A 57671-nucleotide genomic window follows, 5' to 3' on the forward strand; every position below is an offset into this window, starting at 1 on the left:
GGCTTAAACGGCTGGCAAATCCCGGAGTTAAGCAAGCAAACTCTGGCCGCAGTTGCGGAGGCTGACCCGGCGAAGCGCCTGGATTTGTATAAGAAAATACAGGAAGAGATTCAGCACAATTCACCGTATGTATTTGTGGATCAGGGTAAAACCCAGATCGTGGTGCGTGAGAATGTGAAGGGCTATCAGCAAGGTTTAAATGCAGATATGGTGTATTACGACCGCGTGAGCAAATAGTTTATTCCCCTCACCCTAACCCTCTCCCCCAGGAGAGGGGATTGATCGCTTTTCTCCTTTCCACCGGGGGCCAGCTTTCTCCCTCTCCCTCAGGGAGAGGGTCGGGGTGAGGGTTGCTTTCTCCAACACCAGCATAAGAGTTACCCATGTCAGAAGTTTCATTCCGCCGCCCGTTGCTCACCCTGATTCAGGGATTGTTTACCCTGGCGCTAACGCTTATCGGCTTGCTGCTTATCACCTTTGCGCTTTCGGCACTGTCGCCTGTCGACCGCGTGCTGCAAATCGTGGGCGATCACGCAAGCCAGGCCACCTACGACCAGGTGCGCCACCAGTTGGGTTTAGATAATCCGCTTCCCGTTCAGTTCTGGCATTACCTGGTCAATCTCGCGCATGGCGATTTAGGCACCGCCAGCGCCACCGGCCAGCCGGTGCTAAAGGATTTGTTGGCCACGTTTCCGGCAACGCTGGAACTTGCCACCCTCGCGCTGATTATTGGTAGCGTTCTGGGCGTCATTTTTGGCGTGCTTTGCGCCCGCTTCGCAGGCTCACCCTGGGATCTGGCTGTCCGCACATTCACATTGCTCGGCAACTCTGTCCCTATTTTCTGGCTGGGTCTGTTGTTGCTGGCGCTCTTTTACGCGCGCCTGCAATGGAGCGCCGGGCCTGGGCGGCTGGATGATATTTACCAGTACACCGTCGAAGCCAAAACCGGTTTTGTGTTAATTGATACCTGGCTTTCTGGCGACCGCGACGCGTTTCTCAATGCCATTAACCATCTTGTTTTACCTGTGCTGCTGCTCGCCTATTACTCGCTGGCCAGCATTACCCGACTGACGCGCACCGCCTGTCTGAGCGAAATGAACAAAGAATACATTACGCTTGCCCGCGCCAAAGGCGCCGGGGAGATGACGATTCTGGTGCGCCACGTACTGCCCAATATTCGCGGCACGTTGTTTACGGTGATTGCGCTGGCCTACACCGGCATGCTCGAAGGTGCGGTATTGACTGAAACGGTCTTCTCCTGGCCGGGGATCGGGCGTTACCTGACGACCGCACTGTTTGCCGGGGACACCACCGCCATTATGGGTGGCACACTGCTGATTGGCGTGTCGTTTGTCATCATCAATAATCTGACTGACGTGCTGGTGCGTGTCACCGATCCGAGGGTGCACTGATGCCGTCTTATCTCTTTTTACGCCGCACTTTGCGTTCACCTGCCGCCCTCTGCGGCCTGGTGATTATTACGTTACTGCTGCTGGTTGCCGTTTTCGCCCCGCTCATCGCCCCGTTCGATCCGAACTGGCAGGATGCCGCCGCACGCCTGCAAGCCCCGAATGCGCAACACTGGTTGGGAACGGATAGCTACGGCCGTGATTTACTCTCACGCCTGATTTATGGCACGCGCCCGGCTCTTGGCCTGGTGTTGTTGGTCACAGTAATAACCCTGCCTGTTGGGCTATTGATTGGCATTCTTTCTGGCTATTACGGTGGCTGGATGGAGCGGGTGCTGATGCGTTTTACTGACGTTGTGATGTCGATGCCGCGCCTGATTCTGGCATTCGCATTTGTCGCCATGCTTGGCCCTGGGCTTGTGAATGGCGCACTGGCATTAGCACTGACGACATGGCCTGCCTATGCTCGCCAGGCGCGTAGCGAAATTCAGCGTCTGCGTCATAGCGACTATCTCGCTGCCGCCGAAATGATGGGCATCCGTGGCTTGCGCCTGTTGGCGGGGCATATTCTGCCACTGTGTTTACCTTCGGCTATCGTGCGCCTGGCACTCGATCTGGCCGGGATTATCCTCGCCGCAGCCGGACTTGGCTTCCTGGGCCTTGGCGCGAGGCCACCGATGGCGGAGTGGGGTTCGATGATCGCAGACGGTATGCAGGTGATTTTCGATCAATGGTGGATTGCGGCGATCCCTGGCACCGCCATTCTGATTAGCAGCCTGGCGTTTAACTTACTGGGCGATGGGTTACGCGACGTGCTGGAGCCGAGCCATGACTGAGAACAGAATTGAAGTTAGCGGGCTAAACATTGATTACCCCGGCGCGCGCGTGGTGGAAAATCTATCGTTTACGCTGGGTAACGAGCGCCTGGCACTGGTGGGCGAATCCGGATCCGGTAAATCCATGACGGCACGGGCGCTGATGGGGCTGGTACGCAAACCGGGTAAAGTCAGCGCCAGCCAGCTCAACGTGCTCGGTAACGACCTGCTAAGCCTGCACAACCGCGACTGGCAACGCCTGCGCGGTAATGACATCGCAATGGTATTGCAAGATCCACGTTACGCGCTCAACCCGGTCAAAAACGTCGCCCAACAGATTGACGAAGCATTGCGTCTCCATCAAAAACTCTCGGCAACACAGCGCCGTGAACGCATTCGCGAAGTGATGGACTCAGTTGGCTTGCCGGAAAATGTATTGCCGCGTTACCCGGGCGAACTTTCTGGTGGCATGGGACAACGCGTGATGATTGCCATCGCGCTGGTTAATAACCCAAAAGTGTTGATTGCCGACGAACCCACTTCCGCGCTGGATGCACGCCTGCGCAATCAGATTCTGGAACTGCTGGTGGAGCAATGCGAGCAACGCCAGATGGCGATGCTGCTTATCAGCCACGATCTTCCGCTTGTTGCCCAGCATTGCCAGCGCGTGCTGGTGATGTACCAGGGGCAAAAGGTTGATGAAATGGCCGCAAACCAACTTGCGACAGCAACCCATCCGTATACTCGTACGCTCTGGACCTGCCGCCCTAACGCCGCAACTTACGGCATGATGCTGCCAACATTAGACCGCAGTCAGAATCTGCATGGAGAAAACAATGGCGCTCGTTGAGGTCAATAATTTGTGTGTTCAGTTTGCCGCAAAGGGCCAGCTAAAAACGGCCGTTCGCGATGCCAGTTTCGCTATTCATTCTGGGGAAACATTCAGTTTAATTGGCGCGTCTGGCTGTGGGAAATCCACTATTTTGCGCGTACTGGCAGGGTTACAACGTGAATGGCAAGGTGGCGTAAAACTGCTGGATGGGGCAATCAAACCCGGTGTGCGTTTCCAGGGTGATTTGCGCCGTAACGTGCAAATGGTGTTTCAGGATCCTTACGCGTCGCTTCACCCCAACCATACGATTTACCGCACGCTTGCCGAACCGTTGACCCTTCGCGGTGAAGCGCAGATTGCCGCCCGGGTGGAAGAAGCATTGCTGCAAGTTGGGCTGCCAACCGATGCAATGAAGCGTTACCCACACCAGCTTTCCGGTGGCCAGCGCCAACGTGTCGCCATTGCGCGGGCACTGCTGCTGCGCCCGAAAATCCTGCTGCTTGATGAGCCGACTTCGGCGCTCGATATGTCTGTGCAGGCTGAAATTCTCAACTTACTAAACCGGCTTAAACAGCAGTTTGGGATGACTTACCTGCTCGTCAGCCATGACGCAGATGTGATTGCGCATATGTCAGACAGGGCGGCTTATATGGCGGGCGGCATCATTGAACATGAGTTTGACCGCGCCGCCCTGGTGCGGGGCGAACACCGGATGGATGCTGCGTAATGTTTACCCGAGCGCAACCATCTCTTGCGCCGCAGTTCCCATAATGCAGCGGTTGCGTCCGGTATTTTTGCCGTAATACATCGCTTTATCGGCACGGCCAATCGCTTCATGCAATGAGTCTGCGTCAGAGACTTGTGTCAGCCCACCGGTTGCGGTGACATTTATTTTTTCGTGGCCTACAGTGATACTTTGCTGCTGTAGATGCTGGCGTAAACGCTCTGCTGCTTTTTGCGCATCCTCATCATTCTTTGCATCCAACAAAATAATAAATTCTTCGCCACCAAAACGATAAATTCGTTCCGTTCTGCGCGTAGCATCTTTAAGCACCAGGGCAACTTTTCGTAATACCTCATCACCGGCATTATGGCCCCAGGTATCGTTTATCGACTTAAACCGGTCAATATCCATTATTAGCAAATAAAGATGGCGGCAGCTGCGCTGGCTCTTCTCGCGGACTAACGGAAACTCGCAATATAATAAATGACGCAGTGGCAACCCCGTTAATGCATCATGCATATTACGGTACGAGAAAAGATATTCTTTATAACGGTCGAGGCTTGCGGTGAAATTTTGCTGCGCTTTTTGATATGTTTCCAGCAAAGAATCCGTCACCGAGCGCTGAATAATCGACTGCATCATCTCGCGAGAGATATCATGCATATCTTTATGGTTTTTATCGATAATGATGACCATATCTTTATCTAAAGCATCGCCGTTGAGTCGTAGCGACAACCAACGGCTAAACCGGCAATGAAGATGCGATTGTGGATCAAGAATATCGGCATCGGCCTCTCCTCCCAATAAACTGAGGCGAAGGAATTTCCCGGCCCAGTCATAATGATCTTTAATCGCAATATTCAGTTCTGATAAGGAATAATCAAGGTCATTAATATTCATTTTTCAAACCACACATACGTTACATTGATTTAACAATCACCAGAAAATAATAACGTTCAATGGTGAAAAATTTCCCGCGAAAATTATAACGTGAATAATCATTAAACCGGCAAGCAATCATTCCGTAATTTACGCATACCGCATTAATTGACATAAAAATAAAGAAAACTGCCCGATACCATTCATTTTATGAATGAATTAAACCTAACTTTTCTTTTTCTGGTGATAATTTAAAAAGGTATCTATTTCAGCCAGACAGGTTATCCAATAGCTGAATGCACCATTTAACAGCACGTTGCATGGTTATGGTGCAGCAAAACCAAATATCTGACAGCAAAGCCGCTCTGACGCAGCAGAAAAAAACACAAAATGTCACCTTTGGTGATTAATTATTACGCGTTCTACGTTCCCTCAGATCGTTTATCCTGATTTTGCTTAGGGGAAGCGAAGTGGCGTATTCCCTGCAATACTTATTTTGTGTATCGCGTGATACGTCATCCCCAGGAGCACATTTTGAACAGGTTACCTACCAGCGCTTCGGCTCTTGCCTGCACAGCGCACGCTCTCAACATCATCGAAAAGAAGTCATTAACTCATGAGGAAATGAAGGCGTTAAATCGCGAGGTTATTGATAACTTCCAGCAGCATGTGAATCCAGGTTTTCTTGAGTATCGCAAATCAGTGACCGCCGGCGGGGATTACGGAGCCGTAGAGTGGCAAGCGAACAGTTTAAATACGCTTGTCGACACCCAGGGTAAGGAATATTTGGATTGTCTGGGTGGGTTCGGCATTTTTAACGTGGGGCACCGTAATCCAACAGTGGTATCCGCCGTACAGCATCAGCTCGAAAAACAACCCCTGCACAGTCAGGAGCTGCTCGACCCCCTACGGGCGATGCTAGCCAAAACGCTTGCGACACTCACTCCGGGTAAACTTAAATACAGCTTCTTTAGCAACAGCGGTACAGAATCAGTTGAAGCAGCGATTAAACTCGCTAAAGCGTATCAATCTCCACGTGGAAAATTTACCTTTATCGCAGCCTCAGGCGCGTTTCATGGCAAATCTCTCGGGGCATTGTCTGCAACGGCAAAAGCTGCTTTCCGAAAACCCTTTATGCCGCTTTTACCGGGCTTCAGGCATGTACCTTTCGGCAATATCGACGCGTTACGCACCATGTTCAGCGAATGCCGTAAAACCGGTGATGACGTTGCAGCCGTAATCCTTGAACCTATTCAGGGTGAGGGCGGCGTGATTATCCCACCAGCAGGGTATTTACCTGCGGTTCGCAAACTTTGTGACGAATTCAGCGTGCTACTGATTCTGGATGAAGTGCAAACAGGTATGGGTCGTACCGGCAAAATGTTCGCTTGTGAACATGAAAACGTACAGCCTGATATTTTATGCCTGGCTAAAGCACTCGGCGGCGGCGTAATGCCGATTGGCGCAACGGTTGCGACAGAAGAAGTATTCTCTGTGCTGTTTGATAACCCTTTCCTGCACACCACAACATTTGGCGGCAATCCGTTAGCCTGTGCGGCTGCACTTGCCACAATTCATGTCCTGCTTGAGCAAAATCTTCCCGCCCAGGCGCAACAGAAAGGACAGTTGTTGGTCGACGGTTTCCAGGCACTGAAACGCGAGTTCCCGGACCTGGTGGTTGACGCACGCGGGCAAGGTTTATTGATTGCTATCGAGTTCAGCGACAACGAAATTGGCTATAGCTTTGCAAGTGAAATGTTCCGCCAGCAGGTGCTGGTCGCCGGGACGCTCAATAATTCGAAAACGATTCGTATTGAGCCTCCACTGACCATCACCATAGAGCAGTGTGAACATGTGTTGGGCTGTGCGAGAAAAGCACTGAAATCGCTTTATGCCAACAGTAATAAAACCGAGTTAGTTCTGTGATCGAGTTATCCCCCGGAGAACTAATACCGGGGGATATAATAAGCAGGCTTATTTCATCCCCTCATTTAACGTTCTATACTTGCGACTCTTAATAATTATACTTTCGGTCGCCCCTCATGATTTACGACTGCTTCCTCTATTACGATGAAGATATGTTGCTTGATTTACGACTCAACGTACTCAATGACTCTGTTGATAAATTTGTCATTGTTGAATCGACACATTCTTTTACTGGCCAGCCGGTAGAATTGCATTTCGATATCAATAAATTCGCAAAATTTAAGGACAAAATCATCTACGTTGTCTTTGACGAAAAACCAGATGAAGACAGCTGGATCAATGAGTCGCGCACGCGTAATGCGATAATGAGAGGGCTTGAGAAAGCCAAAGATGATGATATTGTTATTGTTTCTGATGTTGATGAAATAATACATCCTGACGCCATTGCCCAACACAAACCTTATTACTTGTGTTCAGTTCTGTATCAAACGTTTTACAACTATCAATTTAATCTGCAAGTCTTTAATAAAGATGGTAAAGCCCGTATTTGTCCGGCGCCGCGTATAACAAGTTATAAAAATTTAAAAACCTTTTTTATGGGTGAGCCAGAAACGTTACGTAATTTAAAACGCTCTGTTTTACATAAGCAGTGGTTTAAATGGAACTACCTAAAATTCAGGACCAAAACCATTCAAAATGGTGGCTGGCACTTCTCCTGGATAATGACATCTGAACGCATTTCGGAAAAAATGTCTGCCATTTCGCATACGGAATACGACACACCAGAGCTTAATAATCAAGAGCATATCCAGAACGCGATTGAAAACGGCCTGGATATCTGGGCACGTGAAAGAAATCTGCAAGTTGTGGATTTACACCATGGAGATTTCCCGGAATACCTGAAAGCGAATGCTGAAAAATTTGCTGAGTTTATTCGGTAATTTTTGAATATTTATGGCCCTTCCTGTTCGGGACAAGGGCCATAAAGCAGCGATGCTAAGGCAGCAACCCGACAAAACTCCTTTTCTTACGCGGCTGCGACATCATTCCTTCCAGCTTCTCAACACACGCCAGGTAATGTGCAGTTTGCTTATGCGCCAGCACCGCTTCGTCGTTCTGATAGGCCTCGTAAATAAAGAATCGTGTCGCGACATCTGGATCCTGCAACACATCAAACCTCAGATTTCCCGGCTCTTTGATGGAACCTTCATGGTTGGCGCGGAATACGTCCATAAACTCATCGACTCGTTCCGGTTTGATATTAATTTCCACCAACGTTACGTTCATGCCTTGTCTCCCTGATGCTTTTCATCCAGCCAGAATTGATACGCCTCGCGGGCAGAAACGTTCTCATGCACCACCTTTTTCACCGCTTTTAACATGGCGAGCGGAGCCTCGGACTGGAAGATATTGCGCCCCATATCTACACCGCTTGCTCCCTGATCAATTGCCCTGAAACACATATCCAGCGCTTCGTGTTCCGGTAATTTTTTACCGCCAGCAATGACAATCGGCACCGGGCAACTGGCGGTGACTTTTTCGAACCCTTGTTCGACAAAATAGGTTTTCACAAACTGCACGCCAATTTCTGCCGCGATACGGCTGGCCAGTGAGAAATAGCGCGCATCACGTGCCATCTCCGTACCCACGCCCGTCACCGCAAGCGTTGGAATGCCATAGCGAGTGCCTTCGTCGACCAGCTTAATGATGTTGTTTATCGACTGATGCTCATATTCACTGCCAATATAAATCTGCGCGGCTACAGCGCAGGCGTTGAGGCGCAGCGCATCTTCCATAGTGACAGCGACACTTTCGCGCGACAGCTCGCTCAGAATTGAATTCCCACCTGATGCCCGCAGCACTACCGGTTTATTGGTGGCAGGCGGCACGACACTGCGCAAAATACCGCGCGTACACATCAGCACGTCGGCTTCACCAAACAGGGGCGCAATGGATAAATCAATGCGCTCGAGTCCCGTGGTCGGCCCCTGAAAATAGCCGTGGTCGAATGCCAGCATGACCGTGCGCCCGGTATCCGGGTTGAAAATCCGTGCCAGGCGCGACTGCATGCCCCAGTCCAACGCCCCGCTCCCCTTCAGGTAAAATGCTTTATTCTCCTGAGGGCGGCCAATACCGTAATCTTTACCGTCTCTGATATCGTCAAGATCTGCCATTTTTTCCTCCCGTCAACGTTCAAAAGTTTAGACATCCGTATCTGGCAGCCAGGCGGTAATTTATCTTTTTGTCTCACACCTCACATTTTCAGGCCCGGTATCTTCAGCCCGATGTTCTAAATTTGATTAAGGGTTCGACCGGCGAGCAATGAGATAATTAAGAACAGAGGTGACGATGAGTTATTTACTTGCTTTGGACGCCGGAACCGGCAGTATCCGCGCCGTCATCTTTGATACTTCAGGCCACCAGATTGCTGTCGGCCAGGCCGAATGGAAACACCTCAGCGTGGCCGATGTGCCCGGATCAATGGAGTTTGATCTTTCCACCAACTGGCAGCTCACCTGCCAGTGCATTCGTGAAGTACTGCAAAAATCACACTTACCGCCCGGCGCGATTGCTGCGATCTCCTGCTGCTCGATGCGAGAAGGGATCGTGCTTTATGACAGTAACGGCGATGCTATTTGGGCGTGTGCTAATGTCGATGCCCGCGCCAGCCGCGAAGTCGCCGAGCTCAAAGAGATCCACGATTATCAGTTTGAGTCCGAGGTTTACCAGGTTTCCGGGCAGACGCTGGCGTTAAGCGCCATGCCGCGCCTGCTGTGGCTGGCACATAACCGGCCTGATATTTACCGCAAGGCCGCGACCGTGACGATGATTAGCGACTGGCTGGCAGCCAAACTTAGCGGCGAGCTGGCGGTGGATCCTTCCAATGCGGGCACCACGGGAATGCTGGATCTTACTACCCGTGACTGGCAGCCCGCCCTGATGGATATGGCTGGACTGCGTGCCGATATCCTCTCGCCGGTAAAAGAGACAGGCACCGTGCTCGGCGGGGTGACTGCGGATGCGGCACAACAAAGCAGTTTGTTAGCCGGAACCCCCGTCGTGATGGGCGGTGGTGATGTTCAGTTGGGTTGCGTGGGGCTTGGCGTTGTGCGCGCCGGGCAAGCCGCAATATTGGGTGGCACATTCTGGCAGCAGGTAGTGAATTTACCTGCCATCAAAACCGATCCCGATATGAATATTCGCGTTAACCCGCATGTGATTGGCAACATGGTGCAGGCGGAATCCATTAGTTTCTTTACCGGCCTGACGATGCGCTGGTTCCGCGATGCTTTCTGCGCCGAAGAAAAACTGCTGGCTGAAAGGCTTGGTGTAGACACCTATTCCCTGCTCGAAGATATGGCGGCGCGCGTTCCGGCAGGTTCTCATGGAGTGATGCCGATTTTCTCTGACGCCATGCATTTCAAGCAGTGGTATCACGCAGCACCATCGTTTATTAACCTGTCTATTGATGCGGAAAAATGCAATAAAGCGACGCTATTCCGGGCACTGGAAGAAAATGCGGCGATTGTGTCGGCATGCAATCTTGCGCAGATTTCGGGTTTCTCTGGCATACAGTTTGCGTCGCTGGTTTTTGCCGGCGGAGGCTCAAAAGGTGCATTGTGGAGCCAGATTTTGAGCGACGTAACAGGTTTGCCAGTGCGTGTCCCCGTGGTGAAAGAAGCCACCGCACTTGGCTGTGCTATTGCTGCGGGTGTGGGCGCCGGGTTGTTTAACAGTCTTGCCGATACTGGTGAGCACCTGGTGCAATGGCAGCGCGAGTTTACGCCGAACCTGGCGCACCGTGAGTTATATGACGAGATGAAACGCAAATGGATGAAGGTGTATGCCGATCAGCTCACGCTGGTTGATAGCGGGTTAACGACGTCGATGTGGCAGGCGCCGGGTTTGGTCATGCCACCCTCACCCCGGCCCTCTCCCTGAGGGAGAGGGAGAAAACCGAGAAGTCAGCTCTCTTGAGGGAGACGGAGACACCGAGCAGTTCCCTCTCCTGGGGGAGAGGGTTAGGGTGAGGGCGTTTAAATCTCACATCAGAAGTAATATTTAAATCTTACGCGGCCACCGTAACGCGTGTCATCGCTGCCATTGCTGTCGCCTTTATCCGCGCTGACCCAGGACACATAGGTACCGAGATAAATATTAAAGTTCTTCATGCCCATCACGTTCGGGAATTGATATGAAGAGTGGATCGTGTGGATATCGTAAGTCCCCGCATTGGTTATCCAGCAATCATCATCACAATTATCCATTGCCGCGTTGACATCAAACTTATCAATGTCGTTATGGGCGTAGATATAACCGAGCTCAAGGCGCTTCCACAAGGCGTTCACCCCGGCAGTAAAGTCGGTTTCATCAGCTGCATCTAAATATGCGGTATTGAGGTTTGCGACAACCCCGTTATCCGGATCGTTTTTCTGCCCGTTCCACGTCATGGTCAGGCCGTAACCGGTACGATCGGATTGATCGACCATTTGGCCATTAGCATCGCGGTAGCCGTAAGCGTTGTTCACCACCTGGGCTTCCATCGCGGCCGCCACCGAGAAGCTATCCTGCGACCAGGAAATTACCGGGCGCAAATAGGCAACGTTTTTATCGTTAGTTAATTCGTTGCCATGATATGACTTGTCCTGGTAAAGCGAAGTGCCGTCTTCCAGCAATGTATTGAGCTCAAAATACCAGTTGTCGATAGTCTTGCTCAACAGGAAGTTGCCGCCGGAATCACTGCGCCCACGCCCTTCTTTCATCATGTAGATGTAACCGTAGCCATCACCGTAGAGATCGTTGGCGGTATTGCCGGAATACTCAACAAACGTGTCCTGGTTAAGCGGGAACATATCGTAGGCTTCGAAACGGCCCACCTTAATTTTCCAGTCATTCTCACGCCCGAAGAAGAACACGGCATCATCGAGATTCATATGCCCGGTTAAATCCGCTAAGGGTTGCGCTGAGAAGCCAGCGAAATTACCGTTATCCAGATGGCGATAACCATCAAAGCCCAGCAATAAGCGGCCGTTAATATCCCAGCGTTCGTTATTGCCATCAGCCCAATTTGTATTGGCACTACGGCGCATAGAAGTCAGGCCATTACTGCGACTGGCGGCATCCATATTAAATTCGACGTCACCATAGATTTTTAAATCGCCATATCCGGTGAGGGATAGCTTCGGCGATGGATTATCAGTTTTATCATTAGCGGATTGTTCGCTAACCACCGTAACAGGAGCGGTATGACTCATCTGCGGTGGAACAGGTTTAGCTTTAAGTTGCTGAATTTCTGCTTCTGCTGCGGCAGCCCGCTGTTCAGAGGCTTGTAGGCGTTGCTCTAACTGATTTAAGCGCTGCTCAAGCGAACTTTGCTGTGTTGAGGCCATTGCACTGGTAGATAATATTGCTCCGACAAACAACGCCAGTGCCTTTATTTTAACGCGCATCTTATATCCTTATAATATTCAGCATAATGAAATTTACCCGTCATGATTCAAGTCGCGAGTGCGTTGGCGGCGCTCGTTCACCCGAATTATTTAGGGTATAAGTCAGGTCAATGTATTATGTAAATACATAGCCAACGGATAATAAATTGGTGGCATTTCTAAAGTTCATCCTGAACAAACATAACAATTTTAAATCTTCGCAACAGAAACGAATGACTAATATATTGGTTGCATCACATTCAGATTTATAAAAAAAGAAAATTACATCAATTATATTTAGATAAATAATGTATGGGCGTCGATATATATAATCACTCCGTCTTTTTCACAATATATATGAATTAAAAAACGAAAATTCGTAACTCAGCACACACGCCACCTTTTTCGGCCAGTGAGCAAGAAAACGGAAGAACTTTGAATCTCGTCACAATCATTCGATCCCTTTTTTCCCATTAGCGCCGCAGACCGCTAAATTACTAACTCATCCGACCACATAATAATAATGACCCTGCAGGAAGAAAATATGAGCTATCCGTCGCTGTTTGCCCCGCTGGACCTGGGTTTTACCCAACTTAAAAATCGTGTGTTGATGGGTTCGATGCATACCGGGCTTGAAGAGCACCCCAAGGGTGCTGAGCGTTTAGCCGCATTTTATGCGGAGCGTGCACGCCATGGCGTGGCGTTAATTGTCACTGGCGGCGTTGCCCCTTCCCCTTCGGGTGTCGGTGTGGAAAGCGGCGCGGTACTCAATGATGAAAGCCAGCTTGCCCACCACCGCATCGTGACCGATGCCGTACACCGCGAAGGTGGGAAGATTGCCCTGCAAATTCTGCATACCGGACGTTACAGCTACCAGCCCAATCCGGTTGCCCCTTCCGCGATTCAGGCCCCGATTAACCGTTTTAAACCCCACGCGCTGAGCCATGACGAAATCCTCACGCTGATTGAAGAGTTCGCCCAGTGTGCACATCTCGCGCAACAGGCTGGTTACGACGGCGTGGAAATTATGGGGTCTGAAGGCTACCTAATTAACCAGTTTCTGGCGGCAAGGACCAACCAGCGCGATGATGTATGGGGTGGTGATTACTCCCGGCGCATGCGTTTTGCGGTAGAAGTGGTGCGTGCAGTACGTAAAAAATCAGGTACCGACTTTATTATTATTTATCGCCTTTCGATGCTCGATTTAGTGGAAGGCGGCGGGACTTTTGAAGAAGCCGTTCAACTTGCCAAAGCCATTGAGAATGCAGGGGCTACGCTGATTAATACCGGCATTGGCTGGCACGAAGCGCGTATCCCCACTATTGCGACGCCGGTTCCACGCGGTGCATTTAGTTGGGTAACGCGCAAATTAAAAGGACATGTTTCGATCCCTTTAGTCACCACCAACCGCATTAACGATCCGCAAACGGCTGAGAAGATCCTTGCCGATGGTGATGCTGATATGGTGTCTATGGCCCGTCCATTCCTTGCCGATGCTGAATTTGTTTCTAAAGCCGAGCAAGGGCGTGAGGATGAAATCAACACTTGTATCGGCTGCAATCAGGCGTGTCTGGACCAGATTTTCCTCGGTAAAGTCACTTCGTGTCTGGTGAACCCTCGTGCCTGTCATGAAACCAAAATGCCCGTCGTCCCGGCCACAGTGCATAAAAACCTGGCGGTAGTGGGGGCAGGTCCCGCAGGATTAGCTTTTGCGATCAACGCCGCAGCGCGTGGCCACAAAGTGACATTATTCGATGCCGCTTCGGAAATCGGTGGGCAGTTTAATATTGCTAAACAGATCCCAGGCAAAGAGGAGTTTTACGAAACGCTGCGTTACTACCGCCGCATGTTGGGGCTGACCGGCGTGGAAGTTCGCCTCAATCAGTACATCACCGCACCAATGCTCACGGAGTACGACGAGGTGATCCTCGCCTGTGGTATCGAACCGCGCTTGCCGCTTATCGACGGGATCATGCATCCGAAGGTGCTGAATTATATCGATGTACTGCGTGAGAAAGCGCCGGTTGGCGATCGCGTAGCCATTATTGGTGCGGGTGGAATTGGCTTTGATACCGCGATGTACTTAAGCCAGGAAGGTGAGTCCACCAGCCAGAATATCGCCGAGTTTTGTGTGGAATGGGGCATCGACACCAGCCTGCAACACGCAGGGGGTTTACGCCCGGAAGGAGCAAATCTGCATAAAAGCCCACGCCAGATTGTGATGCTACAGCGCAAAACCAGTAAGCCTGGCGAAGGGTTAGGGAAAACAACGGGCTGGATCCACCGCACAACGCTGCTGGCGCGTGGCGTGAAAATGGTGGCAGGTGTGACTTACGAACGAATTGACGATGAAGGTCTGCATATTACGGTCGGTGGAGAGCCACAGACGCTGGCGGTGGATAACGTGATTATCTGTGCCGGGCAAGATTCACGTCGTGAACTGGCCGAGCCGCTGCGCGAACTGGGGAAAACACTGCATTTGATTGGTGGTGCGGATGTGGCAATGGAACTGGATGCCCGGCGCGCAATCGCGCAGGGCACCCGTTTAGCGCTGGAAATTTAGCGAAGACGGCCTAGTTTCACGGCTTTTAATACGACGAATTTCTTGTTCGTAGCCACGGTGTCACAGTTACCGAAGATCTTCTTCAATTTGTGGTAGTAATCCAGATGGCGGTTAGCAACGATGTACAGCTCGCCGCCATTTTGCAAGCAACGACGGGCGTGGTGGAACATCTCCCACGCAACCTGATCGGTCAGGGCATGCTGCTGGTGGAACGGTGGGTTGCACAGAATAGTGTTAAAGCGGTATGGCTCAACACCGGACAATGCGTTGTTGATCATAAACTCACAACGATCCAGGTTTTCTGGCATGTTGGTTTCAACGTTCAGGCGGCTGGAAGCAACGGCCATCGGTGATTCATCAACAAATACCACGTTCGCTTCCGGGTTTTGCTCAAGCAAGTGCAAACCGACCACGCCGTTACCACAACCTAAATCGACAATTTCACCTTCAAGGCCTGTCGGCAGGTTTTCGATAAAGAAGCGCGCGCCAATATCCAGACCGGTACGGGAAAAGACGTTAGCGTGGTTATGAATCGTCCACGGCGTGCCTTCCAGTTTCCAGTTCAGCGTTTCGGGTACTTCTTTAATTGCCGGAGCATTGAACGTCGTGTTGATCAGACGCGCTTTTTTCCACGCAAGTGTTGTGGTGGTTGGCCCAAGGATCTTTTCAAACAACTCGATGGTTGAGTTGTGAATATCACGCGTTTTTGCACCCGCAATAATACGTGTTTCAGGGGTCACAACATGGCGCAAAGCACGAAGCTGTTGCTCAAGCAGTGCCAGCGTTTTAGGGATCTTAATCAGAACCACGGCTGGCGCTTCTGGGTATTTAACGGTGCTATCAAGGAACGTGACGTTGGATTCAACGATACCGTTCTCACGCAAGTTCTCACGGATAGCCAGTTCGCTAAGATACGAGTCACTGATGCTGTATGGCTTGTGTTCAGCCAGCACGCAAGACAGCGCCCCGAAAGTGTCGTTAAAAATCAGGACCGGGCCACTGATTTCGATTTCGTCCAGTTGCTGCAAAAGGTAGTCATCCGCAGCTTCCCACGCCTGTAGTGGGTTAACGTCATCCGTTTCTGGAAAACGTTTTAGTGTCAGTGAACGGAAACCGTCGTCTAATTGGCTCATCGGCCCTCCTGGATGGTAAAATTTCGGCATAATCCCCGAATGGGGGCGTGAGTATACCCTTTTTTTCCCTCAAACTGCGCAACTGCCTTTTGAAAGACGTCAAGTAAGCGAGAACTAATGAGCAATTTAACTTATCTGCAAGGTTATCCGGAGCATTTGCTCTCGCAAGTTCGCACCCTGATTGCGGAACAACGTCTGGGTGAAGTACTGCAAAAACGCTATCCGGATACGCATAACATCACGACTGATAAAGCCTTGTATGCCTGGACGCAAGACCTCAAAAACCAGTACCTGCGCAATGCGCCACCCGTGAATAAAGTGGCCTATGACAGTAAAATTCACGTGCTCAATAACGCACTGGGTCTGCACACAGCCGTGTCACGCGTTCAAGGAAACAAGCTGAAAGCCAAAGCGGAGATTCGTGTCGCAACAGTGTTTAAAAATGGGCCAGAAGCCTTTTTACGCATGATTGTGGTTCACGAACTGGCGCACCTGAAAGAGAAGGATCACAACAAGGCGTTTTACTCGCTGTGCTGCCATATGGAGCCGCAATATCACCAGCTGGAGTTTGATACTCGGCTTTGGTTAACACAGATGGCATTGAACGGGCAGGCTTAATCGGAACAAACGGTGGATATCGCTTACACGAATCCACCCGACGCCATTACTTCAACCCGGCAAAGACCGCAGCAATCGCCACAGCCCCCGGATCTTTCACCCCTTTCAGGTTGTCGCTATTCACGTAAGAAGAACGCCCGGCATTGGCTTTGTGCATTTGCGCCGTCGCCTCTGCACCTGCTTGTGCGGCCTTAATGGCAGCGTTCAGGTCACTCTCTTTCAAGGCTTCAAGTGCAGGCTGCAACGCGTCTATTAACGTGCGATCGCCGAGATTGGCACCGCCGTAGCGTTTCATCTGTTCAAGGCCAAACAACAGCGCATCGGCAATCGGCTGCTTTTTAGCCACCTTTTGCCCCGCTGCCGTGAAGAAAATGGACATCAACACACCGCTTGAGCCGCCCATCACCGTGGCAAGTCGTTCACCAATCAACTCCAGCAAAACGGCCGGATCATTGAGTGGCAGTTTCCCATCATCATTAAGCTGAGCGATATCCCGCGCACCCTGTGCAAATGTCGAGCCGGTATCGCCATCCCCGACTTTTGCATCCAGAGCATTCAACGCTTTTTCCTGCTCGATAAGCGTCTTTGTGATACTGGCGACCAGTGCTTTCACCGTGGCATTTTCCGATGATTTTACCTGCATCCCCTTACGGATAATGCTGTGTTTTTGCATCGGCATGGCGTGAAGCTTCACCATGGTTTGCCAGCCCGCCGTTTCTACATCTGCGTGTAACGCTTTAATAAATTCGTCATTAAGCACAATGGTTGAGAGCGAAAAACCTTTCATATCAAGCGCGGTAACCAACGGCGCCGGGCCAATCAAATAGTCGATTTGCTCTTTTAATTCTGAATGCGCAAGCTCTTTGGTCAGAATAGCCATCTCCAGCGATGACACTCCGCCCAGGTTGTTGACCAGCACCGCAAGCCTTGCGTCTGTACCGGTCTTTTTACGCAAATGTTTTACCAGCGTCGCCACCGTTTGCTGACTGTTCTGGCTGGCAACAGTGCTTGCACCAGGTTCACCGTGGATACCCAGCCCTAACTCAACATGGCCGCCTTTGATGCGCCCTTCTTCCTCGTTTTGATCGGGCAGATTGCAGGTTTGCATGGCGACACCGATGCTGGCAATGCTGTCGCAGGCACTTTGCGCGATCTCCCGAACATCGCTCAACGATTTACCCTGCTCTGCGGCAAAGCCCGCAATTTTGTGCACCAGCACAGTCCCGGCAATACCGCGTGGCTGTTTGTTATCGGGCAGCGAAATATCGTCGCCCACAATAACCATCTCCACTTTCAGGCCGTGTTTTTTGGCTTTCTCGGCCGCGAGTCCGAAATTCAGGCGGTCGCCGGTATAGTTTTTGACGATAAGCAAGCAACCACGGTCACCGGTAACGGCCACAATGGCGTTTAATACAGCTTCCACACTGGGTGAAGCAAACAGGTCGCCACACACGGCTGCGGTTAACATCCCTTTGCCGACAAAACCTGCATGCGCCGGTTCATGCCCCGAGCCACCGCCCGAAATCACCGCAACTTTGCTTTTATTCCAGTCCTTACGCACGACCACTCGAATAGAAGGATCGGTATCTAAACGCGCCAGGTTATGAAAACGAGAACTGATAATCACGCCTTCGATGGCGTCGTCGACCATTTGCTTACGGTCATTAAAGAAGAATCTGGACATAGTTTCCTACTAATAAGTCATGCATATGAAAAGCATAGTCGTTTGTTTCGAGGGAGACCGCAAACCTGGATTTTGTCAGGTGACGAACGCCTGCCGCTTGCTATGCTTATGGAAATGTCGTCACAGGGAAATCATTATGGCCTCACCACTCCTGATTGCCAGAACCACTGAACAAGAACTGCATTTGTTGCCCGGTATGGCGAACCGCCACGGACTGATAACCGGTGCAACGGGCACTGGCAAGACGGTCACGCTGCAAAAACTGGCCGAATCGTTTTCACAGATTGGTGTGCCGGTCTTTATGGCGGATGTGAAAGGTGATTTAACGGGCGTGGCGCAGGAAGGTGTGGAGTCTGAAAAACTGCTCGCAAGGCTTGCCAAAATTGGCGTGACAGACTGGTCACCCAAGGGCAACCCGGTTGTGTTGTGGGATATTTTTGGTGAGAAAGGCCACCCGGTGCGTGCGACGGTTTCGGACCTTGGCCCACTGCTATTTTCGCGGTTGCTCAACCTCAATGAAGTGCAGTCCGGCGTACTACAAATCATCTTCCGTATTGCCGATGACCAGGGTTTATTACTGCTCGATTTTAAGGACCTGCGGGCAGCAACACAGTACATCGGCGATAACGCAAAATCGTTCCAGAACCAATATGGCAATATCAGCAGTGCTTCCATCGGCGCCATTCAGCGCGGGCTGTTACAGCTTGAGCAACAAGGGGCCGAGTACTTCTTTGGCGAACCGATGCTGGATATCAAAGACTGGATGCGCACCGATGCTAACGGCAAAGGCATCATCAATATTTTATCTGCTGAAAAGCTCTATCAGATGCCGAAACTGTATGCCGCCAGTTTGCTGTGGATGCTTTCAGAAATCTATGAGCAGCTCCCTGAAGCGGGCGACCTGGAAAAGCCAAAACTGGTGTTCTTTTTTGATGAAGCACACCTGCTGTTTAACGATGCTCCACAAGTGCTGCTGGATAAAATCGAACAAGTTATCCGCCTGATTCGTTCCAAAGGTGTTGGGGTCTATTTCGTTTCTCAAAACCCATCAGATATCCCGGATACCGTACTCGGGCAGCTCGGTAACCGTATTCAACATGCGCTGCGTGCCTTTACGCCCAAAGACCAGAAAGCCGTGAAAACCGCCGCGCAAACCATGCGTGCCAACCCTAAATTTGATACCGAAAAAGCGATTCAGGAGTTAGGAACCGGCGAGGCACTTATCTCATTGCTGGATGAGAAAGGCAGCCCGACAGTGGTTGAGCGAGCCATGGTTATCGCCCCGTGTTCACGTATGGGACCGGTCACTGACGATGAGCGCAACGGGTTACTCAACCACTCACCGCTGTATGGCAAATACGATGAAACTGTCGATAGAGAATCGGCGTATGAACGTTTGCAAAAAGGCGTTCAGACCGCTGGTGAGCAACAAAATGCGCCACCTGCCAAAGGTGAATCAGTGGCGGTTGATAACGGTATTCTTGGTGGGCTGAAAGATATTCTGTTTGGCACCACAGGACCGCGTGGCGGCAAGAAAGATGGCGTCGTGCAAACCATGGCGAAGAGTGCCGCACGCCAGGTGACGAATCAAATTATTCGCGGAGTTTTAGGCAGTATTATGGGGGGGCGTAAACGGTGATTTCTACACGTTAACTATCTATACCCAAAATAATTCGAGTTGCAGCCAGGCGGCAAGAGAGCAAACTCCCAGGAGCTTACTAAAGTAAGTGACTGGGGTAAGTGAGTGCGGCCAACACCCCTGCAACTCGAAGTATGACGGGTATTATTAGCCGGAGCGCTTCATCATCATCCACAGACTGATAAGGAAGAACGTCCCGCTTGGCAACAACGCGCCTAAAATAGGTGGGATGTTATATACCAGGCTTAGCGGTCCAAAGATTTGGTCCAGCACATAGAACACGAAACCAAAGCTAATACCGGTGACCACTCGCACACCCATTGGCACGCTACGCAGCGGGCCGAAAATGAACGACAGCGCCATCAGCATCATCACAGCAACAGAAAGTGGTGCAAAAATTTTGCTCCACATGTTGAGCTGGTAACGCCCGGCATCCTGCCCACTGGACTTCAGGTATTTCACATAACTGTGCAGACCGCTGATAGACAGCGCATCCGGGTCCAGTGAAACCACCCCCAGTTTGTCTGGCGTCAGGTTGGTTTTCCATTCACCACTGACAGTCTGAGCACCGGTAATTTGCTTTTCATCAGTCAGGTTGGATTCATCAACCTGCGACAAACGCCACACCTTGTGTTCCGTATCATACTGCGCAGACGCGGCATAACGGACCGATTGCAGACGGCGCTCTTTGTTAAAGCTATAAATACTGACGCCCGCGAGGTCACTGGCACCTTTCACGCGTTCGATATAAACAAAGTTATGGCCATCTTTGGCCCATAAACCCTGCTGTGTCGTTAGCAAAGAACCACCGTACATCTGCTGCGCACGGTATTCACGCGCCATTTGCTCACCCTGCGGTGCGACCCACTCGCCAATTGCCATGGTCAGCAACACTAACGGAATCGCCGTTTTCATCACTGAGAGCGCAATTTGCAAGCGCGTAAAACCAGAGGCTTGCATCACCACCAGCTCACTACGCTGCGCCAGCATCCCAAGACCAAGCAGAGCACCAAGTAACGCGGCCATCGGGAAGAAAATCTGAATGTCTTTCGGGATGCTCAGGACGGTATATAAACCCGCGCCCATTGCAGAATAACTGCCCTGCCCAGCTTTTTTCAGCTGGTCGACAAACTTAATAATGCCCGACAGCGACACCAACATGAACAGGGTCATCATGATAGTGTTGAAGATAGTTTTGCCGATATAACGGTCGAGAACACCAAACATTTATGCTGCTCCTCGTGTTCTGCTAAAGCTTGCGCGTAGCTGGCGCATCGGCACCGTATCCCACACATTGAGCACAATCGCGATGGCAAAATAGACCAGGTTAACCAACCACATCCAGATCATCGGGTCGATTTTCCCCTTCGCCGCATTCGATTTCAGTGAGGTCTGAAGCAGGAAGAAGACCAGATACAACAGCATGGCTGGCAGCATTGAAAGCACGCGTCCCTGACGCGGGTTCACCACGCTTAATGGCACCACCATCAACGCCATAATGACAACGGCCATGATAAGAGTCAGGCGCCAGTGCAACTCGGCACGCGCATTTTCGGAATCGCTCGTCCACAGCGTTTTCATATACATCTGATCAGAGTCAGATGGGTCGAGCGCCACCGTCTGGTGCCCTACCACCGCCTGATAATCCTGGAAGTCAGTGATACGGAAATCCCGCAGCAATGCTGTCCCTTCAAAACGGGTGCCGGTATTGAGCGTCACAACTTGTGAGCCGTCAGGGCGCTGAGATAAATGACCAGAATCAGCGACAACCACGGATGGACGAGCGTTGCCTTTCGGGCGCAGCTGCGCAAGGAAAACATCTTTAAAGCTTGAGCCGTCGACACTTTCTATAAACAGCACTGAATTGCCATCGGTCGCTTGCTGGAACTGCCCCTGGGCAAGTGCTGCCATGCCGGGGTTAGCCTTGGCTTCAGCCAACACTTCGTCCTGATGACGAGCAGACCACGGGCCAAGCCACATCACGTTGACCGTGGCAACTGCACCAGTGAAGAGTGCGAGGATCATTGCAGCTTTGATCAGCACCGCTTTACTCAAACCGCAGGCATGCATTACCGTGATTTCACTTTCGGTATACAGTCGGCCAAGCGTCATGAGAAGCGCGAGGAAAAGGCTCAGTGGCAGGATAAGCTGCGCCATTTCAGGCACGCCAAGTCCTAACAAAGAAAGTACGAGGTTTGTCGGAATATCGCCGTCAACCGCCGCCCCGAGAATCCTAACCAGCTTCTGACAAAAAAAGATCAGCAGCAGGATGAAGAGGATCGCAAGTTGGCTTTTGAGCGTCTCCCGAACCAGATATCTTATGATAATCACATTAAATACGCCTGTGAAAACGAGTCTTTTTGCAGGAAAATCGCTTGTTTCATCGCTTATACGTCATTTATTCTCTTGAGTCGTCGAAAACATCGCTAATATTAAAAAGCCCGGCATAATTCTGGCGCAGGGTGATTTAAATGACGTTGCCGAAACCGTAAAAACATACTCGTAAGATTAACACGAAGTCATCGCAACCGCGGAGATGAGTTACGAAAGCTTGCAATTCTAGCTGTAGCCACCGCCGTTGTCTTTAAGATTCAGGAGCGTAGTGCATGGAGTTCAGTGTAAAAAGCGGTAGCCCAGAGAAACAGCGTAGTGCCTGCATCGTTGTGGGAGTCTTTGAACCGCGTCGCCTGTCCCCGGTCGCCGAACAACTCGATAAAATCAGCGATGGCTACATCAGCGCGTTATTGCGCCGTGGTGAGCTAGAGGGGAAACCCGGCCAAACTTTGTTGCTTCACCACGTTCCGAACGTGCTCTCTGAGCGCATTCTGTTGATTGGGTGTGGCAAAGAGCGTGAGCTGGATGAACGTCAGTATAAGCAAGTTATCCAGAAAACGATTAATACTCTGAATGATACTGGCTCAATGGAAGCTGTCTGTTTCCTGACCGAATTACATGTTAAAGGCCGCAACACTTACTGGAAAGTACGCCAGGCAGTGGAAACGGCAAAAGAGTCGTTGTATAGCTTCGACCAATTAAAGACCAACAAAAGCGAGCCACGCCGCCCGCTGCGTAAAATGGTGTTTAACGTGCCAACCCGTCGTGAGCTGACCAGCGGTGAGCGCGCGATTCAGCACGGTCTGGCTATTGCAGCCGGTATTAAAGCGGCAAAAGATCTCGGCAATATGCCACCAAACATCTGTAATCCTGCGTACCTGGCTTCTCAAGCGCGCCAGTTAGCGGATGCTTTCAGCAAGAACGTGGTGACCCGCGTGATTGGCGAACAGCAGATGAAAGAACTGGGCATGCACTCCTACCTCGCGGTGGGTGATGGTTCTCAGAACGAATCATTGATGTCGGTTATTGAATACAAAGGCAGCGCCGATCCTGATGTGCGCCCAATCGTGCTGGTCGGTAAAGGCCTGACGTTTGACTCCGGCGGTATTTCTATCAAACCTGCCGAAGGCATGGACGAGATGAAGTACGATATGTGCGGTGCTGCATCCGTATACGGCGTAATGCGTATGGTCGCAGAACTGAACCTGCCGATTAACGTGATTGGCGTGCTGGCGGGCTGTGAAAACATGCCTGGTGGACGTGCTTATCGCCCGGGCGATGTGCTGACCACCATGTCAGGCCAAACGGTTGAAGTGTTGAACACCGATGCCGAAGGCCGTCTGGTGCTGTGTGATGTGCTGACCTATGTTGAACGCTTCGAGCCCGATGTGGTTATCGACGTGGCGACGCTGACCGGCGCGTGTGTGATTGCCCTGGGCCATCACATCACCGGTTTGATGTCTAACCACAACCCACTGGCACACGAGCTTATCGGCGCATCTGAACAAGCGGGTGACCGCGCGTGGCGTCTGCCGATTGCTGATGAGTATCAGGATCAGCTGGACTCCAACTTTGCTGATATGGCAAACATTGGTGGCCGTCCGGGTGGTGCAATTACCGCAGCCTGCTTCCTGTCGCGCTTTACCCGTAAGTACAACTGGGCACACCTGGATATCGCGGGTACAGCCTGGCGTTCAGGTAAAGCCAAAGGTGCAACGGGTCGTCCGGTAGCATTGCTGTCGCAGTTCTTGTTGAACCGTTCAGGGTTTAACGGCGAAGAGTAATTTAGCGCCCTCACCCTAACCCTCTCCCACAGGAGAGGGAATTGCCCGGTGTTCTCCTTCTCCCAGGGAGAAAGCCGGGATGAGGGAGAAACACCATTCACAAGAAAAAGCTGGCTTAATGAAAAACGCGACGTTCTACCTGCTCGACAACGACACGCCTTCCGGTGAGTTGAGTGCCGTTGAAGCGTTGGTGTGTGAACTGGCGGCAGAAAGCTTTCGTGCAGGAAAACGCCTGCTGATTGCTTGTGTTGATGAACAACAAGCTATCCGTCTGGATGAAGCACTTTGGCAGCGCGACGCGCACGCATTTGTCCCGCATAATCTTGCCGGTGAAGGGCCGCGTTATGGTGCCCCGGTAGAATTGGCCTGGCCGCAACGACGCGGTAGTTCTCCGCGCGATGTGCTGATTAGCCTGTTGCCACAGTTCGCAGATTTTGCCACCGCTTTCCATGAAGTGATAGACTTCGTACCTTACGAAGACACTCAAAAACAACTGGCCCGTGATCGCTATAAGGCGTACCGCGTTGCTGGTTTCCACTTGACTACGGCGACTCATACCCCGCCGGGAACGACATAGCAGACAATGGAAAAGACATATAACCCGCAAGATATCGAACAGCCGCTTTACGAGCACTGGGAACAGCAGGGCTACTTTAAGCCAAATGGCGACACCAGCCAGGAAAGCTTCTGCATCATGATCCCGCCGCCGAACGTTACCGGCAGCTTGCATATGGGTCACGCCTTCCAGCAAACGATCATGGATACCATGATTCGTTACCAGCGCATGCAGGGTAAAAATACTCTGTGGCAGGCGGGGACTGACCACGCCGGTATCGCGACCCAGATGGTCGTTGAGCGCAAAATTGCCGCCGAAGAAGGGAAAACACGTCACGACTACGGCCGCGACGCCTTTATCGAGAAAATCTGGCAGTGGAAGGCAGAGTCTGGTGGCACCATCACCCGTCAGATGCGTCGTCTCGGCAACTCCGTAGACTGGGAGCGCGAGCGCTTCACCATGGATGAAGGCCTGTCCAACGCGGTGAAAGAAGTGTTCGTGCGCCTGTATAAAGAAGACCTGATTTATCGCGGTAAGCGCCTGGTAAACTGGGACCCGAAACTGCGCACCGCAATTTCCGATCTGGAAGTTGAAAACCGCGAATCTAAAGGTTCTATGTGGCACCTGCGTTATCCACTGGCTGACGGCGCCAAAACCGCTGACGGCAAAGATTACCTGGTTGTCGCCACTACTCGTCCAGAAACCGTGCTCGGTGATACCGGCGTGGCAGTGAACCCGGAAGATCCGCGTTATAAAGATTTGATTGGTAAATTTGTTGTGCTGCCGCTGGTTAACCGTCTGATTCCAATCGTGGGTGATGAACACGCCGACATGGAAAAAGGCACCGGCTGCGTGAAAATCACGCCTGCTCACGACTTCAATGACTACGAAGTTGGCCGCCGTCACGCCCTGCCAATGATCAACATTCTGACCTTTGACGGTGATATCCGTGAGAGCGCAGAAGTGTTTGATACCAACGGCGAAGAAGCCGATGTGTATAGCAACGAGATCCCAGCTCAGTTCCAGAAACTTGAGCGTTTCGCCGCGCGTAAAGCCGTTGTTGCTGCGTTTGACGAAATGGGCCTGCTTGAAGAGATCAAACCTCACGATCTGACCGTACCTTACGGCGACCGTGGCGGCGTGGTTATCGAGCCAATGCTGACCGACCAATGGTACGTGCGCACTGCACCGCTGGCGAAAGTCGCGGTTGAAGCGGTTGAGCAAGGCGACATTCAGTTCGTGCCGAAGCAGTACGAAAACATGTACTTCTCCTGGATGCGTGATATTCAGGACTGGTGTATTTCTCGTCAGCTGTGGTGGGGTCACCGTATCCCGGCCTGGTACGATGCCGAAGGCAATGTATATGTTGGCCGTGATGAAGCGGAAGTTCGCGCTGAAAACAACCTTGGCGACGACGTTGCACTGAATCAAGACGAAGACGTTCTCGACACCTGGTTCTCTTCTGGCCTGTGGACATTCTCCACCCTCGGCTGGCCTGAGAATACCGAAGCGCTGCGCACCTTCCACCCAACCAGCGTGATGGTTAGCGGCTTCGACATCATCTTCTTCTGGATTGCACGCATGATCATGCTGACCATGCACTTCATCAAAGATGAAGACGGTAAACCACAGGTTCCGTTTAAAACCGTCTATATGACCGGTCTTATCCGTGATGACGAAGGGCAGAAAATGTCCAAGTCCAAGGGTAACGTTATCGATCCACTGGATATGGTTGACGGTATTTCCCTGGAAGACCTGCTCGAGAAACGCACCGGTAACATGATGCAGCCACAACTGGCTGAGAAAATCCGTAAGCGCACCGAGAAGCAATTCCCGAACGGCATTGAACCACACGGCACCGATGCACTGCGCTTTACGCTGGCAGCACTGGCATCTACCGGTCGCGATATCAACTGGGACATGAAGCGCCTGGAAGGTTATCGTAACTTCTGTAACAAGCTGTGGAACGCCAGCCGTTTCGTGATGATGAACACCGAAGACCAGGATTGCGGCTTTAATGGCGGCGAAATGGTTCTGTCTCTGGCAGACCGCTGGATTCTGGCGGAATTCAACCGCACAGTGAAAGCATACCGTGAAGCGCTGGATAGCTACCGCTTTGATATCGCTGCCAACATTCTGTATGAATTCACCTGGAACCAGTTCTGTGACTGGTATCTGGAGCTGACCAAACCGGTGATGAACAGTGGCACTGAAGCGGAACTGCGCGGTACGCGTAATACGCTGATTAACGTGCTGGAAGGTTTGCTGCGTCTTGCGCATCCAATCATTCCATTCATCACTGAAACCATCTGGCAGCGCGTGAAGACCTTCAAAGGCATCACCGATGATACCATCATGCTGCAACCGTTCCCGGCGTATAACAGCGCACAGGACGATGAAGCTGCGTTTGCAGATACCGAGTGGCTGAAGCTGGCGATCACCGCAGTACGTAACGTTCGTGCTGAGATGAACATCTCTCCGGGCAAACCATTGCCAATCCTGCTGCGTAACGTGAGCGCGGAAGCGGAACGTCGTGTAAATGCGAACCGTACCTTCCTGCAAAACCTGGCGCGTCTGGAAAGCATCACCCTGCTGCCTGCTGATGATAAAGGCCCGGTTTCCGTGACCAAAATCATCGAAGGTGCAGAGCTGCTGATTCCAATGGCAGGCCTGGTCGACAAAGCAGCTGAGCTTGCACGTCTGGACAAAGAGATGGCGAAGCTGGATGTTGAAATTACATCCATCGAAAACAAGCTGTCTAACGAAGGTTTTGTGGCGCGCGCGCCTGAAGCCGTTGTCGCAAAAGAACGCGAACGTCTGGCTGCCTGTGGCGAAGCTAAAGTGAAACTGGCTGAGCAGAAAGAAACTATCGCCGCTCTGTAATTGAGAAAAGTGATGTGAAAAGGCCGGGGATTCCCCGGCCTTTTTTATTGCGTCAATTTATTGTGGCATTACGCGCCCATTATCATCTACCGCCCAGGTATGGTCACTATCGTAAAAAGTAAATTCTTCTTGTTTGCCCTCTGTAAAATCTACGGCCAGAAGGAGGTTTTTCTCCAGACAATTGGCAGACTCATCAACTTTTTTGAAACAGACCAAATCCCCATTGCCTGATTTATTAATGTCGATAAACCCGCTGCCGATATCCCAAAATACAATGCCATATGAGGCTGTTTCCGGAATGTGGTACCTGGACTTAAGTTCAGCCTTATGTTCAAGATACCAGTGGATCCTACCCCGTTCGGTTAGCGGCATATGATCAACGGCAATATCGTAATCTTCCCTATCGGTAAAACCTCGTTGACTCCCGGCAGTAATGCCAGATCCAAAGGCAGGATCGGAAGAATATCGCCCCCCTGCGCGAAGAATATTAACAGGACGCAATGTCCATAAAAAATAACAGCAAATAAGTAGAACCAGGCCGCCAAAGAATAATTTACGCTTAGCGTTATGTTTAGTCATATTCCACCACGAATATTGGTGTGAGTAGTGAAATTGGTGAAGAAAGGTTTATAAGCGTAATCCCTATGATGCTGTAAGAAAAACCAAATCCGGAAGAAACGGATACTTCTATAAATAGGATTAATAATATCTTCTTTACCTAGTCCAAAGTGATCCTGTGCTTTAAAACGAAGCAAAGCATTCCATGACATCGCATATCGACAAAAATTCACTAATTCTATTTCCTGTGCATGAACATCATGCACACTCACTCCCAAGCCATTGTACTTATCCTGGAACCGGTTAAATTTTGGCAATCGCGTTTGTTCAATTTGTCTTCTAAGATCGGCAATAAAATCGATACTAATACTCGCCTTTTGCTTCAGAAAGAAATGTTTATCCAAAGACTGAGTAATCTTTCGCAGGGTATCGTCGGTTCCCGTTCCTTCGACGATCTCTTGATAAGCGAGATCAAGTTTTATACTGTGCCAGGATGCACCCTTCCCATATTGAAAATTATCGATCAACTCGCTAATAATGTTTTTATATTTCCCCCAAGCAAATTTTGTTGATAACTCCTTCATTTCCATAAAAAGAATAGCTGCACATTGGGTACGACTAATTGGTCTTCCAGGCGGTATATTTACCCCAAAGCCAACGATTTTCCTGTTTAAATAGCTCGCTGTGTCAAACTGTAACAATCGGAAAGGGTCAACCTTTGCGGAGATATCATTCAGACCCAATATCTTAAAATCGTGATTGCTAAGCCCCCCGTACTGCATATCATCTGTATTATTATCATTGAAGTGGTGAAAGGTTGAAAAAATCTTGCACGGTAAATTCATTGATAAAACCATATCTAAATTCATTAATCATCATCCTGATAAATAAGTATCAACGATATTGTCATAATGAAATTATGAATAAATATAAAACTAAAAACATGACTCAGTTACCATTGTTATTATTTTATTCCTCCTGGCACAGTGGAAATGAACTGTTAAATCTGGAAACAGCAAAGTTTCTAACTGAAGCTGATGACAAACTTCCCTTGTAGGTCGGATTAGCGTAGTGACATCTGACAATCAAAGGGCACAGCGTGGATGCGCAGCCGCTTATCCACCCTACGAAATCCGCATAGTGATCTTTGTCAGCAATCTGCTGCCGGGGGATCCCCCGGCCTTTTTATGAGTGTAATGATTGGCTAAAAACTAATGTTGGGAGCCAAGCCTCGAGAAAGACGGCTCACAATATCGTTGGCGATTTTTTCGTTGTGGTCTTGTAAATCTAATTCATCCAGATCCCCATCGACCCAGGTATTTTGTGCCAAATATCGGCAATAGCGTACTCGTGCCCATGGGTAACCCAAACCTAAAGTGCAAGCTGTTATCAGTGTATTGATGATTAATTGACTGAAAAAACCTGTAATTGTCAGCGTTGAGCGGAAGGTAAATTTCTCGCTAAACGAGACGGTTTTATAATAATAATTACGCATTGTGACGTAGAGAAAACTTGCAACAAGTAATATGCCAAACATATAAATCAGATAACCAACAAGCATCGTTGTTCCTGATGACTCAAGTATCGTGGCAATAGCTTCAGGATCGCCCTCGTGGGAAAGTATTGCTATATAAGCGGGGACTTCTAACTTCAAGACTATCAAAAGAACAGGAATCAATATCAACGTACTAATAAGACTGATAGTGACGAATTTTTTGATACTTATGTTGGCACTGAAATTGTTCTTACCAAAACTTAAATGATTGAATAATAAATTCAACCAAAGTGCCGCCGAAACACCCTGCACAATGGCCATCCCCAGAACCCCTACAACGAAAGCGATAACACCGGTAATGATGAGCCGATCAAGTTCGAAAACCGAAACTGAGCGGCAAGTTGCCATGATAAGAGTACAAACCACAATAACACCCAGCATCATGATTAACGGACAACCCAACATCACCCACCATGCTTTAAAGCCTGAACACCGAAAATTAAAACGCACATTATTTAGGGTGGTAGACTGCAGCTGGTAACGTAAACTTTGAACAAGCAAATACGGCATAAACAGTATTAATACAGCACCCAAACACACGGCTACCAAAGTGTGCCTACCAATAACGCCCCCTTCTAACGCGATAATATAAATGAACATACACAGCCAACTGGCGAATAGAGATCGACCTGTTGCATGATAACCAAAGCGTGAGCCTGACAATTCTGTATGGCTATAGAGGTATCGCTTAGAGCGCACCAGCGCCCACGCACTAAATAAGCCGAATGTTATTATTATTAGTAACAAATTGACTATACACACCCTAAAATAACCACTACCCGTCCCGTTAAAAACCAGGTTTCTGGATTGTTTTTCTTTTATTTCGACTTGCTGATCTGACATATATCTCCCTCAGGATTGCATCCCTGTATCTTGGTAAATGATTTTTTTATACTGTTGCCGAGCGTTATCTAACCACACCTCTCTATGTTTAAATAATCCGAAACGGGAGTAACAAAAAAGCTTAGAAACTTGCTTGTTAAGTTTCACAGTGGTATTAAAATGAGCTGTCTTTACCCCACTATTAATGAGTCACGCTATGAATCTTGCTGCTCCGGTTGACATCGCTCTGCGCCGGATAACCCCCCATGACAATGCGGCTATCGCGCGTGTCATCCGCGAAGTCTCCGCTGAATATGGTTTAACTGCCGATAAAGGCTATACCGTTGCAGACCCTAATCTGGATGAACTGTTTCAGGTTTACAGCCAGGCAGGGCACGCGTTCTGGATTGTGGAGGTGGATGGCAAGGTGGTTGGTGGCGGAGGCGTCGCGCCGTTAACCTGTAGCGAGCCGGATATTTGTGAATTGCAGAAGATGTATTTCCTGCCGGTTGTGCGTGGCAAAGGGCTGGCAAAAAGATTGGCATTGCAGGCGATGGATTTCGCCCGCGAAGAAGGTTTCAAGCGCTGCTACCTCGAAACGACGGCATTCCTGACAGAAGCTATCGCGCTGTATGAACGCTTAGGGTTTGAACATATTACTGAGCCACTGGGCTGCACCGGCCATGTTGATTGCGAAGTGAGAATGCTCAGAACGCTTTAAATCTGCACGCCGCTATGAAAACGGAATTCGCTATCCAGGCTTCTGGCGTTGGACAATGCAGAAAATTCAGTACCGGGGAGAGGAGTTGCGGGTAGTTCATAATGAGTCGTTATCTTTCGTTGATGTGCAGCGGCTTACGCCGCTGCACGGAAGAGATTAGTGGCGGACGCCGTCGTCGTCTTCATCGACGTCGTCTTCGTCGTCACCTTCTTCTTCACCGTCTTCGCCGTTCGGGTCTTCGAAGTAAGTGCCCCAACCGTCATATTCCACACCGAATTTCTCAGCGAGGTTTAACAGTTGTTCTACTTGCTCGTCCAGTAGTTCAGCTTTAAGCGCTGACTCACTTAATACGTCGCAGCAGATAACGGTATCACCCTCTTCCACTTCCAGCTCTTCCGGGTCTGTCACTTCATAACCCATTTTGAACGCTTCAACAGCGGCTTTTTCAAGAGTTTCGAAATCGTCTGCGGAAAGGTGATGCTCGATTGTGTACAGCGCATCAGGATCGCTGCCGTCTTCCAGTAATTCTTCAATAATCAAACGCGTTTCTTCGCGTTGCTCTTCCAGCAGTTCTGGATTTGCCATGGCCCTTTCCTCAATTTGTAGGCAGATACTTCTATTTTCACACACGGCTGAGTTTGCCTCCACCTTTCCCGATAAAGATTTATCCGCCGGGGGTTGCAAATGCATAATCATACATATAAATTGAATTTTAATTCAATAAATGGCAAGTGCCATGCGAGGAAAATATGAGTCATTTCTATCAAAAGCATTTTCTTAAATTACTGGATTTCACCCCTGCACAGCTTCACGAGTTACTTGCTCTGTCTGCCAAACTAAAAAACGATAAGAAAAAAGGCACTGAAGTTCAGCATCTTACTGGAAAAAACATCGCGCTCATCTTCGAAAAAGACTCGACTCGCACGAGGTGCTCTTTCGAAGTTGCCGCATTTGACCAGGGCGCTCGCGTCACTTATCTCGGCCCAAGCGGCAGCCAGATTGGGCATAAAGAATCAATTAAAGATACGGCGCGTGTATTAGGCCGTATGTATGACGGTATTCAGTATCGCGGGTTTGGTCAGGAAATCGTTGAAACACTGGCGCAGCATGCTGGCGTGCCGGTGTGGAACGGGCTGACCAATGAGTACCATCCCACGCAATTACTGGCCGACCTGCTGACAATGCAGGAACACATGCCAGGCAAAACTTTCAAGGAAATGACGCTGGTCTATGCGGGTGATGCGCGTAACAACATGGGCAATTCCATGCTCGAAGCCGCGGCACTTACCGGGCTGAATCTGCGCCTTGTGGCTCCACAAGCCTGCTGGCCTGATGAAAAGCTGGTGGCAGAATGCCAGGCAATGGCCGCTCACAATGGCGGGAAAATCACGCTGACGGAAGATGTTGCCGCAGGCGTTAAAGGAGCTGACTTCATTTATACCGATGTGTGGGTATCGATGGGCGAGGCCAAAGAGAAATGGGCTGAGCGTATTAACTTGCTGCGGGCTTACCAGGTCAATAGCGCGATGATGGCGTTGACCGGCAATCCGCAGGTTAAATTCCTGCACTGCCTGCCTGCATTCCATGATGACCAGACGACGCTGGGCAAGCAGATGGCAGAACAATATGGCCTGCATGGCGGTATGGAAGTGACGGACGAGGTGTTTGAATCGGCAAATAGCGTTGTGTTTGATCAGGCTGAAAACCGCATGCACACCATCAAAGCGGTGATGGTCGCGACGCTGGCTGACCTCTAAGAGTTAATGGCGGGCGGCTTTTGCCATCCGCCACCATCGTTGATTACGCCATCAACATCTTAACCACGACTTTACGCACGGTCGCAGGTTTCCCCACCGCGCACAAAGGTTTGTGCACCTCACCCGGATAGAACACCACAAAATCCCCTTCATTCAAGATGACGGTTTTTTCCTGCTCGCCTTCTGGCAGGAACGCGATGTCCTTGTCAGCCAGCCAGTCAGTTTCTGGCGTGCCCGCAGGCAGACAGCTAAAGGTCATACCTTCCTGGCCGCGCATCACAATCTGGATATCCAGATAGCGCTGGTGGAACTCTGCCGGGCGCTCTGCAATGGGTTGAGTGGAATCCTCAGAAACCAGCATAAACAGACGGTTACCGTCGATGTCATGCTTACCCAACGGGGTTTCTGGCGTGATGTGCTGTTTAACGTGCTCAATCGCCTGACGCAGTTCTTCAGGAAGCCAGGATTGCAAAGCGTGAATGTTGCCAATAATCATGATTAATACCTTTTTGAAACGATGTTTTATTACGGTATTTATACGAGCATTCATCTTTTGCCGCCATGAGTTTTTTAAGAAAACCTGTGCTGGCGCATGTTTAGCGCAAAACATGTTACGGCTTTGTTTCTGCCATGAGGTTTTTATGCATGAAAAAAGCATAACCTCTAAACCCAACCCAACAGACAACCTCGTAACCATCTGTTTAAAAAACAAAATTATTTAAAATGAACCACCAGTCACAGTTTAAAAACTGGTAAATTAGTGCAAATTTAGTCATAACTATTTTGTTTATTTTCCCATGGGGTGAATGAAAAATACGGCTTTATGCATAGTTATATTTAAATTTTAAAATATAACTATTTTTCAATAAGTTAAAAAACATCAGTTTGGTTATCCAATAACATTCAATTAACACAAACAAAATAGAATATGCATTAATTCGCGTAGTTATTCAGACAGGTTAATGGCTTTATTTATAATTCCATGACAGCTATCAATTAATTAACAGAGAATTAAAAAGTCCCTTGAGCGCGTGATTAAGCTCACATTAAATATCCCTTGTGAAATTAACATACGCTTCGAAGACATTTCGAAAGCCAGGTTAACTTGCGGTAATCATTAACGATTACCACTGATATTTTCATCTCAGGATTAATGCAAAGGAATAGTCATGGACAAGCACTATGTTGGTTCCGAAATTGGACAACTTCGCAGTGTAATGCTGCATCGACCAAATCTTAGCCTGAAAAGACTCACCCCCTCTAATTGCCAGGAATTATTATTTGATGACGTTTTATCCGTAGAACGCGCTGGCGCAGAACACGATATATTTGCCAATACATTACGTAGTGAGGGGGTTGAAGTTTTATTACTGACTGACCTTCTGACTCAAACCCTGGACGTTAGCGATGCCAAGGCCTGGCTGCTGGCAACACAGATTTCTGACTACCGCCTTGGCCCGGCATTTGCCTCCGATATTCGCAGCTGGCTTGCCGATATGCCACACCGTGAACTGGCACGCAGGCTGAGCGGCGGTCTGACTTATGGCGAAATTCCAACTTATATTAAAAATATGGTTGTCGATACCCATGAAGTCACCGACTTTATTATGAAGCCGCTGCCGAACCATTTATTCACCCGCGATACCTCCTGCTGGATTTATAATGGCGTATCTATTAACCCAATGGCGAAAGCCGCACGCCAACGTGAAACGAATAACCTGCGGGCTATCTACCGCTGGCATCCAACATTTACCGACGGCAATTTTATTAAATATTACGGTGACGACAATATTAATTATGACCATGCGACATTAGAAGGCGGTGATGTATTAGTCATTGGCCGTGGTGCGGTATTAATTGGTTTGTCTGAGCGCACCACTCCGCAAGGTGTGGAATTCCTCGCTGAATCATTATTCAAACATCAACAAGCCACGCGCGTTATTGCCGTTGAACTGCCTAAACACCGCTCCTGTATGCACCTCGATACGGTGATGACACATATCGATATCGACACCTTCTCCGTCTACCCGGAAGTGGTCCGCAAAGACGCGCAGTGCTGGACATTAACCCCGGATGGCCGTGGCGGCATCAAACGCCACCAGGAGCCAAACCTCCTGCACGCCATCGAACAGGCGCTGGGCATCGATCAGGTCCGTTTAATCACAACTGGCGGTGATGCGTTCGAAGCAGAACGTGAGCAATGGAATGACGCCAACAACGTGTTAACCGTGCGCCCGGGTGTGGTCATTGGCTATGAACGCAATATCTGGACCAACGAGAAGTACGACAAAGCGGGCATCAAAGTATTGCCGATTCCTGGTGACGAGCTGGGTCGTGGTCGCGGTGGCGCACGCTGCATGAGCTGCCCGTTAGAACGCGACGGCATTTAATCCAGGGAGAGATGACATGGAACACAAACCGACACTGGTTGTAGCACTCGGCGGCAACGCGCTATTGAAACGCGGCGAGCCTCTGGAAGCGGAAATACAGCGTAAGAACATTGATATAGCAGCCAAAACCATCGCGCAACTCACCTCATCCTGGCGTGTCGTGCTGGTTCATGGCAATGGGCCGCAGGTCGGGCTGCTGGCACTGCAAAACAGCGCCTATCAGAAAGTGACGCCTTATCCGCTCGACATTCTTGGGGCCGAAAGCCAGGGAATGATTGGCTACATGCTACAGCAGTCGCTGAAAAACCAGCTGCCAAACCGGGAAGTCAGCGTACTGCTGACTCAGGTTGAAGTGGATGCCAATGACCCCGCATTCCAGAACCCAACGAAATACATCGGCCCGGTGTATGACAAGGCACAAGCCGACGTGCTGGTTGCGGAAAAAGGCTGGACAGTTAAAGCCGATGGCCAGTATTTCCGCCGCGTGGTGCCTTCCCCACAGCCAAAACAGATTGTGGAAAGCGATGCGATCACCGCCCTTATCGAGCGTGATCACCTGGTGATTTGCAACGGTGGCGGAGGTGTTCCGGTCGTGGAAAAAGCCGATGGCTACCACGGTATCGAAGCCGTGATTGATAAAGATCTTTCCGCCGCATTGCTGGCACGCCAGATCGAGGCCGATGCGCTGTTGATCCTCACCGATGCGGACGCGGTCTATTTCGATTGGGGAACCCCTGCGCAACGCCCGATTTCACATATTACGCCGCAAGAGTTAGACGCCATGAAATTCGATGCCGGTTCGATGGGGCCGAAGGTCGCCGCCTGCAGCAAATTCGTCGCGCAGTGCCACGGTATTGCCGGAATTGGCGCTCTTGAGGATGGTCCGGCAATTCTGGCAGGCGAGAAAGGCACACTGATTCGCGAGTAACAGCTTTGAATACCGCCCTCACCCTAACCCTCTCCCTGAGGGTTAGGGTGAGGGCGAACAGAAAATTATTTTTCAAAAGGATATAAAAATGACTATCAACCTGAAAAACCGAAACTTTCTGAAACTGCTGGACTTCAAACCGGTAGAAATCCAGTACCTGATCGATTTGTCTCGCGAACTGAAAGCCGCCAAAAAAGCTGGCACGGAAAAGAAAACGCTGGTGGGCAAAAACATCGCGCTGATCTTTGAAAAAACCTCCACCCGCACACGCTGCGCATTTGAAGTTGGTGCATTTGATCAGGGCGCACTGGTGACCTATCTCGGCCCAAGCGGCTCGCAGATTGGTCACAAAGAATCAATGAAAGATACCGCCCGCGTCTTAGGCCGGATGTATGACGGCATCGAATACCGTGGCTACGGCCAGGATATCGTTGAAGAGCTGGGCGAGTACGCCGGTGTTCCGGTGTGGAACGGCCTGACCAATGAATATCACCCGACTCAAATTCTCGCGGATTTGATGACCATGCTTGAACACGCACCGGACAAAAAACTTCAGGATATCGCCTTCGCTTATCTGGGCGATGCACGCAACAACATGGGTAATTCCCTCATGGTGGGTGCTGCGAAGATGGGCATGGATATTCGCCTGGTGGCACCAAAAGCGTTCTGGCCAGAACCTGCCCTGGTTGAACAATGCCGCGCTATCGCCAAAGAAACAGGTGGCCGCATCATGTTGACCGACAGCGTCGAAGAAGGGGTTGCCGGCGTTGATTTCCTCTACACCGATGTGTGGGTTTCTATGGGCGAGCCTAAAGAAGCCTGGGCTGAACGTGTCAGCATCATGACGCCTTATCAGGTTAACCAAAACGTCATTAATGCCACTGGCAACCCGAATGTGAAATTCATGCACTGCCTGCCTGCTTTCCATAACGAAAATACCAAAGTCGGTAAAGAAATCGAGCAGGAGTACGGCCTGAAAGGGTTGGAAGTGACTGAAGAAGTCTTTGAATCAGCACATTCCATCGTCTTCGATGAAGCCGAAAACCGCATGCATACGATTAAAGCCGTCATGGTTGCCACGCTCGGAGAGTAATTCGCACTGGCGGCGGGAATAGTCTCGCCGCCACCCGCGCATTCATGCTGTATCCCACAGCAAGAGGAAAGGAAAATGGCCGATGCTACCCACGGTGATGTCGCCGCGACATCCACAACAAAAGAAACAAAATTAGGGCTTAGCGCGCTGGTCGCGCTAGTCATTGGTTCAATGATTGGCGGTGGGGTATTCAGCCTGCCGCAAAACTTTGGCTCCGTCGCCTCGCCGGGCGCGTTACTCATTGGTTGGGTAGTGACCGGGGTTGGGATGTTATGTCTCGCATTTATCTATCAAAACCTGAGCTCCCGCTGCCCTGAACTTGAAGGGGGCGTCTATAGCTACGCGCGTGCCGGATTCGGCGATTTCATCGGCTTCCAGTCAGCCTGGGGATACTGGTTCTCGGCCTGGTTGGGTAACGTTTCCTATGCAGTATTACTGTTCAGCGCGATGAGCTTTTTCATCCCGGTATTCGGCGATGGTAATAACCTGCCGTCAATCATCGGTGCCTCCGTCGTATTGTGGCTGGTGCACGCGCTGGTTCTGCGTGGTGTGCGTGAAGCGGCATACATCAACACGATCCTCACCGTCGTCAAAGTGGTTATCCTGCTGGTATTTATCGTCGCCGTGTTGATAGCCTTTAAGATTGGCGTGTTCACCGCCGATTTTTGGGGCCGCATGATGGTCGTCAACGGCACCGCGCCTGAGCTTTTCGATCAGGTGAAAAATACCATGCTGGTGACCACATGGGTGTTTATCGGCATTGAAGGAGCGACCGTCGTTTCTGCTCGTGCTGCAAACCGTAGTGATATCGGTAAAGCCACAGTGATTGGTTTGCTGGGCGCACTGGCTATCTATGTGCTGGTCAGCGTGTTGTCGATGGGGATTTTGGACCAGGCGTCACTTGCCGGGCTGAGAAACCCTTCTATGGCCGGTGTGCTGGAAAATGTGGTTGGCCCATGGGGGGCTAAATTTGTTGCCGGTGGCGTTATCCTTTCTGTGGCGGGCGCCCTGCTCGCCTGGACACTCTTCGCCGCAGAGCTGCCACGCGTTGCCGCCAAAGACGGTATTTTCCCGAAAATCTTCGCCAAAGAGAACGCCAGACATTCCCCTTCATTCTCATTGTGGATAACCAACGGCCTGATCCAGTTATTCCTCATCCTCACACTGTTCTACCAGGCGGGTTATCAGGCGCTGTTCTCTATCGCAACCGCTGCCATTCTGCCACCTTATCTGTTTAGCGCCGCCTATGGACTGAAACTGGCCTGGACGGGAGAACGCTATGCGAAAGGGGAATCACGCACCAGCGGATTGATTCTCGGCATCATCGCCACCGTCTACGGGTTCTGGCTTTGCTATGCCGCTGGTGACTCAATGCTACTGAGTTCGTTGTTATTCACCCCAGGGCTTTTGGTCTTCCTGTGGCAGAAGAAACAGCAAGGGCAACAAATGCTGAAAGGTTATGAATGGGCTATCGCTGCGGCAATTCTACTGTTGGCGGCCTGGACGTTAAAACTGGTTGTTTCAGGATCAATACAGATCACTTGATATGTTTAACGCCCCTTCGGGGGCGTTAAATTCTTTAAACTTAACAAGTTGCAACATTTATTATTGATAAACCTTGAAAAATCCGATCAAACGAACAGTTTATATTTATAAGCGGCGTAAATTAGTCGCCTGATAAATAAAGGAATGGTGAATACAATGAGCGTATCCCACGCCCCCTCGGAGAAGGATCATAACCAGCTAACACTCTGCCAAAGACTCATTGTCCATAAAAGCTATCAATCGCAAGAAGAGCTGCGCCGCGATATGCAGCTCCACGGATTTGAAAGCATTAGTCAGTCTACGGTGTCCCGGCTGCTGAAATTGCTTGGCGTGATAAAAATACGCAACGCCAAAGGTCAGAAAATTTATGCATTAAATCCGCAATCTCAACCTGCACCGGATGCAGCACGTTCAATCGCCGAGATGGTGATGAGCGTCGAACATAATGCGGAATTTGTCATGATTCATGCGGTTCACGGATACGGGCGCGCCGTGGCAAGAATTCTCGATTATCGTGCTCTGCCAGAGATTTTAGGTGTGGTCGCGGGCAGCAGCATCGTGTGGATTGCACCGCGCGAGGTGCAGAAAACCGCGCAGGTCCATCGGCGAGTCCTGCAAACCCTTGGCTTACGCTAAAGGCGGATAAATATTCACTGCAACCGATTGCTAACGGATATAATGTGTGAATTATTCGCTTGAAGTGTCCAGTCACATGCGTATAATGCGCCACAATTTGCCGGAGGAAGCATGGTCCAGTGTGTTCAAAAAATTGCCACACCACGTCGTCTAAAAGACGGCGCTAACCTGTTTTTCTTTCCGTTGCTTCAATCAATTCCAAAGGCCCCTCAATGAGGGGCCTTTTTTTTTGCCCGACGCCCGAGAACAGGAGATAAACATGGCTAACCCCCTATATCAAAAACATATCATTTCCATAAACGATCTCAGTCGTGAAGAACTAGAGCTGGTGTTATCTACGGCGGCAAAACTGAAAGCCAACCCGCAACCTGAGCTGTTGAAACACATCGTTGTTGCCAGCTGTTTTTTTGAAGCATCAACGCGCACTCGCCTCTCTTTTGAAACCGCCATTCACCGCCTGGGAGCATCGGTTGTCGGTTTTTCCGACAGCAGCAATACATCTCTGGGCAAAAAAGGCGAAACGCTGGCCGATACCATTTCGGTTATCAGCACCTATGTTGATGCCATTGTGATGCGCCATCCGCAAGAAGGGGCTGCACGCCTGGCAACTGAGTTCTCAGGCAATGTGCCGGTGCTGAATGCCGGTGATGGTGCCAACCAGCACCCAACGCAAACGCTGCTGGACTTGTTCACCATCCAGGAAACACAGGGCCGCCTGGAAAACCTGAATATCGCCATGGTCGGTGACCTGAAATATGGCCGTACCGTGCACTCACTGGCACAGGCGCTGGCGAAATTTGAAGGCAACCGCTTCTACTTTATCGCGCCAAACGCATTGGCAATGCCGAAGTACATTCTCGATATGCTGGATGAAAAAGGCATTGTCTGGAGCTGCCATGAAGCTATCGACGACGTGGTAGGCGAGCTGGATATTTTGTACATGACTCGTGTGCAGAAAGAGCGCCTGGACCCGTCTGAATACGCCAATGTGAAGGCTCAATTTGTGCTGCGTGCGGCAGACCTTGCCGATGCCCGCGAGAACATGAAAGTACTGCACCCGCTGCCACGCGTTGATGAAATCACCACGGATGTTGATAAAACTCCGCACGCCTGGTATTTCCAGCAGGCAGGCAACGGTATTTATGCCCGCCAGGCACTGCTGGCGTTAGTTTTGCAACCTGAACTGGTTTGAGTGAGAGGAAGATTAAGATGACACACGACAACAAATTACAAGTTGAAGCGATTAAACGCGGTACGGTTATCGATCATATTCCTGCACAGGTGGGCTTTAAGTTACTGACTCTTTTCCAGTTAACGGAAACTGACCAGCGCATCACTATCGGCCTGAACTTACCTTCAAAAGAGCAGGGTCGCAAAGACCTGATTAAAATCGAAAACACCTTCCTGACGGATGAACAAGTTAACCAACTGGCGCTGTATGCACCGCATGCAACGGTCAACCGCATTGATGAATATGAAGTGGTCGGTAAGAGCAAACCGAGCCTGCCTTCACGCATCGATAAAGTGTTGGTTTGCCCAAATACCAACTGCATCAGCCGCAGCGAACCCGTTCATTCTTCCTTTGCAGTGAAAAAACGCGACGAAAACATCAGTCTCAAATGCAAATATTGTGAAAAAGAGTTTGCGCATCACGTTGTGCTGGCAGATTAATCATTGCCGGTCGAGTTCTCGCCTCTATAATGGGCGGGAGCTTTATCACTTCTCATAAGGAATGAAAATGTCTTCTCGTACCATCAGTACCGAAAATGCACCTGCCGCAATCGGCCCATATGTTCAGGGCGTTGACCTTGGCAGCATGATTATCACTTCTGGCCAGATCCCTGTGAACCCAAAAACGGGCACCGTACCGGAAGATGTGGCAGCGCAAGCGCGTCAGTCTCTGGAAAACGTGCAGGCGATTGTTGAAGCCGCTGGCCTGAAAGTTGGCGATATCGTTAAAACGACTGTTTTCGTAAAAGATCTGAATGACTTTGCGACCGTAAACGCAACTTACGAAGCATTCTTTAATGAGCACAAAGCAACTTTCCCTGCGCGTTCTTGCGTTGAAGTGGCTCGCCTGCCTAAAGATGTGAAGATTGAAATCGAAGCGATTGCCATTCGCCGCTAACGATAAGCTTTTGAAGCATCAAGAAAAGGCCGCGATTGCGGCCTTTTAAATTATTACGGTTTCACACTCGCCCGCAACAATTTCTGTAACGGATAGACTGCCGCAACAACGACCTCATCTTGCGTTTGTGCCGCATCGTCGAGCTGTTTTTGAATCCCCTGAACTTCATCAGCGCTCAGGTTTCCCTGTTTAGCCACCAAATCCGTGAGCCGCAGCCCTATTCCCGCCAGTTTATCGACATTTTCAGCCACCGGTTTCAGCGCTTTAAGCTGGTAATTGCCATCGATAAGTTCCAGCACATCTGGCGTGTTACTTTGCCAGCGAGCAAAAGTACGGCGCAAAGACTCCGCACTGTTGCTGTCCTCCGGGTCGGCTATCAGTTTATCGGCCCAGAGATCCAGCGCACGCACCTGGCTGCTTTCTGCACCTAATGCATCAGCAAAACGGTTTAGCGGCTCGAAGTGATGGTAATTCCCGGCCTGGAATTTCAGGTGCTGGCGAGTGTAGTACTGCGCAGGCTCGACCGCCTGAGCCAGTATTTGCAGCGGCATAATCTCCGGCGTGCCCGCGAGGCGCGTCATTTGTTGAGCTGCCGCAGCGTGCTGCTGCAAGCCCACAGAAACCGTTGACCATGCATCTATCGCCTGCAAACGCTGGTACATATTATCGATGTCCTTCACATCTTCTGCGGACCATAGGCGCTCTGCCACCGCAAATGCACGCGGCCACAGCTTGATATCCAGCAGCGGCGATGCGACGTTTTCGGCCCACAGCGCGGCCTCGCCACCGATAATATTGTTCATCTGTTCCGGCGTTGGCACCACCGGCTGAATGCCATCAGGCACGTCATCTAATTTCTGGCCGCTCGCCGGGTAGCGAACGTTGCCCACCAGCAAATAACCGCTCAATTTGTCTTTATCGAGCGTTAATACCGGGCGCGTTTCTCCCATCCAGGTATCTACGGTAAACGTAACCTGAGTGGGGCTAAGCCACTGGATATCACGCACCGCACGGCGGGATTTTCCTTTGAAATCGATAAACCCACGCCAGGCCATTTTATTGCTCACCAGCGTAAAGCTCCCTTCAACGGCACTGCCTTTCAGGCGAGGCATACTGAAGAACCAACTTTGCGCGCTGTCTGATTCGGTCAGCTTATCGATCCCATTCAACCCTTGCGGCAGGATCTCATTACGATAGTGGTAAGCCGTTGATTGCGGTTGATCGAGATAGAAGCCGGTCGACAAAATACCTTTGTAACCGTTCGCCGCGACCATCCCCAGTGCGTCCTGCCCTTGCCAGGATTGGATCAGAATGCTTTTCGGTAGATCCGGATGGTAGATCTCATCCCAGCCCATCATCTGGCGGTGATGTTTTTCGAGGATCTTCTCCAGCCGTTGGTTGAAGTAGGTCTGCAAAGCATGGGGGTCGGCAAGATTATGCTGCTTCATAAACGCCTGGATTTGCGGAGAATTTTTCCAGTGCTCGTCATCAACTTCATCGCCACCAATGTGCAAATAGCTGTCCGGGAAAATGGCCGTCAGCTCGCCAATTAAGGTATCAACAAATTTATAGGCAGCGTCGTTTGTTGGGTTCAGCAGCGGTTTTAACACGCCCCAGTGGCGCTCCATTTGATACGGTCCCGGCGCGCTCATCAGTTCCGGGTAGGCCACTGCAATCGCCGACGCATGGCCCGGCAAGTCCATTTCCGGCACCACTCGAATACCGAGCGATGCGGCGTAGCGCACCACTTCTTTCATTTGCGCTTGAGTGTAGAAATCTCCGTCACTCGCCAGTTGCTGCAATTTCGGATAGGCGGTGGAGGCAAAACGCCAGCCCTGATCGTCAGTCAAATGCCAGTGCAGAACGTTCATTTTGGCCGCAGCCATGCCATCTAACTGGCGCAGAATATCTTTGATGGGCATGAAGTGGCGGGCTGAATCGACTAATAGCCCACGCCATGGAAAACGCGGCTTATCTTTGATCGCAACAAAGGGAATTGCGGTGTTTTCCGGGCCGTTCTGAATGAGCTGTAGCAGGGTTTCCATGCCGCGCATCGCGCCAAAGCGCGTGTTTGCCGTGAGCTTTACGCCGTCAGCAGTGACGCTTAACTGGTAGCTTTCATCGCTGTTGAGTTCAGGTAATGAGGCAACGGCTTGTTTGATTTGGATATCAATGGTGGGTTTTGCAGGGTTGGCCTGTGCAGGTTGTAACTGCCAGCCCGTTTGCTGAGAGATTCTCTGCCGCCAACGGTCAATTGCGCCGGGGAGTTTGTCGCCGCTGATTTTAATGGAAATGGCGTTGTCGAGAACCAGCGTCCCTTCTGCGGCCGGGCGGTCAACCTGCTGCGGCCAGGGCATTAATGGTAAATCACCTGCCGGAGCAGCCCAAGCCTGACAAGTTGCAGCGATGCAACCTGCCAGCAGGCTCAAACGTATTGATTTAAACATGAATATTCCTTTAACAATGACGGGCCAGAAAAAAGCAAAAACAATCTGGTAACACGTGTAGAAATATTCATCAAGGTTATGGGCGGGATGCAGATCACATCCCGCTCATATTTACTATACCCATTAGCATTCGAGTTGCAGCCAGGCGGCCAGGACGAGAACCCCAGGAGCTTACTTGAGTAAGTGACTGGGGTGAGCGTCTGCAGCCAACGCCGCTGCAGCTTGAAGGATGATGGGTATATTACTGCCAGCCGTAACGACGGCTGTAGAACCCCTTCACACACTGAGTCAGCGTCATATATCCGGCAAGGATAGCAATCAGCCATGGGAAGTAGCTCAGCGGGAGCGCCTGGAGCTGCAGATAACTTGCCAGCGGCGAGAACGGCAGGCCAATCCCAACCACCATCACGACCAGCGTCATGATCATTAACGGCCATGCAGCACGACTCTGAATGAACGGAATGCGGCGGGTACGAATCATATGCACAATCAATGTTTGTGACAGTAACCCGACCACGAACCAGCCAGACTGGAACAGGGTTTGTGCTTCTGGCACATTTGCCTTGAACACCCACCACATCACGCAGAACGTCAGAATATCGAAGATGGAGCTTATCGGCCCGAAGAACACCATAAAGCGGCCTAAATCCGCCGGGTTCCAGCGCTGTGGTTTCTTAATTTGCTCGTCATCAACGTTATCGAACGGAATCGCCACCTGGGAGACATCGTACAGCAGGTTCTGAATCAGTAAGTGCAACGGCAGCATTGGCAAGAATGGCAAGAAGGCACTGGCCACCAGCACACTGAACACGTTACCGAAGTTAGAACTGGCGGTCATTTTGATGTATTTCAGCATGTTGGCAAAGGTTCTGCGCCCTTCAATCACACCTTGTTCCAGCACCATCAGGCTTTTTTCCAGCAGGATGATATCTGCGGCTTCACGCGCAATGTCTACCGCGCCATCCACTGAAATCCCGATGTCGGCGGCGCGCAGTGCTGGCGCGTCATTAATGCCATCGCCCATAAAGCCGACCACATGCCCTTCACCACGCAGCAGGCGCACAATGCGCTCTTTGTGCATTGGTGTGAGGCGAGCAAACAGCGTGGTGCGCAGAGCCAGTGCAGCAAGCTCAGCGTCAGCCATGTTTTCGATTTCGCTACCGGTCACTAACGTGCCGACATCCAGCCCCACTTCGCGGCACACTTTCGCCGCCACCAGTTCGCTATCACCGGTCAGGATCTTAACGGCAATGCCGCTTGCTTTAAGTGCTTTCAGCGCAGGCGCGGTGGTTTCTTTCGGTGGATCGAGGAAGGCGATGTAGCCCTCAAGGATCAGATCCGATTCATCCACGCGGCCGTAATCTTCACAGCGTGCAGGCAAGAATTTGCTGGCAACGGCGACCACACGCAAGCCCTGGCGGTTAAGATCGTCAGTCACACGGCGGATACGCGCCAGCAAAGTTTCGCTGAGCGGCACGATCTCGTCGCCATAACGAACCTGAGTACAAACATTCAGGATCTCCTGCAACGCGCCTTTACAGATCAGCTGATGCACATCCGGCTGTTCAGATACCACGACTGACATACGGCGGCGTTCAAAATCAAACGGGATCTCATCCACTTTCTGCCAGCGTGCAGCAGCATTGCGGGCATGATCTTCATCAACACCTTCCAGCACCGCGACATCCAGCAGGTTTTTAAGCCCGGTTTGATAATGGCTGTTAAGCCAGGCTGTGTGCAGAACGTGGTGACTCACCGCGCCGAGAATATCGGTGTGCGATTCCAGAACAATGCGATCTTGCGTGAGCGTGCCGGTTTTGTCGGTGCACAGAATGTCCATCGCACCAAAGTTCTGAATAGCATCCAGGTGTTTGACGATCACTTTCTGTTTAGAGAGTTTCACCGCACCACGGGCCAGCGTCGAGGTGACGATCATCGGCAGCATTTCCGGCGTTAAGCCGACTGCAACCGAGAGCGAAAACAGCGCCGCCTCCCACCAGTCGCCTTTGGTGAAGCCGTTGATCAGCAGCACAATTGGCGTCATCACCAGCATAAAGCGGATCAGTACCCAGCTCACACGGCTGATGCCTTTCTGGAACGCATTCGGCTCGCTTTCTTGCTGCGTGACACGCCCGGCCAGTTGGCCAAACCAGGTATTGCCGCCTGTTGAGATGATCATCGCAAGCGCTGTGCCGCTCACCACGTTTGTGCCCATAAAGCACAGCGTGTCGCATTCCAGCGGGTTGTTGTGCGACATATCACGGCTGATCGCGACCTTTTCAACCGGCAAGGATTCGCCAGTCAGCGAGGCCTGGCCGACGAAGAGATCACGCGCTTGTATCACACGCAGATCCGCCGGGATCATGTCGCCTGCCGCCAGTTTGACGATGTCGCCGGGCACCAGTTTTTCGAGCGGGATTTCGATAAATGCGTTTTCACCGCTTTCGTTCACTACACGCAGCACGGTCGCCGTGTTGCTGACCATCGCTTTGAGCGTGTCCGCCGCTTTGGTGGAACGCGCTTCCTGAACGAAGTTCAGCAATGTGGCAATCACCACCATCAGCGCAATGACACCTGCGGCAAACATATCTTCAGTAGAGTAGGAAACAATACCGAGAATGGTGAGCAAGATATTGAAAGGGTTGCGATAGCACAGCCACAAATGAACCCACCACGGCGACGGCTTTTGCGCCGGGATTTGGTTGAGGCCATGAAGCTCAATGGCTTGTTCAACTTCCTGCGCATTCAGCCCTTCCGGGTGGCTTTTGAAATCGCGATAAAGTTGCTCTTCAGAAGCGGCTGCATATTTCAGGCAGGCTTCACTCAGAGAGGCGGGAACCTCTTGTGCATGAGCAACGGTATTGTCGTCCGGCATCAGGTCGCGTTGGATCAAGCGACGTGGCAGGTGGCGGCTCAGTTGTGCAAACAACTGCCGGGTCAGATTTTTTAACAGCATAGTAGTCCCTCGGCCCCACGTAATGCGGAGCCTGGTGACATGCAGGCACGGCTAATCCTTGCCTTGCAGGCCAAATAATTTCTTCAGCAGGGATATCGTTGATTGATACAAGATAGATCTGCCTTACGCAATCCGGTAAGGCAGTCGCTTCAAAGGCAGTTGCTTTAAAGAAGGGAGTCTTACCGGATTATTCCTGTCATTACAGGGTCTGGACTGGGATCAGGTTCCATGTCGCCTCCGGTTAAAAGAAAAAGTCATTACACTAGTCGCGGCCATTCTACGCCCGCAAACCTAAACCTGGCGTAAACCAGATTTTTTCCATTGTGGTATTGTTGGCTTGCCTTGATTCTAATGAGCAATTGATTGCCGGGAACCCACACGATGCAAAGCCGCCTCACTATTAAAGACATCGCCCGTTTAAGCGGTGTCGGTAAATCCACGGTCTCCCGTGTTCTGAATAATGAAAGCGGTGTCAGTGCCCGTACGCGAGAACGCGTGGAAGCGGTCATGCAGCAAGAAGGGTTCTCCCCTTCCCGCTCGGCCCGTGCCATGCGTGGTCAGAGCGATAAAGTCGTCGCCATTATTGTGACGCGTCTGGATTCGCTCTCCGAAAACCTCGCAGTACAAACCATGCTGCCGTCGCTGTACGAGCAAGGGTATGACCCGATCATGATGGAAAGCCAGTTCGACCCGGAGCTGGTGGAAGAGCACCTCGGCATGCTTAAACGGCGCAACATCGACGGAGTCATTCTGTTCGGCTTTACCGGCATCAACGAAAAAATGCTCACTCCGTGGCAATCGACGTTAGTACTGATGGCGCGTGATGCTAAAGGCTTTGCTTCCGTTTGTTATGACGACGAAGGCGCTATCACCAGCCTGATGGCAAAACTCTATGCCGAAGGCCATCGCCACATCAGTTTTCTTGGCGTACCACACAGTGACGTGACCACCGGCTTGCGCCGCCATGAAGCTTATCTCGCCTTCTGTAAACAGCACCAGTTAACGCCAAACGTAGCACTGCCAGGGTTGGCGATGAAACAAGGTTACGAACACGTCGCCGAAGTGTTGTTGGCGGAAACCACTGCCCTGCTGTGCGCGACCGATACTCTCGCTCTGGGCGCCAGCAAATATCTACAGGAACACCAACGCACCACGCTACAACTGGCAAGTGTGGGCAACACGCCTCTGATGAAATTTTTTCACCCGGAAATCATCACGGTCGATCCCGGTTATGCAGAAGCCGGTCGTCAGGCGGTTTTGCAGCTGATTGGGCAAGTCACGCAAGATCGTGAGTTACGCCAGATAGTCATCCCCAGCACTCTCCAGTAAAACCCCTCACTTCAGGTTTATTGTGATCGTCGCTTGATTTAGGGAACGTTCCCATTTTCGAGGGAAAGATTAAAAGATAACCTAGCGGCAGATAAAAATACTCACTCCTTACTCTGGAACCTCATCATGGCCAAAGTGAAACAACAGGATATAGACAAGCTGATAGACCTGGTCGGCGGGCGTGAAAACATTGCCACCGTCAGTCACTGCATCACTCGCTTACGGTTTGTTTTAAACAATACCGCTATTGCGAAACCAAAAGAGATTGAAGAGCTGCCGATGGTAAAAGGCTGCTTTACCAACGCCGGGCAGTTCCAGGTCGTGATTGGCCCCGAAGTGGGTGATTACTATCAGGCGCTGATCGCCGCAACAGGCCATAGCACCGCAGATAAAGAACAAGCGAAACTCGCGGCACGCCAGAATATGAAATGGCACGAGCAGTTAATTTCCCACTTCGCAGAGATTTTCTTCCCTCTGTTACCGGCATTGATCAGCGGTGGTTTGATCCTCGGCTTCCGTAATGTGATTGGCGATTTGCCTATGAGCAACGGGCAGACGCTCGCGCAAATGCACCCTTCTTTGCAATCTATCTACGACTTCTTGTGGCTGATTGGCGAGGCCATTTTCTTCTATTTGCCAGTCGGTATTTGCTGGTCCGCAGTGCGAAAAATGGGTGGGACACCTATCCTTGGGATTGTGCTTGGCGTAACTCTGGTTTCACCACAGCTGATGAATGCCTATGAATTAGGCAGCAAAATTCCTGAAGTGTGGAACTTTGGCTGGTTTACCATCGAAAAAGTGGGCTACCAGGCGCAGGTGATCCCAGCACTGCTGGCGGGCCTGGCTCTTGGCTTTATTGAGACGCGTCTGAAACGCATCGTCCCGGATTACCTCTATCTTGTAATAGTGCCTGTTTGTTCCCTGATTCTGGCGGTATTCCTGGCACATGCGTTTATCGGCCCGTTTGGTCGTTGGATTGGCGACGGTGTGGCCTTTGCGGTTCGCCACCTGATGACCGGCAGTTTTGCGCCGATAGGTGCAGCACTGTTTGGTTTCCTATACGCACCACTGGTGATTACCGGCGTGCATCAGACAACACTCGCCATCGATATGCAGATGATTCAGAGCATGGGTGGCACACCGGTTTGGCCACTGATTGCACTGTCTAACATTGCTCAGGCGTCAGCGGTTGTCGGCATCATTATTTGCAGCCGTAAACATAACGAACGTGAGATTTCAGTTCCGGCAGCGATTTCCGCCTACCTCGGTGTTACCGAGCCGGCGATGTACGGCATCAACCTGAAATACCGCTTCCCGATGCTGTGCGCAATGGTTGGCTCAGGGCTTGCAGGCTTGTTGTGTGGCCTGAGCGGCGTGATGGCAAACGGGATTGGCGTTGGCGGCTTGCCTGGCATTCTGTCCATCCAGCCGCGTTACTGGGAAGTGTATTCCCTCGCAATTCTGATTGCGGTGATTGTGCCAATCGTACTGACCAGTGTGATGTATAAACGCAAATACCGTCAGGGCACGTTATTAGTGGTTTAGTTTTCGATGATTTTGTTTTCAACACATGCCCTAAATAATTCGAGTTTCAGCCAGGCGGCAAGAGAGCGCATCCAACGCAGTTGCAACTCGAAGTATGACGGGCATTTAGGAATGAGTTATGAATACAACACCTCCCTGGTGGCAACATGGTGTCATCTACCAGATCTACCCGAAGAGTTTTCAGGACACGACTGGCAGCGGTACCGGCGATCTTGCAGGCGTCATCAAACGCCTGGACTACTTAAAATTACTGGGCATTGATGCCATTTGGCTGACGCCGTTTTACATCTCCCCGCAGATTGATAATGGCTATGACGTTGCCAACTACTGCGCGATTGACCCGACGTACGGCACCCTCGATGATTTCGACAAACTGGTCGCCGAAGCACATGACCGTGGGATCCGCATCATTCTGGATATGGTGTTTAACCATACTTCTACGCAACACGCCTGGTTCCACGAAGCGCTGAATAAAGAGAGCCCGTACCGCGAATTTTATATCTGGCGTGACGGCACACCGGACCTGGTGCCAAACAACTGGCGCTCCAAATTCGGTGGTAACGCCTGGCGCTGGCATGCGGAAAGCGGCCAGTATTATCTGCACTTGTTTGCGCCGGAGCAGGCGGATCTCAACTGGGAAAACCCACAGGTTCGTGCTGAGCTGAAGAAAGTCTGCGAGTTCTGGTCCGATCGTGGCGTAGATGGTTTACGCCTGGATGTGATCAACCTGATATCGAAAGATCAAGATTTCCCAGCCGATATTGATGGCGGTGATGGGCGTCGTTTCTATACCGACGGGCCGCGCATTCATGAGTTTCTGCAAGAATTTAGCCGTGATGTGTTTACGCCACGCGGGTTGATGACTGTTGGCGAAATGTCGTCAACCACGCTTGATAACTGCCAGCAATACGCCGCGCTGAACAGCAATGAACTGTCGATGACGTTCAACTTCCACCATCTGAAAGTGGACTATCCAGGCGGGCAAAAATGGGCGCTGGCAGCTCCTGATTACGTCGCCCTGAAAGCGATTTTCAGCCACTGGCAGCAAGGCATGCACAATGTGGCGTGGAATGCGTTGTTCTGGTGTAACCACGACCAACCGCGCATCGTGTCGCGCTTTGGTGATGAAGGCGAACTGCGCGTTCCGGCAGCAAAAATGCTGGGGATGGTGCTGCACGGTATGCAAGGCACGCCGTACATTTACCAGGGCGAAGAACTGGGGATGACCAATCCACACTTCAAACGCATCGTTGATTATCGCGATGTGGAAAGCCACAACATGTACGCCGAACTGCGTGCGCAAGGCCGGGACAGCGACAATCTGCTGGCCATTCTTGCCAGTAAATCGCGCGATAACAGCCGTACACCGATGCAGTGGGATGAAAGTGAACATGCCGGTTTTACCCAAGGAACGCCGTGGATAAACCTGTGCGATAACTATCAAACCATCAATGCCAAAACAGCGGTGGATGACCCGGACTCGGTGTTTTATGCCTACCAGCAGCTGATCAAACTGCGTAAAGCAAACCCTGTATTTACCTGGGGTAGCTATCAGGACTTGCTGCCGGAGCACCCATATCTGTGGTGTTATCGCCGTGAGTGGCAAGGGCAAACATTAGTCGTGGCAGCCAACCTCAGCCGTGAAAACCAGTGGTGGATGCCGGAAGCCTTCGAAGGTGACTGGGAGGTGCTGATGAGTAACTATTCTGACGCCGCAGGCAAACCTGGCGAGATAAGTTTACGTCCATTCGAAGCCGTTTACTGGTTACAAGGTTAATCCTTACCCGATTTCTCCCTCTTCTTTGAGGGAGATCTCTTCCTGCAAATTTAAAGCATTTCCCCCACTGCCCATCCTTCCTGCTACGCCCGATTTACTTTGTCCTGCGTCAATAAAATCGCAAACATCTTTGATGCAAAGCACTACATATAGACCTTAAAATGCACCCCGACCCAACATGTTGTAGTTATCGACTATTATAACAACATGTTCTACAGATGATTCTGGGGATTATCTGTGGATAAACGTAGGCACAAAATCAGAAAGCCTATGGCAGCGCGAGCAAATACGGCCCGCGGGCAATTCCAATCCTTTGTGGATAACATTTTTAAATATGGAGAAACCATGACACCGCATGTGATGAAAAGAGACGGGTGCAAAGTACCTTTCACTTCAGAGCGCATTAAAGAAGCTATTCTTCGTGCAGCTAAAGCAGCGGGAGTCAATGACGCAGACTATTGCGGCCGCGTCGCAGATATTGTCCGTGCGCAGATGGAAGGCCGTAGCCAGGTTGATATTGGTGAAATCCAGACTGCCGTAGAAAACCAGTTAATGGCCGGTAATTACAAGCAGCTTGCACGCGCTTATATTGAATATCGCCATGACCGCGATATCGAGCGTGAAAAACGTGGTCGTCTGAACCAGGAAATCCGTGGGCTGGTTGAACAAACCAACTCCGCTTTGCTCAATGAAAATGCGAATAAAGACAGCAAAGTTATCCCGACTCAGCGTGACCTGTTAGCCGGTATTGTGGCCAAACACTATGCCTCGCAGCATCTGTTACCGCGTGATGTGGTTCTGGCGCATGAACGTGGCGACATTCATTACCACGATCTGGATTACTCCCCGTTCTTCCCGATGTTTAACTGCATGCTTATCGATCTTAAAGGCATGCTGACGCACGGTTTTAAAATGGGTAATGCGGAAATTGAACCGCCAAAATCCATTTCGACAGCCACAGCAGTTACCGCGCAAATCATTGCTCAGGTCGCCAGCCACATTTATGGCGGCACCACGATCAACCGTATTGATGAAGTGCTGGCGCCGTTTGTGACAGAAAGTTTTGAGAAACACCGCCAGACCGCTGAAGAATGGCAGATCCCGGACGCGAAAGGCTATGCGCTTTCACGTACTGAGAAAGAGTGTTACGACGCCTTCCAGTCCCTGGAATATGAAGTGAATACGCTGCACACCGCTAACGGCCAGACGCCATTTGTGACCTTCGGTTTCGGCCTGGGAACCAGCTGGGAATCGCGCCTGATTCAGACCTCTATTTTGCGTAATCGCATCGCGGGGCTGGGCAAAAACCGTAAAACCGCAGTGTTCCCAAAACTGGTTTTCGCGATTAAAGATGGTCTGAACCACAAAACTGGCGATGCGAACTACGACATCAAACAGCTTGCTCTGGAATGCGCCAGTAAGCGCATGTATCCGGATATTCTGAACTATGACCAGGTGGTTAAAGTCACCGGTTCGTTCAAAACGCCAATGGGCTGCCGCAGCTTCCTCGGCGTGTACGAAGAAAACGGCGAGCAAATTCACGATGGCCGTAACAACATCGGCGTGATCAGCCTGAACTTGCCGCGCATTGCTCTGGAAGCGAAAGGTGATGAAGCTGCATTCTGGACGCTGCTCGATAGCCGTCTGGAGCTGGCATTCAAAGCACTGATGACGCGTATTGCGCGCCTGGAAGGTGTGAAAGCGCGTGTTGCACCAATCCTGTATATGGAAGGGGCTTGCGGTGTGCGCCTGAAAGCAGACGACGACGTTTCTGAAATCTTCAAAAATGGCCGTGCGTCGATTTCACTGGGTTACATCGGTATCCACGAAACGGTGAATGCCCTGTTTGGTAACCAGCACGTTTACGACAGCGAAGAGTTGCGTGCGAAAGCCGTCGCCATTGTTGAACGCCTGCGCCAGGCAACCGACAGCTGGAAAGAAGAGACTGGCTACGGTTTCAGCCTCTACAGCACACCAAGTGAAAATCTGTGTGACCGCTTCTGCCGTCTTGATACTGCTGAGTTTGGCGTGGTTCCAGGCGTTACCGACAAAGGTTACTACACCAACAGCTTCCACCTGGACGTTGAGAAAAAAGTTAACCCATACGACAAAATCGACTTTGAAGCAGCGTATCCACCGGTGGCGAACGGTGGTTTCATCTGTTACGGCGAATACCCGAACATCCAGCACAACCTGCAAGCGCTGGAAGACGTCTGGGATTATAGCTACAAACATGTTCCGTATTACGGCACCAATACGCCAATTGACGAATGCTACGAGTGCGGCTTTACCGGTGAGTTTGAATGCACCAGCAAAGGCTTCACCTGCCCGAAATGTGGCAACCACGACGCGGCTCGCGTATCCGTAACACGCCGAGTTTGCGGTTACCTCGGCAGCCCGGATGCACGTCCGTTTAACGCCGGTAAGCAGGAAGAAGTGAAGCGCCGCGTGAAGCATTTGGGTAACGGGCAGTTAGATTCTTCGCAAAGCAATTAACGTCAGAGCAAAGCGAAAATGAATGTGCACCAATACTATCCGGTAGACATCGTCAACGGGCCTGGCACACGCTGCACGTTGTTCGTTTCCGGCTGCGTGCATGAATGCCCAGGGTGCTACAACAAGAGCACCTGGCGGCTGAATTCCGGTATGGCGTTCACGCAGGAGATGGAAGACCAGATTATTGCCGATCTGAACGACACGCGTATTCGCCGCCAGGGGTTGTCGCTTTCGGGCGGCGACCCGCTTCATCCGCAAAACATCGCGGATGTGCTAAAGCTGGTGCAGCGAGTGCGGGCGGAATGCCCAGGCAAGGATATCTGGATGTGGACGGGTTATACGCTTGGTGAGTTAACGGCAGCTCAGCGCGAAGTGGTTGATTTAATTAACGTGCTGATTGACGGTAAATTTGTTCAGGAGCTAAAAGACCCGTCGCTTGTCTGGCGCGGCAGCAGCAACCAGGTCGTTCATCATTTGCGATAAAGCCCCTATGGGGCTTTTGCTATTTCACGTAACTGACGCGAGTCCAGAATATTCACACCTTCACCTGCGGGTTTGAGCGCCTCATGCAACATCGCCTTTGCCACATCCCGGGCCTCAATAGACTTCCACTTTCCAGGCATGATTTTAAAAATCGGTGCAAACAGCGATTCGTTAAAGCGCTGTGATTCGCGATGCCCAAGCAACATGGATGGGCGAACAATCGTCAGACGCGGCCAGTCTTGTGCAATTAGCGCCTCCTCCATCTCGCCCTTCACCCGATTGTAAAAAAACGGTGATTTGCTGTTCGCGCCAATGGCGCTGACCACCAGCATCTGTTTTGCGCCCAGGCGCAGGCCGGTGATCGCGGTATCCACCACCAGCGTATAATCCGCCAACACGAACGCTTCTTTACTACCCGCCTCACGCATTGTGGTGCCAAGGCAGCAAAATACAGTATCCAGCGGTTCGGTTAATTGTGTTAACGCATCACTAAGTTGGGGATCATAAGGATTCGTCACTTTGTTCATCACAGGCAGAGGGCGACGAGTCGCAGCAACAATATGACCGATCTGTGGCTCATTGATCAGCATGCGTAGTAAGTGCCCACCAACAAGGCCTGTGGCCCCCGTAATCAAAACCCGGTTCATAAGATCTCCTGTCGCCTGTTAACCAAGTTTAGTTTCATCCCGCAACCAGTGGAGTTTTTTACCGAAACCGAGCGTGTTGTCGGTCATTTTTATCTCGGCGAGATAAATTTCCCATACCGGGGCTTTCATGACTTTCGCCACCGGGAAACGCTTGCAGTAGCGGGCACGAACACTAGCGGCATTTTCGTCAGCAACCAATGTGATTTCACCGCGAAACTGCACCCCACGGATTAACGCCACCGTTTTGGGCTGCCCGTTAACCGTTCCGGCTACATTGGCCTGGTTTCCAATCAACTCTCCGTGACGTGTGTGAGTTTCGCTTAACAGGTAAAAAGCGACGCGCTGTTCGTCAAATAAATAAAACGCATTGGCGCACCATAAATCACCATGACTGCCTGCGCAGTAAGTGAGTACATGCTGTTTGTTCAGCCAACGACTGATGGCATTGAGAGTTTCCATGTGTAACCTGAAGAGTGATATTCTGCGGAAAACGTTAATTATGCGCCGAGCTATGTCACCCTGGTATCTCTATTTAGTCCGCACCCTTGATAACCGTTTGTATACGGGCATTACCACTGATGTGGAACGCCGCTTCTCTCAACATCAGAGTGGAAAAGGCGCAAAAGCATTACGAGGGAAAGGTGAATTGACGCTGGCATTCAGCCATCTGGTTGGCGATCGTTCAAGCGCGTTGCGCCTGGAATATCGCATCAAGCAGTTAACTAAAGCGCGCAAAGAGATGTTGGTAAAAGGAGCATTGTCGTTTGAAGACCTTCTGGCAGGCCTTCAAACGTAATCAGAGATCAAAACTCTCGGTTAAAATGCTCGTGATATTCCACTAATCCACTTACGCCATTAAGCGCGTCATCAGCCAGCGGATGAATCAGGAAATAAACTTCGGTATCAGGCCAGGCACAGCGCAAATCGAATTGTGCAGCGGGAACAAAACCAAAACGCCCGTACAATGCCGGTTCGCCTAACGTGACAACCGCCGCGTAGCCAAACTCATTGAGTGAGTCTAGCCCTTCGTAAACCAGCTGTTTTGCCAGCCCCTGACCACGATAAGCCTCATCAACAGCCAGTGGAGCCAGACCAACCCACTGTAGCTCTTCGCCTTCGACTGCGACCGGGCTAAAGGCCGCATAACCCACAACCTGGCCTTCGTCATCAGTAGCAACAACGCCAAGCGTTAACAGGCCGTCTTCTCGTAAATCCTTCACTAAATCAGCTTCGCCATTGCCATTAAAAGAACGACGAAGTAATGCATCGATGCCAGGCGCATCAATAGGTATTTCTACACGAATTAGCATGGCTCACCTACCGAGTTACTTTCTGGAGCAGGTTTGTGTTTCATTCCTGCTTCGACAAAATCAGCCAGTTGCAGCAACAGCATGCGTAATGGTTTCGGCATCGCATCCAGCTCAATGGCATCCATTAAATTTTTGACGTACAGACCCAACTCTGTATCACCTTCGATAACCAGACGGCGCTGGAAAAAGAGGGTGTCGGGATCTTGTTTACGTGCGGCAATCATCAGTAGATCGTTGGCGGTTGCGCTGAAGCTCACATCCGCTGGGGCATCTTCACGCACAACCAGCTTATTGTCATGCACTGAAGTAAACCATTTTAGACCGAGATCACGCACTTCAATGCTTAACCAGCGCCCATCAAGAAATTCCAGCTCACCTTCTTCCAGTGCCTGACGGAATTGCCAGCCAAGAACTTGTTCCAGAACCTGACGCTTTAGAGCAAAGGGCGTCAGTTTAACCGGTGTTCTTAACAGTGACGGGCCAAGATGGACCAGGCGTGAACGCAATTTATCCAACACGAGCTTTACTCCTTGAAAAATTTAACCGCTATTTTGCCACACCCGCTAATCTCCGTAGCGGTGCAAATCAACAATTACGCGGGTTATCAATACCACTATATTGATGCCATCAATACGCCATTAGCTGCCTTAAATCAAAATTTGTCGCGGTCGGGTTAACTAAAATCCCAGTTCGTTAACAATTTTTGCCGCCCTTGCCTGGGCTGCATGGGTCACCACTCAGGTTACCCGATGATTCAGGATAAATTATGGAGTTGCTTTGCCCAGCTGGAAACTTACCGGCGTTAAAAGCGGCCATCGATAATGGTGCCGATGCGGTTTACATTGGCCTTAAAGATGACACCAACGCCCGCCATTTTGCTGGCCTGAATTTCACGGAGAAGAAACTGCAAGAAGCGGTGAGTTACGTGCATCAACACCGCCGTAAACTGCACATTGCTATCAATACGTTTGCGCACCCTGACGGCTACGTGCGCTGGCAGCGTGCGGTGGATATGGCAGCACAACTCGGTGCAGACGCCTTAATTCTGGCCGACCTTGCGATGCTTGAGTACGCAGCAGAGCGTTACCCGCATATCGAACGCCACGTATCGGTGCAGGCTTCCGCCACTAATGAAGAAGCGGTTCGCTTTTATCATCGCAACTTCGATGTTGCGCGTGTTGTTTTGCCACGCGTGTTATCCATTCATCAGGTAAAACAGTTGGCTCGCGTGACCCCCGTGCCGCTGGAAGTTTTTGCGTTCGGTAGCCTGTGCATTATGGCCGAAGGGCGTTGCTATCTTTCCTCCTACCTGACCGGTGAGTCTCCAAACACCGTAGGTG

General features: G+C 50.8%; 51 protein-coding genes and 1 pseudogene (2 of these 52 cut by a window edge). 32 read left to right on the forward strand and 20 right to left on the reverse strand.

The window, feature by feature from the left end; all coding sequences use genetic code 11:
- The 5 genes from M975_RS16115 to M975_RS16135 all read left to right on the forward strand — a co-directional run.
- Positions 1-237 carry the 3' end of an ABC transporter substrate-binding protein gene (locus M975_RS16115; RefSeq protein ID WP_064560934.1) on the forward strand. Its footprint begins 1332 nt before the window's first position, so only the last 237 of its 1569 coding nucleotides appear in the window; its start codon lies beyond the left edge, outside the window; the stop codon is at positions 235-237.
- A gap of 146 nt (positions 238-383) precedes the next feature.
- Complete coding sequence (locus M975_RS16120) at positions 384-1412, forward strand: ABC transporter permease (protein ID WP_064560935.1); 1029 nt, start codon at positions 384-386, stop codon at positions 1410-1412.
- Positions 1412-2245 carry an ABC transporter permease gene (locus M975_RS16125; RefSeq protein WP_064560936.1) on the forward strand — a complete coding sequence of 278 codons (834 nt, stop codon included), beginning with the start codon at positions 1412-1414 and terminating at the stop codon, positions 2243-2245. The genes M975_RS16120 and M975_RS16125 overlap by 1 nt, the downstream gene beginning before the upstream one ends.
- On the forward strand, positions 2238-3074 hold the full coding sequence (locus M975_RS16130) for an ABC transporter ATP-binding protein (protein WP_064560937.1): 837 nt from the start codon (positions 2238-2240) through the stop codon (positions 3072-3074). Before M975_RS16125 ends, M975_RS16130 begins: the two co-directional genes overlap by 8 nt.
- Positions 3061-3783 carry an ABC transporter ATP-binding protein gene (locus tag M975_RS16135; RefSeq protein ID WP_064560938.1) on the forward strand — a complete coding sequence of 241 codons (723 nt, stop codon included), beginning with the start codon at positions 3061-3063 and terminating at the stop codon, positions 3781-3783. The genes M975_RS16130 and M975_RS16135 overlap by 14 nt, the downstream gene beginning before the upstream one ends.
- Positions 3784-3786: 3 nt before the next feature.
- On the opposite strand, the gene M975_RS16140 is transcribed toward M975_RS16135, so the two are convergent.
- Complete coding sequence (locus M975_RS16140; protein ID WP_064560939.1) at positions 3787-4680, reverse strand: diguanylate cyclase; 894 nt, start codon at positions 4678-4680, stop codon at positions 3787-3789.
- 513 nt (positions 4681-5193) lie between these two features.
- Between M975_RS16140 and ygjG the strand changes: the two genes are divergently transcribed.
- Positions 5194-6585, forward strand: coding sequence for a putrescine aminotransferase (ygjG, locus tag M975_RS16145; protein WP_209438136.1), 1392 nt, complete (start codon positions 5194-5196; stop codon positions 6583-6585).
- Between the two features lie 116 nt (positions 6586-6701).
- Entirely contained in the window at positions 6702-7526 is an 825-nt protein-coding gene (locus M975_RS16150) for a glycosyltransferase family 17 protein (RefSeq protein ID WP_064560940.1), read from the forward strand.
- Positions 7527-7581: 55 nt separating this feature from the next.
- On the opposite strand, the gene lsrG is transcribed toward M975_RS16150, so the two are convergent.
- Together lsrG and lsrF are read right to left on the reverse strand one after the other, a co-directional pair.
- Positions 7582-7872, reverse strand: coding sequence for a (4S)-4-hydroxy-5-phosphonooxypentane-2,3-dione isomerase (lsrG, locus tag M975_RS16155; protein WP_064560941.1), 291 nt, complete (start codon positions 7870-7872; stop codon positions 7582-7584).
- Positions 7869-8759: a 3-hydroxy-5-phosphonooxypentane-2,4-dione thiolase gene (gene lsrF / locus M975_RS16160; RefSeq protein WP_064560942.1), complete on the reverse strand. Its 891-nt coding sequence runs from the start codon at positions 8757-8759 to the stop codon at positions 7869-7871. Before lsrF ends, lsrG begins: the two co-directional genes overlap by 4 nt.
- Positions 8760-8934: 175 nt before the next feature.
- On the opposite strand from lsrF, the gene lsrK reads away from it, so the two are divergent.
- The gene (gene lsrK / locus M975_RS16165; protein WP_064560943.1) at positions 8935-10527 is read left to right on the forward strand and encodes an autoinducer-2 kinase; all 1593 of its coding nucleotides are present in this window, start codon (positions 8935-8937) and stop codon (positions 10525-10527) included.
- 107 nt (positions 10528-10634) lie between these two features.
- Here the strand turns inward: lsrK and M975_RS16170 are convergent, their stop codons facing one another.
- Positions 10635-12035: a carbohydrate porin gene (locus M975_RS16170; RefSeq protein ID WP_064560944.1), complete on the reverse strand. Its 1401-nt coding sequence runs from the start codon at positions 12033-12035 to the stop codon at positions 10635-10637.
- Positions 12036-12558: 523 nt separating this feature from the next.
- Between M975_RS16170 and M975_RS16175 the strand changes: the two genes are divergently transcribed.
- Positions 12559-14577: an oxidoreductase gene (locus M975_RS16175; protein WP_064560945.1), complete on the forward strand. Its 2019-nt coding sequence runs from the start codon at positions 12559-12561 to the stop codon at positions 14575-14577.
- On the opposite strand, the gene rlmG is transcribed toward M975_RS16175, so the two are convergent.
- A complete protein-coding gene (gene rlmG, locus M975_RS16180) occupies positions 14574-15710 on the reverse strand; it encodes a 23S rRNA (guanine(1835)-N(2))-methyltransferase RlmG (protein WP_064513965.1) in 1137 nt (378 codons plus the stop codon). The two genes, M975_RS16175 and rlmG, sit on opposite strands and share 4 nt — an antisense overlap.
- A 117-nt stretch (positions 15711-15827) precedes the next feature.
- Here rlmG and M975_RS16185 point away from each other — a divergent pair, with 117 nt between their 5' ends.
- Positions 15828-16328: a M48 metallopeptidase family protein gene (locus M975_RS16185; RefSeq protein WP_064560946.1), complete on the forward strand. Its 501-nt coding sequence runs from the start codon at positions 15828-15830 to the stop codon at positions 16326-16328.
- Positions 16329-16374: 46 nt separating this feature from the next.
- Here M975_RS16185 and M975_RS16190 read toward each other — a convergent pair whose 3' ends face one another.
- Positions 16375-18012, reverse strand: coding sequence for a glycerone kinase (locus tag M975_RS16190; protein WP_064560947.1), 1638 nt, complete (start codon positions 18010-18012; stop codon positions 16375-16377).
- Positions 18013-18148: 136 nt separating this feature from the next.
- Here M975_RS16190 and M975_RS16195 point away from each other — a divergent pair, with 136 nt between their 5' ends.
- On the forward strand, positions 18149-19651 hold the full coding sequence (locus tag M975_RS16195; RefSeq protein ID WP_064560948.1) for a helicase HerA-like C-terminal domain-containing protein: 1503 nt from the start codon (positions 18149-18151) through the stop codon (positions 19649-19651).
- Positions 19652-19798: 147 nt separating this feature from the next.
- Here M975_RS16195 and lptG read toward each other — a convergent pair whose 3' ends face one another.
- Together lptG and lptF are read right to left on the reverse strand one after the other, a co-directional pair.
- Entirely contained in the window at positions 19799-20878 is a 1080-nt protein-coding gene (gene lptG, locus M975_RS16200) for an LPS export ABC transporter permease LptG (protein ID WP_064560949.1), read from the reverse strand.
- The gene (gene lptF / locus M975_RS16205) at positions 20879-21982 is read right to left on the reverse strand and encodes an LPS export ABC transporter permease LptF (protein ID WP_064560950.1); all 1104 of its coding nucleotides are present in this window, start codon (positions 21980-21982) and stop codon (positions 20879-20881) included.
- Between the two features lie 275 nt (positions 21983-22257).
- Here lptF and pepA point away from each other — a divergent pair, with 275 nt between their 5' ends.
- The 3 genes from pepA to M975_RS16220 all read left to right on the forward strand — a co-directional run bounded on the left by pepA (position 22258) and on the right by M975_RS16220 (position 27208).
- Positions 22258-23769, forward strand: coding sequence for a leucyl aminopeptidase (gene pepA, locus M975_RS16210; RefSeq protein ID WP_064560951.1), 1512 nt, complete (start codon positions 22258-22260; stop codon positions 23767-23769).
- Positions 23770-23887: 118 nt separating this feature from the next.
- The gene (locus M975_RS16215) at positions 23888-24346 is read left to right on the forward strand and encodes a DNA polymerase III subunit chi (RefSeq protein WP_034459595.1); all 459 of its coding nucleotides are present in this window, start codon (positions 23888-23890) and stop codon (positions 24344-24346) included.
- 6 nt (positions 24347-24352) lie between these two features.
- Entirely contained in the window at positions 24353-27208 is a 2856-nt protein-coding gene (locus M975_RS16220) for a valine--tRNA ligase (RefSeq protein ID WP_064560952.1), read from the forward strand.
- 57 nt (positions 27209-27265) lie between these two features.
- Here the strand turns inward: M975_RS16220 and M975_RS16225 are convergent, their stop codons facing one another.
- The 3 genes from M975_RS16225 to M975_RS16235 all read right to left on the reverse strand — a co-directional run bounded on the left by M975_RS16225 (position 27266) and on the right by M975_RS16235 (position 30164).
- Positions 27266-27787: a DUF943 family protein gene (locus tag M975_RS16225; RefSeq protein WP_064560953.1), complete on the reverse strand. Its 522-nt coding sequence runs from the start codon at positions 27785-27787 to the stop codon at positions 27266-27268.
- Entirely contained in the window at positions 27784-28635 is an 852-nt protein-coding gene (locus M975_RS16230; protein WP_064560954.1) for a DUF3289 family protein, read from the reverse strand. The genes M975_RS16225 and M975_RS16230 overlap by 4 nt, the downstream gene beginning before the upstream one ends.
- Before the next feature lie 335 nt (positions 28636-28970).
- Positions 28971-30164: a YjgN family protein gene (locus M975_RS16235; RefSeq protein WP_064560955.1), complete on the reverse strand. Its 1194-nt coding sequence runs from the start codon at positions 30162-30164 to the stop codon at positions 28971-28973.
- A 196-nt stretch (positions 30165-30360) separates the two neighbouring features.
- On the opposite strand from M975_RS16235, the gene M975_RS16240 reads away from it, so the two are divergent.
- Complete coding sequence (locus tag M975_RS16240) at positions 30361-30864, forward strand: GNAT family N-acetyltransferase (protein WP_064560956.1); 504 nt, start codon at positions 30361-30363, stop codon at positions 30862-30864.
- A gap of 22 nt (positions 30865-30886) precedes the next feature.
- Here the strand turns inward: M975_RS16240 and M975_RS23440 are convergent.
- Together M975_RS23440 and rraB are read right to left on the reverse strand one after the other, a co-directional pair.
- Positions 30887-30964, reverse strand: a pseudogene (locus M975_RS23440) (tRNA isopentenyl-2-thiomethyl-A-37 hydroxylase MiaE); the annotation flags it as partial.
- Positions 30965-31020: 56 nt separating this feature from the next.
- A complete protein-coding gene (rraB, locus tag M975_RS16245) occupies positions 31021-31449 on the reverse strand; it encodes a ribonuclease E inhibitor RraB (RefSeq protein ID WP_064560957.1) in 429 nt (142 codons plus the stop codon).
- A gap of 99 nt (positions 31450-31548) precedes the next feature.
- Between rraB and argL the strand changes: the two genes are divergently transcribed.
- Together argL and argF (M975_RS16250) are read left to right on the forward strand one after the other, a co-directional pair.
- Positions 31549-31617 (forward strand): putative translational regulatory protein ArgL, encoded by a 69-nt coding sequence (gene argL / locus M975_RS23610; RefSeq protein ID WP_425339020.1) that lies wholly within the window; start codon positions 31549-31551, stop codon positions 31615-31617.
- A complete protein-coding gene (gene argF, locus M975_RS16250; protein WP_064560958.1) occupies positions 31614-32621 on the forward strand; it encodes an ornithine carbamoyltransferase in 1008 nt (335 codons plus the stop codon). Before argL ends, argF (M975_RS16250) begins: the two co-directional genes overlap by 4 nt.
- A 43-nt stretch (positions 32622-32664) precedes the next feature.
- Here the strand turns inward: argF (M975_RS16250) and M975_RS16255 are convergent, their stop codons facing one another.
- Complete coding sequence (locus M975_RS16255; protein ID WP_064560959.1) at positions 32665-33117, reverse strand: NanQ anomerase/TabA/YiaL family protein; 453 nt, start codon at positions 33115-33117, stop codon at positions 32665-32667.
- Positions 33118-33790: 673 nt separating this feature from the next.
- Between M975_RS16255 and arcA the strand changes: the two genes are divergently transcribed.
- From arcA to ridA, 8 genes are all read left to right on the forward strand, one after another.
- Positions 33791-35011, forward strand: a complete 1221-nt coding sequence (gene arcA, locus M975_RS16260) for an arginine deiminase (RefSeq protein ID WP_064560960.1) — start codon at positions 33791-33793, stop codon at positions 35009-35011.
- 16 nt (positions 35012-35027) lie between these two features.
- Positions 35028-35939 (forward strand): carbamate kinase, encoded by a 912-nt coding sequence (locus tag M975_RS16265; protein ID WP_064560961.1) that lies wholly within the window; start codon positions 35028-35030, stop codon positions 35937-35939.
- Between the two features lie 88 nt (positions 35940-36027).
- Entirely contained in the window at positions 36028-37032 is a 1005-nt protein-coding gene (gene argF / locus M975_RS16270; protein WP_064514005.1) for an ornithine carbamoyltransferase, read from the forward strand.
- A gap of 75 nt (positions 37033-37107) precedes the next feature.
- Positions 37108-38577, forward strand: coding sequence for an arginine-ornithine antiporter (gene arcD / locus M975_RS16275; protein WP_064560962.1), 1470 nt, complete (start codon positions 37108-37110; stop codon positions 38575-38577).
- A 156-nt stretch (positions 38578-38733) separates the two neighbouring features.
- On the forward strand, positions 38734-39213 hold the full coding sequence (locus M975_RS16280) for an arginine repressor (protein WP_064560963.1): 480 nt from the start codon (positions 38734-38736) through the stop codon (positions 39211-39213).
- Positions 39214-39472: 259 nt separating this feature from the next.
- Positions 39473-40405: an aspartate carbamoyltransferase gene (gene pyrB, locus M975_RS16285; RefSeq protein ID WP_064560964.1), complete on the forward strand. Its 933-nt coding sequence runs from the start codon at positions 39473-39475 to the stop codon at positions 40403-40405.
- Between the two features lie 17 nt (positions 40406-40422).
- A complete protein-coding gene (gene pyrI, locus M975_RS16290) occupies positions 40423-40884 on the forward strand; it encodes an aspartate carbamoyltransferase regulatory subunit (protein WP_064514013.1) in 462 nt (153 codons plus the stop codon).
- Between the two features lie 67 nt (positions 40885-40951).
- Positions 40952-41341: a 2-iminobutanoate/2-iminopropanoate deaminase gene (gene ridA, locus M975_RS16295; protein ID WP_064560965.1), complete on the forward strand. Its 390-nt coding sequence runs from the start codon at positions 40952-40954 to the stop codon at positions 41339-41341.
- A 53-nt stretch (positions 41342-41394) separates the two neighbouring features.
- On the opposite strand, the gene M975_RS16300 is transcribed toward ridA, so the two are convergent.
- Both M975_RS16300 and mgtA read right to left on the reverse strand, forming a co-directional pair.
- Positions 41395-43788 (reverse strand): beta-N-acetylhexosaminidase, encoded by a 2394-nt coding sequence (locus tag M975_RS16300; protein WP_064560966.1) that lies wholly within the window; start codon positions 43786-43788, stop codon positions 41395-41397.
- Between the two features lie 241 nt (positions 43789-44029).
- Positions 44030-46741: a magnesium-translocating P-type ATPase gene (gene mgtA / locus M975_RS16305; RefSeq protein ID WP_064561084.1), complete on the reverse strand. Its 2712-nt coding sequence runs from the start codon at positions 46739-46741 to the stop codon at positions 44030-44032.
- Between the two features lie 384 nt (positions 46742-47125).
- On the opposite strand from mgtA, the gene treR reads away from it, so the two are divergent.
- The 5 genes from treR to nrdG all read left to right on the forward strand — a co-directional run bounded on the left by treR (position 47126) and on the right by nrdG (position 54374).
- Complete coding sequence (gene treR, locus M975_RS16310) at positions 47126-48073, forward strand: trehalose operon repressor TreR (RefSeq protein ID WP_064560967.1); 948 nt, start codon at positions 47126-47128, stop codon at positions 48071-48073.
- A 126-nt stretch (positions 48074-48199) separates the two neighbouring features.
- Positions 48200-49618 carry a PTS trehalose transporter subunit IIBC gene (gene treB, locus M975_RS16315; protein WP_064560968.1) on the forward strand — a complete coding sequence of 473 codons (1419 nt, stop codon included), beginning with the start codon at positions 48200-48202 and terminating at the stop codon, positions 49616-49618.
- Between the two features lie 118 nt (positions 49619-49736).
- On the forward strand, positions 49737-51395 hold the full coding sequence (gene treC / locus M975_RS16320; protein ID WP_064560969.1) for an alpha,alpha-phosphotrehalase: 1659 nt from the start codon (positions 49737-49739) through the stop codon (positions 51393-51395).
- A gap of 345 nt (positions 51396-51740) precedes the next feature.
- Positions 51741-53891: an anaerobic ribonucleoside-triphosphate reductase gene (gene nrdD, locus M975_RS16325; protein WP_064560970.1), complete on the forward strand. Its 2151-nt coding sequence runs from the start codon at positions 51741-51743 to the stop codon at positions 53889-53891.
- 18 nt (positions 53892-53909) lie between these two features.
- Positions 53910-54374, forward strand: a complete 465-nt coding sequence (nrdG, locus tag M975_RS16330) for an anaerobic ribonucleoside-triphosphate reductase-activating protein (protein ID WP_064560971.1) — start codon at positions 53910-53912, stop codon at positions 54372-54374.
- Positions 54375-54379: 5 nt separating this feature from the next.
- Here the strand turns inward: nrdG and M975_RS16335 are convergent, their stop codons facing one another.
- Complete coding sequence (locus tag M975_RS16335; RefSeq protein ID WP_064560972.1) at positions 54380-55021, reverse strand: NAD(P)H-binding protein; 642 nt, start codon at positions 55019-55021, stop codon at positions 54380-54382.
- A gap of 18 nt (positions 55022-55039) precedes the next feature.
- Entirely contained in the window at positions 55040-55480 is a 441-nt protein-coding gene (locus tag M975_RS16340; protein ID WP_064560973.1) for a YhbP family protein, read from the reverse strand.
- Positions 55481-55532: 52 nt separating this feature from the next.
- On the opposite strand from M975_RS16340, the gene M975_RS16345 reads away from it, so the two are divergent.
- Entirely contained in the window at positions 55533-55817 is a 285-nt protein-coding gene (locus M975_RS16345; RefSeq protein WP_064561086.1) for a GIY-YIG nuclease family protein, read from the forward strand.
- Between the two features lie 7 nt (positions 55818-55824).
- On the opposite strand, the gene M975_RS16350 is transcribed toward M975_RS16345, so the two are convergent.
- Both M975_RS16350 and ubiT read right to left on the reverse strand, forming a co-directional pair.
- Complete coding sequence (locus tag M975_RS16350) at positions 55825-56331, reverse strand: GNAT family N-acetyltransferase (RefSeq protein ID WP_064560974.1); 507 nt, start codon at positions 56329-56331, stop codon at positions 55825-55827.
- On the reverse strand, positions 56325-56849 hold the full coding sequence (ubiT, locus tag M975_RS16355; RefSeq protein WP_064560975.1) for a ubiquinone anaerobic biosynthesis accessory factor UbiT: 525 nt from the start codon (positions 56847-56849) through the stop codon (positions 56325-56327). The genes M975_RS16350 and ubiT overlap by 7 nt, the downstream gene beginning before the upstream one ends.
- A 248-nt stretch (positions 56850-57097) precedes the next feature.
- Here ubiT and ubiU point away from each other — a divergent pair, with 248 nt between their 5' ends.
- Positions 57098-57671: the 5' portion of a ubiquinone anaerobic biosynthesis protein UbiU gene (gene ubiU, locus M975_RS16360; RefSeq protein ID WP_064560976.1), read on the forward strand. It continues 422 nt past the right edge of the window; the window shows 574 of its 996 coding nt (coding positions 1-574); its start codon is at positions 57098-57100; its stop codon lies off the right edge, out of view.

This window comes from Buttiauxella brennerae ATCC 51605 (assembly GCF_001654925.1).
Lineage (GTDB): Bacteria > Pseudomonadota > Gammaproteobacteria > Enterobacterales > Enterobacteriaceae > Buttiauxella > Buttiauxella brennerae.

What these genes read in the sequence shown, in the direction of transcription:
- M975_RS16135 (WP_064560938.1), top strand. Translation starts at nt 3,061, where the DNA reads ATGGCGCTCGTTGAGGTCAATAATTTGTGTGTTCAGTTTGCCGCAAAG.
- lsrK (WP_064560943.1), top strand. Translation starts at nt 8,935, where the DNA reads ATGAGTTATTTACTTGCTTTGGACGCCGGAACCGGCAGTATCCGCGCC.
- M975_RS16350 (WP_064560974.1), bottom strand. Translation starts at nt 56,331, where the DNA reads ATGCTAATTCGTGTAGAAATACCTATTGATGCGCCTGGCATCGATGCA.
- treB (WP_064560968.1), top strand. Translation starts at nt 48,200, where the DNA reads ATGGCCAAAGTGAAACAACAGGATATAGACAAGCTGATAGACCTGGTC.
- arcD (WP_064560962.1), top strand. Translation starts at nt 37,108, where the DNA reads ATGGCCGATGCTACCCACGGTGATGTCGCCGCGACATCCACAACAAAA.
- ridA (WP_064560965.1), top strand. Translation starts at nt 40,952, where the DNA reads ATGTCTTCTCGTACCATCAGTACCGAAAATGCACCTGCCGCAATCGGC.
- treC (WP_064560969.1), top strand. Translation starts at nt 49,737, where the DNA reads ATGAATACAACACCTCCCTGGTGGCAACATGGTGTCATCTACCAGATC.
- M975_RS16345 (WP_064561086.1), top strand. Translation starts at nt 55,533, where the DNA reads ATGTCACCCTGGTATCTCTATTTAGTCCGCACCCTTGATAACCGTTTG.
- argF (WP_064514005.1), top strand. Translation starts at nt 36,028, where the DNA reads ATGACTATCAACCTGAAAAACCGAAACTTTCTGAAACTGCTGGACTTC.
- rlmG (WP_064513965.1), bottom strand. Translation starts at nt 15,710, where the DNA reads ATGAGCCAATTAGACGACGGTTTCCGTTCACTGACACTAAAACGTTTT.
- M975_RS16215 (WP_034459595.1), top strand. Translation starts at nt 23,888, where the DNA reads ATGAAAAACGCGACGTTCTACCTGCTCGACAACGACACGCCTTCCGGT.
- M975_RS16130 (WP_064560937.1), top strand. Translation starts at nt 2,238, where the DNA reads ATGACTGAGAACAGAATTGAAGTTAGCGGGCTAAACATTGATTACCCC.
- M975_RS16280 (WP_064560963.1), top strand. Translation starts at nt 38,734, where the DNA reads ATGAGCGTATCCCACGCCCCCTCGGAGAAGGATCATAACCAGCTAACA.
- M975_RS16195 (WP_064560948.1), top strand. Translation starts at nt 18,149, where the DNA reads ATGGCCTCACCACTCCTGATTGCCAGAACCACTGAACAAGAACTGCAT.
- M975_RS16235 (WP_064560955.1), bottom strand. Translation starts at nt 30,164, where the DNA reads ATGTCAGATCAGCAAGTCGAAATAAAAGAAAAACAATCCAGAAACCTG.
- M975_RS16225 (WP_064560953.1), bottom strand. Translation starts at nt 27,787, where the DNA reads ATGACTAAACATAACGCTAAGCGTAAATTATTCTTTGGCGGCCTGGTT.
- treR (WP_064560967.1), top strand. Translation starts at nt 47,126, where the DNA reads ATGCAAAGCCGCCTCACTATTAAAGACATCGCCCGTTTAAGCGGTGTC.
- M975_RS16120 (WP_064560935.1), top strand. Translation starts at nt 384, where the DNA reads ATGTCAGAAGTTTCATTCCGCCGCCCGTTGCTCACCCTGATTCAGGGA.
- rraB (WP_064560957.1), bottom strand. Translation starts at nt 31,449, where the DNA reads ATGGCAAATCCAGAACTGCTGGAAGAGCAACGCGAAGAAACGCGTTTG.
- M975_RS16230 (WP_064560954.1), bottom strand. Translation starts at nt 28,635, where the DNA reads ATGAATTTAGATATGGTTTTATCAATGAATTTACCGTGCAAGATTTTT.
- pyrI (WP_064514013.1), top strand. Translation starts at nt 40,423, where the DNA reads ATGACACACGACAACAAATTACAAGTTGAAGCGATTAAACGCGGTACG.
- pepA (WP_064560951.1), top strand. Translation starts at nt 22,258, where the DNA reads ATGGAGTTCAGTGTAAAAAGCGGTAGCCCAGAGAAACAGCGTAGTGCC.
- M975_RS16175 (WP_064560945.1), top strand. Translation starts at nt 12,559, where the DNA reads ATGAGCTATCCGTCGCTGTTTGCCCCGCTGGACCTGGGTTTTACCCAA.
- nrdD (WP_064560970.1), top strand. Translation starts at nt 51,741, where the DNA reads ATGACACCGCATGTGATGAAAAGAGACGGGTGCAAAGTACCTTTCACT.
- M975_RS16170 (WP_064560944.1), bottom strand. Translation starts at nt 12,035, where the DNA reads ATGCGCGTTAAAATAAAGGCACTGGCGTTGTTTGTCGGAGCAATATTA.
- lptG (WP_064560949.1), bottom strand. Translation starts at nt 20,878, where the DNA reads ATGTTTGGTGTTCTCGACCGTTATATCGGCAAAACTATCTTCAACACT.
- M975_RS16220 (WP_064560952.1), top strand. Translation starts at nt 24,353, where the DNA reads ATGGAAAAGACATATAACCCGCAAGATATCGAACAGCCGCTTTACGAG.
- M975_RS16140 (WP_064560939.1), bottom strand. Translation starts at nt 4,680, where the DNA reads ATGAATATTAATGACCTTGATTATTCCTTATCAGAACTGAATATTGCG.
- M975_RS16340 (WP_064560973.1), bottom strand. Translation starts at nt 55,480, where the DNA reads ATGGAAACTCTCAATGCCATCAGTCGTTGGCTGAACAAACAGCATGTA.
- M975_RS16185 (WP_064560946.1), top strand. Translation starts at nt 15,828, where the DNA reads ATGAGCAATTTAACTTATCTGCAAGGTTATCCGGAGCATTTGCTCTCG.
- M975_RS16150 (WP_064560940.1), top strand. Translation starts at nt 6,702, where the DNA reads ATGATTTACGACTGCTTCCTCTATTACGATGAAGATATGTTGCTTGAT.
- lsrG (WP_064560941.1), bottom strand. Translation starts at nt 7,872, where the DNA reads ATGAACGTAACGTTGGTGGAAATTAATATCAAACCGGAACGAGTCGAT.
- M975_RS16125 (WP_064560936.1), top strand. Translation starts at nt 1,412, where the DNA reads ATGCCGTCTTATCTCTTTTTACGCCGCACTTTGCGTTCACCTGCCGCC.
- M975_RS16335 (WP_064560972.1), bottom strand. Translation starts at nt 55,021, where the DNA reads ATGAACCGGGTTTTGATTACGGGGGCCACAGGCCTTGTTGGTGGGCAC.
- argF (WP_064560958.1), top strand. Translation starts at nt 31,614, where the DNA reads ATGAGTCATTTCTATCAAAAGCATTTTCTTAAATTACTGGATTTCACC.
- lsrF (WP_064560942.1), bottom strand. Translation starts at nt 8,759, where the DNA reads ATGGCAGATCTTGACGATATCAGAGACGGTAAAGATTACGGTATTGGC.
- M975_RS16255 (WP_064560959.1), bottom strand. Translation starts at nt 33,117, where the DNA reads ATGATTATTGGCAACATTCACGCTTTGCAATCCTGGCTTCCTGAAGAA.
- M975_RS16190 (WP_064560947.1), bottom strand. Translation starts at nt 18,012, where the DNA reads ATGTCCAGATTCTTCTTTAATGACCGTAAGCAAATGGTCGACGACGCC.
- M975_RS16240 (WP_064560956.1), top strand. Translation starts at nt 30,361, where the DNA reads ATGAATCTTGCTGCTCCGGTTGACATCGCTCTGCGCCGGATAACCCCC.
- M975_RS16300 (WP_064560966.1), bottom strand. Translation starts at nt 43,788, where the DNA reads ATGTTTAAATCAATACGTTTGAGCCTGCTGGCAGGTTGCATCGCTGCA.
- M975_RS16265 (WP_064560961.1), top strand. Translation starts at nt 35,028, where the DNA reads ATGGAACACAAACCGACACTGGTTGTAGCACTCGGCGGCAACGCGCTA.
- nrdG (WP_064560971.1), top strand. Translation starts at nt 53,910, where the DNA reads ATGAATGTGCACCAATACTATCCGGTAGACATCGTCAACGGGCCTGGC.
- pyrB (WP_064560964.1), top strand. Translation starts at nt 39,473, where the DNA reads ATGGCTAACCCCCTATATCAAAAACATATCATTTCCATAAACGATCTC.
- arcA (WP_064560960.1), top strand. Translation starts at nt 33,791, where the DNA reads ATGGACAAGCACTATGTTGGTTCCGAAATTGGACAACTTCGCAGTGTA.